General features: G+C 36.8%; 51 protein-coding genes (2 of these 51 cut by a window edge). 15 read left to right on the top strand and 36 right to left on the bottom strand.

The window, feature by feature from the left end; genetic code table 11:
• Nucleotides 1-8, bottom strand: the 5' end (the start) of a protein-coding gene (serC, locus tag DWA31_RS04800; RefSeq protein WP_114325514.1) for a 3-phosphoserine/phosphohydroxythreonine transaminase. 1,081 nt of this gene lie to the left of the window's left edge; the window shows 8 of its 1,089 coding nt (coding positions 1-8); it begins with the start codon at nucleotides 6-8; its stop codon lies beyond the left edge, outside the window.
• Nucleotides 9-162: 154 nt separating this feature from the next.
• Nucleotides 163-2,901 (bottom strand): DNA topoisomerase (ATP-hydrolyzing) subunit A, encoded by a 2,739-nt coding sequence (gyrA, locus tag DWA31_RS04795; RefSeq protein ID WP_114325513.1) that lies wholly within the window; start codon nucleotides 2,899-2,901, stop codon nucleotides 163-165.
• A gap of 304 nt (nucleotides 2,902-3,205) precedes the next feature.
• On the opposite strand from gyrA, the gene ubiG reads away from it, so the two are divergent.
• The 5 genes from ubiG (at nucleotide 3,206) to yfaE (ending at nucleotide 9,337) form a co-directional block, all read left to right on the top strand.
• The gene (gene ubiG, locus DWA31_RS04790; RefSeq protein WP_114325512.1) at nucleotides 3,206-3,934 is read left to right on the top strand and encodes a bifunctional 2-polyprenyl-6-hydroxyphenol methylase/3-demethylubiquinol 3-O-methyltransferase UbiG; all 729 of its coding nucleotides are present in this window, start codon (nucleotides 3,206-3,208) and stop codon (nucleotides 3,932-3,934) included.
• Nucleotides 3,935-4,732: 798 nt separating this feature from the next.
• Nucleotides 4,733-4,927 carry a class I SAM-dependent methyltransferase gene (locus DWA31_RS04785; protein ID WP_245942482.1) on the top strand — a complete coding sequence of 65 codons (195 nt, stop codon included), beginning with the start codon at nucleotides 4,733-4,735 and terminating at the stop codon, nucleotides 4,925-4,927.
• A gap of 466 nt (nucleotides 4,928-5,393) precedes the next feature.
• Nucleotides 5,394-7,664 carry a class 1a ribonucleoside-diphosphate reductase subunit alpha gene (gene nrdA / locus DWA31_RS04780; protein WP_114325511.1) on the top strand — a complete coding sequence of 757 codons (2,271 nt, stop codon included), beginning with the start codon at nucleotides 5,394-5,396 and terminating at the stop codon, nucleotides 7,662-7,664.
• 282 nt (nucleotides 7,665-7,946) lie between these two features.
• On the top strand, nucleotides 7,947-9,077 hold the full coding sequence (gene nrdB, locus DWA31_RS04775; protein ID WP_114325510.1) for a class Ia ribonucleoside-diphosphate reductase subunit beta: 1,131 nt from the start codon (nucleotides 7,947-7,949) through the stop codon (nucleotides 9,075-9,077).
• A gap of 5 nt (nucleotides 9,078-9,082) precedes the next feature.
• Nucleotides 9,083-9,337, top strand: coding sequence for a class I ribonucleotide reductase maintenance protein YfaE (yfaE, locus tag DWA31_RS04770; RefSeq protein ID WP_114325509.1), 255 nt, complete (start codon nucleotides 9,083-9,085; stop codon nucleotides 9,335-9,337).
• A 90-nt stretch (nucleotides 9,338-9,427) separates the two neighbouring features.
• Here yfaE and fghA read toward each other — a convergent pair whose 3' ends face one another.
• Complete coding sequence (gene fghA / locus DWA31_RS04765; protein ID WP_114325508.1) at nucleotides 9,428-10,267, bottom strand: S-formylglutathione hydrolase; 840 nt, start codon at nucleotides 10,265-10,267, stop codon at nucleotides 9,428-9,430.
• 58 nt (nucleotides 10,268-10,325) lie between these two features.
• Nucleotides 10,326-11,456: an S-(hydroxymethyl)glutathione dehydrogenase/class III alcohol dehydrogenase gene (locus DWA31_RS04760; protein WP_114325507.1), complete on the bottom strand. Its 1,131-nt coding sequence runs from the start codon at nucleotides 11,454-11,456 to the stop codon at nucleotides 10,326-10,328.
• Nucleotides 11,457-11,618: 162 nt separating this feature from the next.
• On the opposite strand from DWA31_RS04760, the gene DWA31_RS04755 reads away from it, so the two are divergent.
• Nucleotides 11,619-12,485: a LysR family transcriptional regulator gene (locus DWA31_RS04755; protein WP_114325506.1), complete on the top strand. Its 867-nt coding sequence runs from the start codon at nucleotides 11,619-11,621 to the stop codon at nucleotides 12,483-12,485.
• Between the two features lie 244 nt (nucleotides 12,486-12,729).
• On the opposite strand, the gene DWA31_RS04745 is transcribed toward DWA31_RS04755, so the two are convergent.
• From DWA31_RS04745 to DWA31_RS17445, 6 genes are all read right to left on the bottom strand, one after another.
• The gene (locus DWA31_RS04745; RefSeq protein WP_114325504.1) at nucleotides 12,730-14,577 is read right to left on the bottom strand and encodes a nitric oxide reductase activation protein NorD; all 1,848 of its coding nucleotides are present in this window, start codon (nucleotides 14,575-14,577) and stop codon (nucleotides 12,730-12,732) included.
• A 270-nt stretch (nucleotides 14,578-14,847) separates the two neighbouring features.
• Nucleotides 14,848-15,195 (bottom strand): hypothetical protein, encoded by a 348-nt coding sequence (locus DWA31_RS04740; RefSeq protein ID WP_114325503.1) that lies wholly within the window; start codon nucleotides 15,193-15,195, stop codon nucleotides 14,848-14,850.
• A 33-nt stretch (nucleotides 15,196-15,228) separates the two neighbouring features.
• On the bottom strand, nucleotides 15,229-15,492 hold the full coding sequence (locus DWA31_RS04735; protein ID WP_114325502.1) for a cytochrome C oxidase subunit IV family protein: 264 nt from the start codon (nucleotides 15,490-15,492) through the stop codon (nucleotides 15,229-15,231).
• Nucleotides 15,493-15,497: 5 nt separating this feature from the next.
• Complete coding sequence (locus tag DWA31_RS04730; RefSeq protein ID WP_245942480.1) at nucleotides 15,498-16,115, bottom strand: cytochrome c oxidase subunit 3 family protein; 618 nt, start codon at nucleotides 16,113-16,115, stop codon at nucleotides 15,498-15,500.
• 4 nt (nucleotides 16,116-16,119) lie between these two features.
• Nucleotides 16,120-17,097 (bottom strand): CbbQ/NirQ/NorQ/GpvN family protein, encoded by a 978-nt coding sequence (locus DWA31_RS04725; RefSeq protein ID WP_281268616.1) that lies wholly within the window; start codon nucleotides 17,095-17,097, stop codon nucleotides 16,120-16,122.
• A complete protein-coding gene (locus tag DWA31_RS17445) occupies nucleotides 17,000-17,224 on the bottom strand; it encodes a hypothetical protein (protein WP_114325500.1) in 225 nt (74 codons plus the stop codon). The genes DWA31_RS04725 and DWA31_RS17445 overlap by 98 nt, the downstream gene beginning before the upstream one ends.
• 455 nt (nucleotides 17,225-17,679) lie before the next feature.
• On the opposite strand from DWA31_RS17445, the gene DWA31_RS04710 reads away from it, so the two are divergent.
• The 3 genes from DWA31_RS04710 (at nucleotide 17,680) to DWA31_RS04700 (ending at nucleotide 19,147) form a co-directional block, all read left to right on the top strand.
• Nucleotides 17,680-18,303 carry a septation protein A gene (locus DWA31_RS04710; RefSeq protein ID WP_114325499.1) on the top strand — a complete coding sequence of 208 codons (624 nt, stop codon included), beginning with the start codon at nucleotides 17,680-17,682 and terminating at the stop codon, nucleotides 18,301-18,303.
• Nucleotides 18,304-18,347: 44 nt separating this feature from the next.
• The gene (locus DWA31_RS04705; protein WP_114325498.1) at nucleotides 18,348-18,650 is read left to right on the top strand and encodes a YciI family protein; all 303 of its coding nucleotides are present in this window, start codon (nucleotides 18,348-18,350) and stop codon (nucleotides 18,648-18,650) included.
• A 92-nt stretch (nucleotides 18,651-18,742) separates the two neighbouring features.
• A complete protein-coding gene (locus tag DWA31_RS04700) occupies nucleotides 18,743-19,147 on the top strand; it encodes a lysozyme inhibitor LprI family protein (protein WP_114325497.1) in 405 nt (134 codons plus the stop codon).
• Nucleotides 19,148-19,162: 15 nt separating this feature from the next.
• On the opposite strand, the gene DWA31_RS04695 is transcribed toward DWA31_RS04700, so the two are convergent.
• From DWA31_RS04695 to DWA31_RS04685, 3 genes are all read right to left on the bottom strand, one after another.
• Nucleotides 19,163-20,227, bottom strand: a complete 1,065-nt coding sequence (locus DWA31_RS04695) for an AI-2E family transporter (RefSeq protein ID WP_114325496.1) — start codon at nucleotides 20,225-20,227, stop codon at nucleotides 19,163-19,165.
• Nucleotides 20,228-20,321: 94 nt separating this feature from the next.
• The gene (locus tag DWA31_RS04690) at nucleotides 20,322-22,928 is read right to left on the bottom strand and encodes an ABC transporter permease (protein ID WP_114325545.1); all 2,607 of its coding nucleotides are present in this window, start codon (nucleotides 22,926-22,928) and stop codon (nucleotides 20,322-20,324) included.
• Between the two features lie 8 nt (nucleotides 22,929-22,936).
• Nucleotides 22,937-23,689: an ABC transporter ATP-binding protein gene (locus DWA31_RS04685; RefSeq protein WP_114325495.1), complete on the bottom strand. Its 753-nt coding sequence runs from the start codon at nucleotides 23,687-23,689 to the stop codon at nucleotides 22,937-22,939.
• Here DWA31_RS04685 and DWA31_RS04680 point away from each other — a divergent pair.
• Both DWA31_RS04680 and DWA31_RS04675 read left to right on the top strand, forming a co-directional pair.
• Nucleotides 23,688-24,353 (top strand): arylesterase, encoded by a 666-nt coding sequence (locus DWA31_RS04680; protein WP_114325494.1) that lies wholly within the window; start codon nucleotides 23,688-23,690, stop codon nucleotides 24,351-24,353. The genes DWA31_RS04685 and DWA31_RS04680 overlap by 2 nt on opposite strands.
• Before the next feature lie 36 nt (nucleotides 24,354-24,389).
• Nucleotides 24,390-25,964 carry a cation:proton antiporter family protein gene (locus DWA31_RS04675; RefSeq protein WP_114325493.1) on the top strand — a complete coding sequence of 525 codons (1,575 nt, stop codon included), beginning with the start codon at nucleotides 24,390-24,392 and terminating at the stop codon, nucleotides 25,962-25,964.
• A 230-nt stretch (nucleotides 25,965-26,194) separates the two neighbouring features.
• Here the strand turns inward: DWA31_RS04675 and DWA31_RS04670 are convergent, their stop codons facing one another.
• The 13 genes from DWA31_RS04670 to yceD form a co-directional block, all read right to left on the bottom strand.
• Entirely contained in the window at nucleotides 26,195-26,962 is a 768-nt protein-coding gene (locus tag DWA31_RS04670; protein ID WP_114325544.1) for a TatD family hydrolase, read from the bottom strand.
• A 260-nt stretch (nucleotides 26,963-27,222) separates the two neighbouring features.
• On the bottom strand, nucleotides 27,223-27,549 hold the full coding sequence (locus DWA31_RS04665; RefSeq protein WP_114325492.1) for a PilZ domain-containing protein: 327 nt from the start codon (nucleotides 27,547-27,549) through the stop codon (nucleotides 27,223-27,225).
• Between the two features lie 41 nt (nucleotides 27,550-27,590).
• Nucleotides 27,591-28,592 (bottom strand): DNA polymerase III subunit delta', encoded by a 1,002-nt coding sequence (locus DWA31_RS04660; protein WP_114325491.1) that lies wholly within the window; start codon nucleotides 28,590-28,592, stop codon nucleotides 27,591-27,593.
• 21 nt (nucleotides 28,593-28,613) lie between these two features.
• On the bottom strand, nucleotides 28,614-29,252 hold the full coding sequence (gene tmk, locus DWA31_RS04655; protein WP_114325490.1) for a dTMP kinase: 639 nt from the start codon (nucleotides 29,250-29,252) through the stop codon (nucleotides 28,614-28,616).
• 37 nt (nucleotides 29,253-29,289) lie between these two features.
• Complete coding sequence (gene mltG, locus DWA31_RS04650; protein ID WP_114325489.1) at nucleotides 29,290-30,324, bottom strand: endolytic transglycosylase MltG; 1,035 nt, start codon at nucleotides 30,322-30,324, stop codon at nucleotides 29,290-29,292.
• Complete coding sequence (gene pabC, locus DWA31_RS04645; protein ID WP_114325488.1) at nucleotides 30,321-31,133, bottom strand: aminodeoxychorismate lyase; 813 nt, start codon at nucleotides 31,131-31,133, stop codon at nucleotides 30,321-30,323. Before pabC ends, mltG begins: the two co-directional genes overlap by 4 nt.
• 316 nt (nucleotides 31,134-31,449) lie before the next feature.
• Nucleotides 31,450-32,685: a beta-ketoacyl-ACP synthase II gene (gene fabF / locus DWA31_RS04640; RefSeq protein ID WP_114325487.1), complete on the bottom strand. Its 1,236-nt coding sequence runs from the start codon at nucleotides 32,683-32,685 to the stop codon at nucleotides 31,450-31,452.
• 111 nt (nucleotides 32,686-32,796) lie between these two features.
• Nucleotides 32,797-33,030 (bottom strand): acyl carrier protein, encoded by a 234-nt coding sequence (acpP, locus tag DWA31_RS04635; protein ID WP_114325486.1) that lies wholly within the window; start codon nucleotides 33,028-33,030, stop codon nucleotides 32,797-32,799.
• A gap of 163 nt (nucleotides 33,031-33,193) precedes the next feature.
• Complete coding sequence (fabG, locus tag DWA31_RS04630) at nucleotides 33,194-33,940, bottom strand: 3-oxoacyl-ACP reductase FabG (protein ID WP_114325485.1); 747 nt, start codon at nucleotides 33,938-33,940, stop codon at nucleotides 33,194-33,196.
• A 93-nt stretch (nucleotides 33,941-34,033) separates the two neighbouring features.
• The gene (gene fabD / locus DWA31_RS04625) at nucleotides 34,034-34,996 is read right to left on the bottom strand and encodes an ACP S-malonyltransferase (protein ID WP_114325484.1); all 963 of its coding nucleotides are present in this window, start codon (nucleotides 34,994-34,996) and stop codon (nucleotides 34,034-34,036) included.
• A 36-nt stretch (nucleotides 34,997-35,032) separates the two neighbouring features.
• Entirely contained in the window at nucleotides 35,033-36,073 is a 1,041-nt protein-coding gene (gene plsX / locus DWA31_RS04620) for a phosphate acyltransferase PlsX (RefSeq protein ID WP_114325543.1), read from the bottom strand.
• Between the two features lie 54 nt (nucleotides 36,074-36,127).
• Nucleotides 36,128-36,298, bottom strand: a complete 171-nt coding sequence (gene rpmF / locus DWA31_RS04615) for a 50S ribosomal protein L32 (RefSeq protein WP_114325483.1) — start codon at nucleotides 36,296-36,298, stop codon at nucleotides 36,128-36,130.
• Nucleotides 36,299-36,346: 48 nt separating this feature from the next.
• Nucleotides 36,347-36,859, bottom strand: a complete 513-nt coding sequence (gene yceD / locus DWA31_RS04610; RefSeq protein ID WP_114325482.1) for a 23S rRNA accumulation protein YceD — start codon at nucleotides 36,857-36,859, stop codon at nucleotides 36,347-36,349.
• A gap of 212 nt (nucleotides 36,860-37,071) precedes the next feature.
• Between yceD and DWA31_RS04605 the strand changes: the two genes are divergently transcribed.
• Nucleotides 37,072-37,668 carry a Maf family protein gene (locus DWA31_RS04605; protein ID WP_114325481.1) on the top strand — a complete coding sequence of 199 codons (597 nt, stop codon included), beginning with the start codon at nucleotides 37,072-37,074 and terminating at the stop codon, nucleotides 37,666-37,668.
• Here DWA31_RS04605 and DWA31_RS04600 read toward each other — a convergent pair.
• Both DWA31_RS04600 and rluC read right to left on the bottom strand, forming a co-directional pair.
• Nucleotides 37,645-38,295, bottom strand: coding sequence for an HAD family hydrolase (locus DWA31_RS04600; RefSeq protein WP_114325480.1), 651 nt, complete (start codon nucleotides 38,293-38,295; stop codon nucleotides 37,645-37,647). The genes DWA31_RS04605 and DWA31_RS04600 overlap by 24 nt on opposite strands.
• A 25-nt stretch (nucleotides 38,296-38,320) precedes the next feature.
• A complete protein-coding gene (gene rluC / locus DWA31_RS04595) occupies nucleotides 38,321-39,301 on the bottom strand; it encodes a 23S rRNA pseudouridine(955/2504/2580) synthase RluC (RefSeq protein WP_114325479.1) in 981 nt (326 codons plus the stop codon).
• A 768-nt stretch (nucleotides 39,302-40,069) separates the two neighbouring features.
• Between rluC and rne the strand changes: the two genes are divergently transcribed.
• Nucleotides 40,070-43,096, top strand: coding sequence for a ribonuclease E (rne, locus tag DWA31_RS04590; protein ID WP_114325478.1), 3,027 nt, complete (start codon nucleotides 40,070-40,072; stop codon nucleotides 43,094-43,096).
• Nucleotides 43,097-43,354: 258 nt separating this feature from the next.
• Here rne and DWA31_RS04585 read toward each other — a convergent pair whose 3' ends face one another.
• The 4 genes from DWA31_RS04585 to zwf all read right to left on the bottom strand — a co-directional run bounded on the left by DWA31_RS04585 (nucleotide 43,355) and on the right by zwf (nucleotide 48,347).
• The gene (locus DWA31_RS04585) at nucleotides 43,355-44,002 is read right to left on the bottom strand and encodes a bifunctional 4-hydroxy-2-oxoglutarate aldolase/2-dehydro-3-deoxy-phosphogluconate aldolase (RefSeq protein WP_114325477.1); all 648 of its coding nucleotides are present in this window, start codon (nucleotides 44,000-44,002) and stop codon (nucleotides 43,355-43,357) included.
• A 307-nt stretch (nucleotides 44,003-44,309) separates the two neighbouring features.
• A complete protein-coding gene (gene edd, locus DWA31_RS04580; RefSeq protein WP_114325476.1) occupies nucleotides 44,310-46,124 on the bottom strand; it encodes a phosphogluconate dehydratase in 1,815 nt (604 codons plus the stop codon).
• A gap of 55 nt (nucleotides 46,125-46,179) precedes the next feature.
• A complete protein-coding gene (pgl, locus tag DWA31_RS04575; protein ID WP_114325475.1) occupies nucleotides 46,180-46,875 on the bottom strand; it encodes a 6-phosphogluconolactonase in 696 nt (231 codons plus the stop codon).
• Nucleotides 46,876-46,877: 2 nt separating this feature from the next.
• Nucleotides 46,878-48,347 (bottom strand): glucose-6-phosphate dehydrogenase, encoded by a 1,470-nt coding sequence (gene zwf, locus DWA31_RS04570; protein WP_114325474.1) that lies wholly within the window; start codon nucleotides 48,345-48,347, stop codon nucleotides 46,878-46,880.
• Nucleotides 48,348-48,835: 488 nt separating this feature from the next.
• On the opposite strand from zwf, the gene DWA31_RS04565 reads away from it, so the two are divergent.
• Nucleotides 48,836-49,684: a MurR/RpiR family transcriptional regulator gene (locus DWA31_RS04565; RefSeq protein ID WP_114325473.1), complete on the top strand. Its 849-nt coding sequence runs from the start codon at nucleotides 48,836-48,838 to the stop codon at nucleotides 49,682-49,684.
• 71 nt (nucleotides 49,685-49,755) lie between these two features.
• Nucleotides 49,756-51,207 carry a pyruvate kinase gene (gene pyk, locus DWA31_RS04560; RefSeq protein ID WP_114325472.1) on the top strand — a complete coding sequence of 484 codons (1,452 nt, stop codon included), beginning with the start codon at nucleotides 49,756-49,758 and terminating at the stop codon, nucleotides 51,205-51,207.
• A 127-nt stretch (nucleotides 51,208-51,334) separates the two neighbouring features.
• Here the strand turns inward: pyk and DWA31_RS04555 are convergent, their stop codons facing one another.
• The 4 genes from DWA31_RS04555 to DWA31_RS04540 form a co-directional block, all read right to left on the bottom strand.
• Nucleotides 51,335-51,634 (bottom strand): PilZ domain-containing protein, encoded by a 300-nt coding sequence (locus DWA31_RS04555; protein WP_114325471.1) that lies wholly within the window; start codon nucleotides 51,632-51,634, stop codon nucleotides 51,335-51,337.
• A gap of 611 nt (nucleotides 51,635-52,245) precedes the next feature.
• Nucleotides 52,246-56,355, bottom strand: coding sequence for an ATP-dependent RNA helicase HrpA (hrpA, locus tag DWA31_RS04550; RefSeq protein ID WP_210725543.1), 4,110 nt, complete (start codon nucleotides 56,353-56,355; stop codon nucleotides 52,246-52,248).
• A gap of 228 nt (nucleotides 56,356-56,583) precedes the next feature.
• Nucleotides 56,584-57,018: a CBS domain-containing protein gene (locus DWA31_RS04545; RefSeq protein WP_114325470.1), complete on the bottom strand. Its 435-nt coding sequence runs from the start codon at nucleotides 57,016-57,018 to the stop codon at nucleotides 56,584-56,586.
• A gap of 303 nt (nucleotides 57,019-57,321) precedes the next feature.
• Nucleotides 57,322-57,671: the 3' portion of an aminotransferase class IV gene (locus DWA31_RS04540; protein ID WP_114325469.1), read on the bottom strand. The gene runs 511 nt beyond the window's last position; 350 of the gene's 861 nt are visible here — the last part of the coding sequence; its start codon lies off the right edge, out of view; the stop codon is at nucleotides 57,322-57,324.

The following is a 57,671-nucleotide window of genomic DNA, read 5'->3' as shown; positions in this document are numbered from 1 at the left end:
TCAGACATTTTGTTATTCTCAAATAAAATAATATTAATACATTTTTATTATGTATTTAAAGTAATACACGCTCTTTCACATCTATGTGACCACGAAATACCGTTCATCCTGAACATAAAAAAGGCGGTTATTAGCCGCCCTTTTTTTTGTTGTTAACGACGATTATTCTTGTTCGTCATCTATTTGGCTATCTTCATCAGCTTGTTGAGCACTTTGCTCTGGATTGTGATTCAAAGCATCTTGATCTAAAGAGCTATCTTCTTGACTAGTTACTTCTCCTTCGACACTTTCACCTTCAAGCACAGCTGGCTCTTCTATTTCATCAATACGTTGTAAGGCAACAACATGTTCATCGTCACTCGTACGAATTAAACGAACACCTTGAGTATTACGACCAATAATACTCACTTCATTAACTCTGGTACGTACTAATGTGCCGTTATCGGTAATGACCATGATTTCATCAAGATCTTCAACTTGTACAGCACCAACAACCTTACCATTACGTTCACTCACTTTAATAGAAACAACACCTTTAGTTGCTCTACTCTTCGCAGGATATTCGCTTAGTTCAGTACGTTTACCGTAACCATTTTCAGTAATCGTTAATATTGGTCCATCATTTTTAGGTACGATTAAAGAAATTACTTTCTGCGTATCCTCAAGTCTAATACCACGAACACCGGTACCTGTTCTGCCGATAGGTTTTAATGCCCAACGCTGTTCACCTGTTTCAGGATCAATTTTTATTTCACCCGTTTCGCTATCACGAACTTTTTCATTGAAACGAACAACTTTACCCGCATCAGAGAATAACATGATGTCATTGTTACCGTCGGTAATATCGACACCAATTAAGGTATCATCATCACGTAGGTTAAGTGCGATAATACCGTTAGCTCTTTGGTTTTTATAAGCCGTTAATGCTGTTTTCTTCACTGTACCTGAGGCTGTTGCCATGATGATGTACTTATCTTCTTCATATTCGCGTACAGGTAAAATAGCGGTAATTCGTTCATCATTTTCAAGCGGCAGTATATTAACAATAGGACGACCACGCGCAGTACGACTTGCAAGCGGTAATTGATATACTTTCAACCAATATAATTTACCACGATTTGAGAAACACAAAATAGTGTCGTGGGTATTAGCAATCAATAAACGTTCGATGAAATCTTCTTCTTTCATCTTAGTTGCTGCTTTACCTTTTCCACCACGTTTTTGTGATTGGTAATCTGACAGTATTTGGTATTTAACATAACCTTCGTGAGAAAGTGTTACCACTACATCTTCTTCAGTGATTAAGTCTTCTAAAGACAAATCATGAGACGCATTAGTAATTTCTGTACGGCGTTCATCACCAAATTCGTCACGAATGGCTTCAAGCTCTTCACAAATAATTTCCATTAAACGTGACGGCTCTGCAAGTATATGCATCAACTCTGCGATGACATCGAGTAAGCCTTTGTATTCAGCTAGAATTTTTTCATGTTCTAAGCCGGTTAATTTGTGCAAACGCAAATCTAAAATAGCTTGTGCTTGAACAGGTGTTAAATAATATTGATTTTCAAGAATACCAAACTCTGGTTCTAGCCATTCAGGACGTGCCGCATCATTACCGGCTGCACTAAGCATGTCTGCAACATTACCTAAACTCCAGCCACGTGAAATTAACGCTTCTTTTGCTTCACTTGGTGTTGTTGAGGTTTTAATTAATTCAATGATCGGGTCTATATTCGCTAGGGCAATTGATAAACCTTCAAGTAAATGCGCGCGTTCACGTGCTTTTCTTAATTCAAAAATAGTACGGCGTGTAACTACTTCACGGCGATGCAGTACAAACGCTTCTAACATTTCTTTTATATTGAATATTTTTGGTTGACCATTAGTCAATGCCACCATATTCAAACCAAAAGACACCTGCATTTGTGTCAGTTTGTATAAGTTATTTAAAACAACTTCACCCACTTCACCACGCTTAACTTCAACAACCATACGCATGCCGTCTTTATCAGACTCATCACGCAATGCTGAAATACCTTCAAGACGTTTTTCTTTAACAAGCTCGGCCATTTTTTCAATCAGGCGTGCTTTGTTAACTTGGTATGGTAATTCGTGTACAACAATAGTTTCTTTACCCGTGCTTTCATTCACTTCAATGTCTGCACGCGCTCGAATTTTTATTTTACCACGGCCAGTACGGTAAGCTTCTTCAATGCCTGCACGACCACTGATAATTCCTGCTGTTGGAAAATCAGGGCCAGGTATATGAGTTAATAATTCTTCAAAAGAAATATCGCTATTTTCAATAAGCGCTAAACAAGCATTAACAACTTCAGTTAAGTTATGTGGTGGAATATTCGTTGCCATACCAACCGCAATACCCGAGCTACCATTAACAAGCAAGTTAGGAATACGCGTTGGCATAACCGCAGGAATATGCTCTGTACCATCATAGTTAGGAACAAAATCAACCGTTTCTTTTTCTAAATCAGCTAGAATAGAGTGAGCAATTTTAGACATTCGAATTTCGGTATAACGCATTGCCGCTGCACTATCACCATCAACCGAACCAAAGTTACCTTGACCATCTACTAACATGTAGCGAAGTGAAAAAGGTTGTGCCATACGAACAATTGTATCGTAAACAGCTGTATCACCATGAGGGTGATACTTACCGATAACATCACCAACCACACGGGCTGATTTTTTATAAGCTTTATTCCAATCATTACCTAATACATCCATTGCGAATAATACGCGGCGATGCACAGGTTTTAAACCATCACGTACGTCAGGCAGTGCACGCCCAACAATAACGCTCATGGCATAATCTAGATAGGAAGTTTTTAACTCATCTTCAATATTTACTGGTACTATTTCTTTGGCCAGATCTGACATAAATAGATGTATCCCTTAACTTAAAACGTAACGATAAAATCACTTAGATTTTTATTATTATCTTTTCATAACAAACATAAATCAACGCAGCATATTAGCATAGTTTTTGTTGATGCCAAACAGCTTTATTTAGCCGTTTTAAAGGTGTTTTAGCCACGATATATAAAGGCGACTAATTCTGCTTATAAAGTAAGCTAAAAAAATATTTATTGATCTATTACATTGGTTTTACCATTGTTTATGCTTTGTTTAACTAAAAGTTTCGTTTAGAATCTGATCATCTGTATTTCAACTAGATTACCTCATGACTGACAATAAAAGCGTGCCTAATGTAAATGAAGAAGAAATTGCTAAATTTGAACAAATCGCAAGCCAATGGTGGGATCTAACAGGTGATTTTAAACCACTACATCAGGTTAACCCGTTAAGAGTTCAATTTATTTGTCAACATATAGCTGAACAAAAACAAGAGCTATTCTCAAAAAACGTAATCGACGTAGGCTGCGGCGGCGGAATATTAACAGAATCGTTAGCTAAATTGGGTGCCACGGTCACAGGTATAGATATGGGGGCAGAGCCACTCAATGTCGCTAAACTGCATGCGCTAGAATCTAGCTTAACCATAAATTACGAAAAAATTACCGCTGAAGAAAAGGCACAACAGTGCAATGAAATATTTGACATGGTTACTTGTATGGAAATGCTTGAACATGTACCTGATCCTGCTTCAGTAATAAAAGCCTGCGCGCAATTAGTAAAACCGGGTGGTTTAGTGTTTTTTTCAACATTAAATAAAACAGTTAAATCTTATCTACTCGCTATTGTAGCAGCAGAAAAGATATTAAAATTGGTTCCTGATGGAACACATGATCATGACAAATTCATTAAACCTTCACAATTGATTGCTTGGGCAGAAGAAAGTCAATTGAAATGCATTGATGCCAGTGGCATTCATTATAATCCAGTGACAGAGAACCATAAGTTGGCGGCCAATTTAGACGTTAACTATATTCTATGTTGTCAAAAAGTGTAAAAATTAAAAACACATATTTTAATTTTTAAGCAAGTTGTGCAAACAATCAACAAAATCAATAAGTCACTGTTAATTGGTGACTTTATTTTTTATATTTCAATTTGATATATAGAAACATAAAAATCAATTAAAATATTTTCAGTTAAAAAAAATGTTAAAAAAAATATTGCTTTTAGTAAATTACCAAATAAATTAACCGTGCTAGGTTAGTTGTTACTAACCCTTATTAATTCGGTAAAATGTCAATAAAAACACATAGCTTTTATCGCTTGCATTCGAGTCCAAACCTCACTATCTTGTGGGGGTGCAAGGGGATCGGTTGATTTTCAGACAAGAAAAAACCTCTGAAGTTTCTAAGGCATTCAAAGGTTCTTTAGTCAGCATATGTCGAAGTAAATCGAAAGATAGGCTGTATTTGCAAAGCCACTATAAATTTTTAGTGTGATGGATTCAACTCTTTTTCGTTGATTTATACATCTTTCGATTGCTTCATAATTATAATTTTGAAGCAAAAAAGGAGGGGAATTATGTTATCTATTGATCTTAAAATAAAAATCAAGATACCTAGTTTTATTTATATTATCCAATTCTGGATTATGTAATCACTCGATTAAAAGCCACTTTAATAGTGGCTTTTTTTTATGGAAAAGGAGGCTTTGTAGCCATTTTATAGTTCAAAAAACTATCTAAGCTCTAACTATTTGATTATGATTGAGCCAATCTATTTTAGGTGGTTTTAAAATGGTTGGGGTCAAAAAGAGAAAAATATACTCTTACCTAGGGTTTTCCACAGTAACAATGTTTAAGTTGGTTCCTGAAGGTACGCATGGTCATGATAAATTCATAAAACCGTCGCAATTAATCGCTTGGGCTGAAGAAAGTCAATTGAAATGCATTGATGCCAGTGGCATTCATTATAATCCAGTGACAGAGAACCATAAGTTGGCGGCCAATTTAGACGTGAATTATATTCTATGTTGTCAAAAAGTGTAAAAATTAAAAACACATATTTTAATTTTTAAGCAAGTTGTGCAAACAATCAACAAAATCAATAAGTCACTGTTAATTGGTGACTTTATTTTTTATATTTCAATTTGATATATAGAGACATAAAAATCAATTAAAATATTTTCAGTTAAAAAAAATGTTAAAAAAAAATATTGCTTTTAGTAAATTACCAAACAAATTTACCTTGCTAGGTTAGTTGTTACTAACCCCTGTTAAATAGGTAAAAAGTCAACCCAAAATCAAGTTATTTTATCGCTTGCATTCAAGCAAAAACCTCATTATCTTGTGCTTGGCTTTATAAAAAACCCTAGATGTTGTGCGTATGACTTTTAATACGTCTTCAGGGAAACAATAATAAAACAAGGAGCATTTTCAGTTATAACTGATATCACTTATCTGTACTGAAAAAGCAAACTAAAAAATAAGTAACTATTTACATCACAGGTCTTTCATGAATAATAATCTTTTTGTTACCAAGCGTAATGGCGAAAAAGAATCCATCGATTTAGAAAAAATTCACCGTGTTATTGCTTGGGCTGCAGCTGGTCTAGAAGACGTTTCTGTCTCTCAAGTTGAACTTAAATCACATATTCAGTTTTATGATGGTATTAAAACTGAAGATATTCATGAAACCATTATCAAGGCGGCGGCTGATTTAATTTCAGAAGAAACACCTGACTATCAATATTTATCCGCTAGGCTTGCGGTATTTCATCTACGTAAAAAAGCCTATGGTCAATTTGAACCACCTAAACTTTATGATCATGTTGTTAAATTAGTTGAAGCTGGTAAATATGATCAACACCTGTTAACTGACTATGATGAAAGTGATTTTGAACATATGTCATTATTTTTAGATCATACCCGTGATCTAAATTTTAGTTATGCTGCGATAAAACAACTTGAAGGCAAATATCTTGTTCAAAACCGTGTGAACGGAGAAATTTATGAAAGCGCACAGTTCTTATATATTTTAGTTGCTGCGTGTTTATTTGCTAAATACCCTAAAGAAACTCGATTAGGTTATGTTGAAGGCTTTTATAACGCTATTTCAACGTTTAAATTATCACTACCAACGCCAATAATGGCCGGTGTTCGTACACCAACACGTCAATTCTCTTCCTGTGTATTGATTGAGTGTGATGATTCATTAGACTCAATTAATGCTGCTTCTAGTGCCATTGTTAAATATGTATCACAGCGCGCTGGCATCGGCGTGAACGCTGGTCGTATTCGTGCTTTAGGTAGTACTATTCGTAACGGCGAAGCTTTTCATACTGGCTGTATTCCTTTTTATAAACATTTTCAAACGGCGGTTAAAAGCTGTTCTCAAGGTGGTGTTCGAGGTGGTGCTGCCACGTTATTCTATCCACTTTGGCATTTAGAAGTAGAAAGTCTACTTGTATTGAAAAACAACCGAGGCGTTGAAGAAAACCGCGTTCGTCATTTAGATTACGGTGTACAATTTAATAAAGTAATGTACCAGCGCTTAATAAAAGGTGGATATATCACCTTATTTAGCCCAAGTGATGTTCCAGGACTTTACGATGCATTTTTTGAAGATCAAGAAAAATTCGAACAACTTTATGTTCAATACGAAAATGATGAATCAATTCGTAAAAAACGTATTAAAGCAATTGAATTATTTACATTATTTGCTCAAGAGCGTTCAAGTACAGGCCGTATTTATTTACAAAATGTTGACCACTGTAATACGCATAGCCCATTTGACCCGAGTAAAGCCCCTATTCGTCAAAGTAATTTGTGTTTAGAGATTGCACTCCCAACTAAGCCAATGAAAGATGTAAATGATGAAAATGGTGAAATTGCACTATGTACATTGTCTGCTTTCAATTTAGGTACAATAGAGTCTCTAGATGAATTAGAAGGTTTAGCTGATCTAGCTGTGCGCGCGCTTGATAGTTTACTTGATTACCAAGACTACCCTATTCCTGCTGCTAAAAATGCGAGTTTAGCGCGTAGAACATTAGGTATAGGTGTCATTAATTACGCCTATTATTTAGCGAAAAATGGTTTGTACTACTCAAATGGTAGTGCTAACAATTTAACCCATAGAACCTTTGAAGCTATCCAATATTATTTATTGAAAGCTACCAACTTGCTTGCAAAAGAGCAAGGAGCTTGTCCTAAATTTAATGAAACACGTTTATCGCAAGGTATCTTACCAATTGATACCTACAAAAAAACGATTGATGATCTTACTGGTGAGCCTTTACATTTAGATTGGGAATCATTACGTGCTAGCATAAAAGAGTTTGGTGTAAGAAATTCAACGGTATCGGCCTTAATGCCATCAGAAACCTCATCGCAAATATCTAATGCCACAAACGGAATAGAACCACCAAGGGGTTTAATTAGTATAAAAGCAAGTAAAGACGGTGTTTTAAAGCAAGTAGTACCTGAATATAAAAAGCTTAAGCAAAACTACGAATTACTATGGAATATTCCTAGTAATGAGGGGTATTTAGAGCTAGTAGGTATTATGCAAAAATTCATTGATCAAACAATTTCAGCTAATACTAACTATGATCCATCTAAATTTGTTGGTGGCAAAGTGCCTATAAAACAAATACTAAAAGATATTTTAACCGCCTATAAGCTTGGTATTAAAACCATGTATTATCATAACACCCGTGATGGCGCTAGTGATGACGTTGAAGTGGAAGATGATGACTGTGCCGGCGGCGCATGTAAAATTTAGCTAATACCAGTTTCATTAATTAGGTGATCTATTTTATGCGGAGAAAAAACGGTCAAATACAAGGCATTTATTTTAATAACTAGTTGTTCTAATTATTAAATAAATAACGAAGTAGTTGGTCGTTTTAACAAGTAGAAATGACCACATAGTTAGTGAGATTGGTATAACTATACGCAACAAAAACACCAACAATAATACGTAATAAAATGAGCCTAGATATGTCTAGGCTTTTTATCACCCTGCTCAAACTATAGCGGTGATACTTTAAGGAATACAAAAATAATGACGTACACCACGTTTAACCAAGTTCCAAATAATGCTTTATTAGAACCAATGTTCTTAGGTAATAGCGTCAATGTATCTCGCTATGATCAACAACGCTATATGGCTTTTGAGAAATTAATTGAAAAACAATTATCATTCTTTTGGCGTCCTGAAGAAGTAGATGTATCAAAAGACAGAGCAGATTGGCAAACTTTAACCGATTCAGAAAAACATATTTTCATTTCTAACTTAAAGTACCAAACGCTATTAGATTCAATGGCAGCTCGCTCTGTTAATGCTGTTTTATTACCGTTAGTCTCTTTACCAGAAGTAGAAACATGGGTAGAGACATGGGCATTTAGTGAAACCATTCACTCTCGCTCTTACACCCATATTTTACGTAACCTGTTCACCAATCCTGGCGAAGTATTTGACGATATAATTGTTAACCCTGCCATTTTAAAACGTGCGACTAGCATCGCTAAATATTTTGATGATGTGATTTTAACAACGCAATTATTACAGTCACAAGGTGATGGTACATATGAAGTTGAAGGCCGCAGTATTGAAGTTAGCACCCGCAAATTAAAAGAACGTTTATACCTTGCCGTTTGTTCAGTAAATGCCCTTGAAGCTATTCGGTTTTATGTTAGCTTTGCTTGTTCTTTTGCTTTTGCTGAGCGAGAACTCCTTGAGGGCAACGCTAAGATAATTAAATTAATAGCACGTGATGAAGCGTTACACCTAACAGGCACTCAACATATTTTAAATAATTGGATGAGTGGTAAAGACGATCCTGAAATGAAAGAAATCAGTGCAAGTATGCGTAAAGAAGGCTTGCAAATTTTCCTTGATGTGGTTGAACAAGAAAAAGAATGGGCACAATACTTATTTAAAGATGGCTCTATGATTGGTTTAAATGCTGAAATTTTAAATCAATACATTGAATATATTTCAAATCAACGCTTAACTGCTATTGGTTTTGATGCTCCTTTTGATATTAAAAGTAACCCGTTACCATGGATGAATGCCTATTTAGTCAGTGATAATGTTCAGGTTGCTCCACAAGAGACTGAAATATCAAGCTATTTAGTTGGTCAGGTTGATTCAACTGTAGATGCTGATGATTTTGACGATTTCGATTTATAACTTTTATGTCTTTTAGTATTACTATCGAGGATCGTGAAATATCGTTCCTCGAAGAAGATAAAACGATACTTAATGCCTTAGAAAGAGAAAATATAGAGTCACACTTTCATTGTCGAGATGGGTTTTGTGGTGCTTGTCGTTGCTCATTAAAAGAAGGGACTGTTGAATATAAGCAATACCCTCTAGCTTATGTAGGTGACAATGAAATTCTAACCTGTTGTGCTTACCCTACTTCGCATTTAGTGATAGAAATAGATTAAATTTCATCATCCAAATAAAAGCCTTTTACCAAACATACCATTTCAATTATTTGAATAATGATGAAGTTTCACTAGATAGCAATAAGTTATTTATTTGCTCAAGTGATCCGCATGAAAGCGTAAATGGTCTTCAATAAAGCTGGCGATAAAATAGTAACTATGATCATAACCTTCATGAAGGTTTAACTCCAAAGGATAGTTATTTGTTTTGGCCGCGGCTGTTAGCATTTCAGGTTTTAGTTGTTCACTCAAAAAGTCATCAGCGATACCTTGATCAACTTTACCCGGCACAAAATGTGTTGCCTGTTTTATTAGCTCACTAGCATCATGCTTAACCCAATTGGTTTTATCTTTACCTAGATAAGCCGTAAACGCTTTTTGCCCCCAAGGACAATTCATCGGGTTGCTGATAGGACTAAATGCTGACATTGACCTATACCGTTCAGGATTTAGCATGGCAATTGTTAATGCGCCATGCCCGCCCATAGAATGTCCAGCAATTGAACGTTCATCTGAAACAGGAAAGTTTGCTTCAATGAGCTCAGGTAACTCGTTAACCACATAATCATACATTTGATAATGACGATTCCACGGTGCTTGCGTCGCATTGACGTAAAACCCTGCACCTTGCCCTAAATCATAAGCTTCATCATCAGCTACATCACTACCACGAGGGCTAGTATCAGGCGTAACGATCGCTATTCCTAATTCTGCAGCAATGCGTAACGCTCCTGCTTTTTGCATAAAGTTTTCATCAGTGCAGGTTAGGCCAGAAAGCCAGTACAAAACTGGAATTTTTTTACCATTTGATGTCTGCGGCGGTAAGTAGATAGCAAACCGCATATCGCAGTTTACTGTTTTAGCGTAATGGCTATATTGTTTGTGCCAACCGCCAAAACTTTTATTAACACTTAAATTTTCAATTGTCATATTAATGCCTTAACAACACCCTCACTTATTATCACTCAGTGAGGCTGTAAAATAGTTTTTACTTATCAAAGTGTATAACGCTGCGAATACTTTCGCCTTTATGCATCAATTCAAATGCTTCATTAATGTCTTCCAAACCCATAGTATGAGTAATAAAGTCACTTAATTTGAATTCACCTTGTAAGTAACGTTCTACGTAATCAGGTAATTCGGTGCGACCTTTAACACCACCGAATGCTGAACCACGCCATACCCGACCGGTAACTAATTGAAATGGTCTTGTTGATATTTCTTGCCCTGCGCCAGCAACACCAATCACAACAGATTCGCCCCATCCTTTATGACAGCATTCTAATGCAGAACGCATTAAGTTTACGTTACCAATACATTCAAATGAGTAATCAACTCCGCCATCAGTCATTTCAACAATAACGTCTTGAATCGGCTTATCATGATCTTTTGGGTTAATAAAATCAGTTGCTCCTAATTTCTTTGCTAACTCAAATTTACTTTCGTTAATATCGATTGCAATAATGCGACTTGCTTTTGCCATAGTTGCGCCAATAACAGCTGAAAGCCCAATGCCACCTAAACCAAAGATAGCAACAGTTGCACCATCTTCAACTTTTGCAGTGTTCATTACCGCGCCTATGCCTGTTGTTACACCACAACCCAGTAAACAAACTTCTTCTAATGGTGCTGTTTTATTTACTTTTGCTAGCGAAATTTCAGGTAATACAGTGTATTCAGAGAAAGTTGAGCAACCCATATAATGGAAGATAGGTTGACCATCTTTATAAAAACGCGTGGTGCCATCTGGCATTAACCCTTTACCTTGAGTTTCACGAATTTTTTGGCAAAGGTTGGTTTTGCCCGATAAACAGAACTTACATTCGCCACATTCTGGAGTATATAAAGGAATAACATGGTCGCCAACTTGCACACTGGTAACACCCTCGCCTACCTGCTCAACAATACCGCCACCTTCATGGCCCAAAATCACCGGAAATATGCCCTCTGGATCATCACCGGATAACGTAAATGCATCAGTATGACAAACACCCGATGCAATCACTTTTATCAATACTTCACCTTTACGCGGGAGCATGACATCAACTTCTTCAATAGATAATGGTTGTTTTGGGCCCCAAGCAATGGCGGCTTTTGATTTAATAAATTGATCGGTCATATTATTCTCACTTTTTGTTTATAGGCCTAAGTCATTTTCTCAAGCTCTAGATGACTTTACTTTGTCATATCGTATTTGTCGTTATAAGGAGTATTATATCTATTTCCTAAAAAATGATAATATAACGGTTTGGTAAATAACTTTTACACACAGGTAACAATAATGCAATGGGAAGGTATTAGTGAGTTTGTTAATGTCGCAGAAACAGAGAGCTTTACGCAAGCATCAAATAAACTGGCTATATCAACCGCTCAGGTTAGTCGTCAGGTTAGTGCATTAGAACAGCGCCTTAATATTAAACTTTTCTATCGCACTACTCGCAAGGTATCACTAACTGAAGAGGGGCGCGTTTTTTATCAACACTGTCGTGGTGTACTTGATGGCTTAGATGCTGCACAAAGAGCTGTTACTAATTTACAATCAAAACCTCAGGGAAAAATTAAGCTAACGGCACCTATTACCTATGGCGAACAACAAATTTTGCCGCTGATAAATAACTTTATGATGCAATATAAAGATATTGAAGTTACTGCTTATTTAAGTAATCAACAACTAGATTTAGTTGATGAAAGCTTTGATTTAGCTATTCGTTTAGGTAAATTAAGTGACTCCTCTATGATGGCAAAAAAGTTGGCTGAGCGAACAAATTATGTTTGCGCATCGCCTGCCTATATAGATAAATATGGGTTACCTCACTCGTTGTCTGAGCTTGACAAACACAGCTGTCTGTTAGGTACACGAGATTATTGGCATTTTAACGACGCTGGGAAAGAAAAAAATATCCGAGTTGCGGGAAGGTTACGATACAACAGTGGTTTTGGCTTAGTTGATGCGGCATTAAAAGGATTGGGCATAGTTCAGTTGCCTGATTACTACATCAAAGATCAGCTCAAAAAGGGTAACTTGATCACAATATTGGACAATTATAAAGTACCTGATGAAGGAATTTGGGCCATTTACCCACAAAACCGTCATCTTTCACCCAAAATTAGGTTATTGGTAGATTACCTCGTAGCGCATTTATCATAGGCACTTTTTCTCACCAGTTTAACGGCTTAAAAAATGAGTTTACCTTGGCAAATAAAACACCATAATTACACAAAATATCACTATTCCCCAAAAGGCTTTAACAAAAAAACTAATTTTGGTTTTTTTGTCATGGGGATGCTTCGTTGGTAGCGCCATACCACAATGACTGCAATTTTCATTGTTAATATCATTTTCAACTTCACAATAAAGACACTTTTTACTGTTTTGACTCATTATAAAATCTCTATTGGGTAGTTAGTTGATGGTAAAGTTGTGGTAATCGCATCGGAAGTTGTTCTGGCCTAAGAATTACCGTAAAACCATCACTGCCAAATAAATAAGGTAAATAATCTTGCGCATCTGTATCAATGGTTATACAAAAAGGCTTTATACCTAACTTTTTAGCTTCATTTATTGCCTGATGAGTATCTTCTATACCAAACCGACCTTCATAATGATCAATATCATTAGGCTTACCATCAGTGATGATAAGCAATAATTTTTCACTACTTTTTTGTTCGTTAATTACCTTGGTTGCTTGACGAATAGCAGCACCCATACGTGTATAAAATCCAGGTTTAATTGCTTGAATGCGACCTCGTATTTCATCATTATAACGTTCATTAAAGTTTTTCAACATCGTAAAGCGGACATGATGGCGTTTTACTGATGAAAAACCATACATAGCAAAACTATCACCAACCGACTGTAGCGCTTCACCAAAAAGTAACATGCTGTCTTGCACAACATCAATAACTCTACTGTTGTCATTAAGATGTGCATCGGTAGACATTGATAAATCAGCTAACAGTAAACAAGATAAATCGCGATTATTTCCCCTAAACGATTTATATAATCCCCTTTGAGGCGTTGGCGAAATTTTACTTTCCACATGAAAGTCTAACCATGCGCTTAAATCTAACTCTTCACCTTGTGGCTCTGCCTTTAACCAATATCGAACACTGCGAAGTTGTTCAAATTGTGCTTGAATTGTTTTAGCTAATTTTTGTAACCTTATGGGGAGGTTTTTTGCACTAGCACCTTTGGGCAACATAGGTTGTAATAAACAGCGATCTGCGACTAAGGTTTGTTTTTTATAATCCCATTCAGGTAGTTTAAGCCCCTCACCTAATGGAATGTCATCTTCTGAGGCAGATGGCAAATCAAGGTCAATTTTTATTTGAGCACTTTTTTGCTGTTCTTGCTCTTTTGCTAGGGTAATTTTATCAAGATCGTCTACTGTTTTAGAATTATCTTCATCGTCGTCGCTATCATCACAACCTCGATCTAACTTGGAGAATTCACTCCAAGAAAACAAGCTTTCCAATCGAAAAATCATCATACCTTCTTTTTCATCTGGCGCATCGGTACGCTCAGCTTTTTTACGACTTGTTTTTGCTTTTTTGACCGATTTACTCTCTTGATCTTCAGACTCTTTTTCTTCTTCAACCTCTTGATATTCTGGCATTATTAGATCATCAGCACTCGACGATGGATATAACCATAAATACACAGGTTTAGGCGCAAAGTTTACCAGTGGAAATTCAATTACAGAGCCAGGCTTTAAAATGGCATTAACAATCGCTTGTTCCATTTCTTTTTCTGATTGAGGAAGGCTATCTATGGCGGGTCTACTGGCAACGAAAGCGTTGGCTAATCGTTGATAACGACTACGCAGTGCTGGAAATTTTTCCAAAACATTAATCACCAATGCTTGGTTATCTTGTGCCCAGTGAGTAAAACACCCGCCATGATGAGCAGCTAACACCGCTAACCAAATATACAGATCATAATTGAGTGATTTTTCTTCAAAAATAGCAAGTGATTCAGGTAAACGTAAACTTTCTTCATCTTGCCAAGCAAGGCTAATAAGTTGGGTGTCACCAGAAATTTTTTGTAATAAACTTTTACGACTTAAATACTCTCGCCCTGTAGCGGCTTCAACACGCTTTATCGCATCACCACCTAAAGCTCTAAAAATCATACCAACTGATTTATGAACTTCATCAAAGGATACACGAGCATTATCAAACTCAGGGTTAGCCTTACGCGTAATGTATTTATGCCACAGGCCACCAACCCACTCTTCCATAACCAAACCATTCAACTAATAAACAATACCGATAGTGTATCAAATACAAGGTGTGGTTATGTGATTTGTGTCAACATCATTATAATATTTAATAGATTAGTGTAGAAAATTTAAGATTTACTCAATTTTACAACATGACTGACAACGATAAGTAGATAAATGAGTCATTATACGGAATAAGAAATCAGCCACGGTTTAATAACTTTCAATTGATTCGGTAACATACTTTCTCTAATTACCGTGAATGGTCAATGCGTAAAATTACTCAGGTTAAAATAATGGTAATTTTCTCGACATTGCACGAGTTAAGTTAAGCATTCCTATTAAAACAAAGCCCGTATGTAAAGTAACAAAATAAAAAATGGTGATCATCACTGACGCATCATATTCTTTAGAATAAATAATATAAAAAATAGGTGCTACCCCTAAAAATAACCCAGCTAAAGCTGAAATTTGAATGCTCCTAATTAAATGAATTTTGCTGAAATTAGACAGTGGTTTATCTTGATATAAATAAAAAACAAGAAGTATAAAACTAACAATGGGAACTAATAGTAAATTTGAAAGGTAAAGTGATTGATAAATAATAGCAGGTTTATTTTGTTGATTAGATTTCATGCTCAATTACCTGTTACTGTTATAAAGAGATGATTAAAGTATATAAATAAAACCAATTATGATTGGGAGCAGCGTGACATAGCCCAGTAATAAACGTCGCCACAACTTAGGAGCATGTGCAAGCTCCATAAAAATATCAATAATTTGCTGTCCTTTTAAAAAGACAATAAATAAAACACTGGCAATAAACAAAGCTTTATTGTTAATAACTAAACCAATGAAGGTAGAAATAACCGTTAAAGCCATCAACCATAACCAACTTAACGTATTTTTCTTATTTGAGTTAATCGTTTGCATAAATGTTAAATCACATAAATAAGTGGAAAGAGAATAATCCAAAGCATATCGACCATATGCCAATAACTAGCGCCTGATTCATACCCTGATATATTGCTAGCGTTGTATTCATTATTAGCCGCTTTCATGGCGATAAAGATAAGAATAACCATCCCTAACAAAACATGCATTAAGTGAAAAAATGTGATCATAAAATACAGCGTAAAAAAGGTATTAGTTTCAATATCAATATTTTGATCAAATAAAGACATGTACTCCCATACCTTTACTGCAATATAAACACTTGCAACAAGTTTAGCTATAACCAGTAATTTTGCTGATTTTTTGCCATCACCTTTGTGCATAGCGTTTAATGCTAACGCAACAAAAAAACTACTCGTGATCAATGTTAAGGTATTAATCAAACCCGATATTTGATGTAGTTTAGCCTTCCCTTCAATGAACATTTCTGCGTTCAATTGCTCAGATACGGCAAAACCAATAAATAAAATGGCAAATACAGTTAGCTCAGCTAAGATAAAAAACCACATTGCTAAATCGCCCGGTAGGCATTTTTCTAGTATTTGTTCATTCTTTATTCCAACCAAAGTGAATTCAGGATTGCTATTTATGGAATCATTCAATTGATTACTCATCAAAGTATATTTTGGCTACATCCATTAATGCGTTAACCGTCTGTGGATCATCAGACAATGGCTCTGCCAAACAACAACGACATACATCTAATACATTCATGCCTGAGCCGATCATACGGGCTGCATAGATAAGTAATCGTGTGGAAGCGACTTCGTCTAAATCATTTTGTTCTAATTTACGTAATGCGCCAGCTAACTCAACCAATTTAAATGCTAGATGTGCATCTGCACCCGCTTCTTTTATTAATATTTGTTGTTCAACTTCGGCACTAGGATAGTCAAAACGTAAAGCAACAAAGCGTTGTCTAGTACTTGGTTTCATGCCCTTTAATAAGTTTTGATAACCGGGATTATAAGAAACTACCAACATAAAGCCAGGCGCTGCTTCAAGTAATTCACCAGTTCGCTCTAATGGCAAAACACGTCTATCATCAGCAAGCGGATGTAAAACAACGGTAGTATCTTTACGTGCTTCAACTACTTCATCTAAATAACAAATCCCCCCTTCTCTTACTGCTCTAGTTAATGGGCCATCTTGCCAATAAGTTCCTTCTGGACCAATCAAGTGTCGACCAACTAAGTCAGCTGCGGTTAAATCATCATGACAGGCTACGGTATATAAAGGTTTGTTTAATTTTTGGGCCATATGGGTAATAAAGCGTGTTTTACCACACCCCGTTGGGCCTTTGATTAAAACAGGTAATTGATGCTCGAATGCATAATTGAACAAAGATACTTCATTGTTTTGTTCTTGATAAAAAATCTCATTTGTTGACATATTAATTAACCTAAATCCTATAAATTTACTTGCGGGTAAAATACCTTGTCCACAAGCAGAGTACAAACGACAACAACCCTTTATTTGATGAAGATCATTGAAAAGTGCGAAGTAATCTAGGGTCTGTTGATTTTTCGAGATTGTTTTTGCAGTTGTTTGTTGGGTATTTATACAAGGCAGAGCCTTTGTCATGTGGTTGTTCCACATAAAAAAGCGATAACGCCGTAAAAATGATCAACAAACGCTGTCCGATGGATTCGGTTAAAAGCGTTTTACTCTTTGTTGAGTAGAATTTGCTTAGAATGACTAGGCTACACACTACTCGCCGCGATTAAAACGCTTTTATCTCGAACAAAATTTAACCGCGAAAGATCAACAGACCCTAATGTTATAAATTATTACTTAGCTTTTTACTATTAAAGTACGTTAAGTTTCGTTAAAATTGCATCCATTAAAATTGGATTATACCCAATATATACCCGTTTCACTTGAAGATGCATGATTCAGCTGGAATTAGAAACGACTTTAGGCAAGGCGTTGATTGAAGAGAATGGTTGTTCCCTTCCCAAAATCAATAACGTAGCATAAAGCGTTTCTAAACTAGCTCATTGGGGAAGGCTGAGCAAATCATACTCTGCGTTACCTTTCTTTTTAAGGGAATAACCCTTAATAAAAAAATGTGCCTTGATTATGAGTCGCTCAGACTTCCTGAAACGAGCATTTTCAAGTGAAGCGGGTATAAACTATTTCCAACTCTAGCAATTAAGGTTAAGTATGCATGCTGTTTTAGAATACATCCCATTAATTATTTTCTTTATAGTAAATAAATTTACTGACATATATTGGGCTACAGGCTCTTTAATAGCTACATCTGCTTTGCAAATTATGTATTACGTTATCAAAAAAGAAAAAGTACCTACTCGCAACTGGATATTTTTCGGTTTGATTGCCGTATTTGGTGGTCTTACAATATTTTTACATAATGATCTTTTTCTTAAATGGAAAGTAACCATTATTAATGAGATATTTGCACTAGCGCTCATCGTGAGTTATTACGGTTTTAAGAAAAATTTAATTAAGCAGTTTTTATCTGAATCATTAACCTTACCCGAGCCTATTTGGGTTAAGTTAAACCTTGCTTGGGCAGCTCTTTTCGCACTATTAGGAGCGCTTAATTTATATGTTGCCTTTAATTATGATTTAGAAACATGGGTGAACTTTAAAGTCTTTGGCTTAACTGGCTTAACACTTGCCTTTGCTATTGGCTCTATTTTTTCCTTATACAAGTATCTTCCTCAAGAAACTGACGAAGTAGTAGAAGTACTTGAAGACAGCATTGAAATTACCTCAAGTGTGATGAGTGAATCACCTGAAGATAAAAAATACTATCCAAAATAGTACCTTAAAAAACACCTCAAATAATAATTGAAATAGGAAAGCCCATGTTCTACTTAATTTATAGTGAAGATGTTGATAACAGCTTAGAAAAACGTTTAGCCGTACGCGAGCAACATTTAGCCCGTTTAACAAACTTACAAGATCAAGGGCGTTTATTAATTGCGGGCCCATGTCCTGCCATAGATAGTAACGACCCAGGAGCTGCTGGGTTTACGGGCTCATTAATTGTTGCTGAATTTGATAGCTTAACGCAAGCACAAGCTTGGGCTGATGTTGATCCTTATGTTGCCGCTGGTGTTTATAAAAAAGTTACCGTTAAACCTTATAAAAAAGTACTACCTGCATAGTTCTGTTAATTTAAGCCTTTTGATTTGAGGCTTTCAACTAAGCTATTAATTTTCAGAAATAAAGTTACTTATAAAGTTAGAATATAAACAAAATGATAAAGAAATTACTCACCTTAAATGTATTAATTGTTAGCCAATTGTTACTTTCTACGCCGTCTTATGCGCAAAAAACAGTAGATGAATGTGAAAAAGCAGAACAAACAACAGAAAAACTTTCGCGCTGTTTAGATGGTGTCAAAGACGTTGTCGACAGAGAGCTGCAAACTTGGGTTAATAATCATATTTTTAATCTTGAGGAAAAAGCCCTTATTACTGGGCGTTATTCCACATTAAAAATGTTTAAACGTTCACAAAGCAACTTTATTACCTTTCGAGATAATGACTGCCGTTGGCAGTACCTTGTTATCTCACCTGATAAAGGCGCAGGTAATGCCTATAAGAAGTGTTATATACTTTTAAGCCAGTCTCGAATAAAGGAATTGAGCCTAGTACAGTAAAATAACACAGTAAAATTAAGCTGACTGTACTTGTTCAGCTTCTTGCACGACAGTTTCTTCATCACTTAATAATACCGCCAACCAACGTCCCTCAGGTGAGTTTTCAAAACCAATTTTTAAAATCATCGTTAAAGGTACACTTAACAACATACCAACGGTACCTAACAACCATCCCCAAAATATCAAGGATAAAAATACTACCAACGTTGAAAGGCCTAGGCCTTTGCCTAAGTATCTGGGTTCAATCATATTGCCCATTACCATATTGATGGCAACATAACCTAAACCAATAAAGCCCGCTTCCCCTAAACCTAATTGCAGTGCGGCTAATATCACGGCAGGAAGCGCAGCAATAATAGAACCAATGTTAGGAATGTAATTAAGTAGAAAAGCAAAGACGCCCCACAAAAGAAAGAAATCTAAACCAAAAGCCCATAACATAACCGAGACTACAATACCGGTAGCAATACTGACCATAGTTTTGATAGCAATATAGTGATTAACAGACTCTAAAAAGCGTTCAATTTGTTTCAAACGCATTTCAGGGTCATCTAGTGCAAAATGAATTTTTAAAGGAAAAGATGATGCCTCAAATAGCATAAAAACTACCGTCAATATGATTAAAAATAAATTAGCCATCACTGAACCAAAGCCACTAAGCATATTTGCTGCCATTCCCATGGCTACTGCAGGATCAAAGTATTCCAATAAAATAGCGGAAGAAACTTGAATGTTATAACGAGATAAAAAAGCGGTTATCCAAGTAAATTGCTCTTGTAATTGTAGGCGATATTGCGGAATTAATTGAGACAGTTCATTTAACGAATTTCCCACTAAACCCGCTAAAGATAATGCTATTGTGACAAAAATACCAATAACTAAAATAACAGAAATAGCTTTGGGAATTTTAAACTCACTCGCTTTAGCTACAAGTGGATTACATATAATAGCGATAAATAAAGACAATAAAAATGGAACGAGTAAATTTGCTGCAGTTTTGATACCGGCTAAAATAATAAAAATTGCTGCGGTAGTCACAAAAACTTTGACCATACTTGTTGTTTTAGCAGAAACGCCCATAAATAATGAGTCCAGAATTAAGTAAGAGTTAATTTTCCAAGATTCCCGTATAAAACACAACAGGTACAACCGTTTTACACTACATTACGCACTATTACATAGTACGGCGAATTAAGGTAACACTCGACATATTTAGGAGGCGCCAACAACTAAGTAACCCCACTATACCAACAAAACTTGCCCCCGCAACAATACCTAATAACCAATACTCAAAATGAAAACTCGTTTGCATCTTAAATAAATGACTTTGAAGCAAGTAAACCGTCAACTCCATTGCAACACTAGCCATAAAGCCCGCAATAGCACCTAACGCAACGAATTCTAATAAAATACTATTACGCAATAAAGAGCCTTTAGCACCAATAGTTCTTAATATGGCGATTTCTCGTTCGCGTTCCTCCATACTCGCCTGTACTTGTGCAACTAACACTAAACAACCAGCAAAAACTACCAGTACTAAAATAAACTCAACCGCTTTAGATACTTGATCTATTACCTTGCGCAATTGTGCAATCATGGCATCAACATCAATAACACTAATCGTTGGGTAAGCGCTAAGAAACTTTTGTAACTGATCTTTTTTATCGACAGAAACATATAAAGATGAAATATAACTAGCTGGATAATCAGCCAATACTTGTGGGTTAAAAATCATATAGAAATTTGGCTGCATTGATTGCCAATTAACTTCTCGAATACTGGTCACAGGGACCGTAATGACTTCACTACCTAGTTGAAAGGTTAAACTGTCGCCTAATTTTATATCTAAACGCTTAGCCAGCGTTTGTTCAATTGATACTTGTGGTTTATTAGCATCTGTTAAATCATTTTGCCACCATTTACCTTGCACGACACTATTTTCTTTCGGTAAGTGTTCTCGCCAAGTTAAGTTCAACTCTCTTCCTACACCTTGACGACCATTGTCACTGCCATCAGTTTGTTCTTTAGAAACTTGCTTAGCAATTTTATCGCTGTTAATAGCGCTTAACCTACCACGAATAACGGCATAAATATCACTTGCCGTAATACCTTGCTGATCAATAAACTGTTCTACGTTATCAACTTGGTTCTGGGCAATATTAACTAAAAACAAGTTTGGTGTTTGTTCAGGCAATTGCGCTTGCCATTCGCTCAATAAAGCACTTCTGATAACGATGATCATCAATAGTAACTTTATCGCGATAGTAAAACTAACCAGCTGCACACTATTCGCTTGTGCCCTACGTTGTAAATTGGCCAATGCTAAATGCCAAGATGCGCCTGCTTTAGTACCAATATTACGTGTAAGCTTCATCAATAAACGGCCAAATAATAATAATAAAGCCGACACGAGAATACCGCCAATTAATAAGCTAACACTTAACATCAAGTCATTACTAAAAACAAATAATAATAAGAGCAGTGCTAATAATGGAATCAAAAATTTACCAACACGCATCCTAAACATTTGATGACTTGGTGTTAAACTTGCCCCTCTAATTACCACTAAAGGAGAGGTGGCTATCAATTCTTTTAACGGGGTTATGGCAAATGCGAATGCACAAAGTAAACCGGTAAAAACAGCAATAATTAATGGATAAAAACCTAATGAGATTAAGCCTGAAAAGCCAGTTTCACTTACTGAGTCCAAGGTTAATTGTACCGGTAAATAATCTTGTATCGCATAAAGCCCCAGCTGTGCAAGGACATAACCAACAAGTAAGCCAAGCGCTATGCTAACAACACTCAATAATGACCAATGTAAATAATACAACTTTCTAATATGGCTAAACGAGGCTCCCATTGCTTTATATACACCAACACTGCTTTGATGGCGTTGAGCGTAGCGTCTGCTGGCAACTGAAACGGCTACTGCTGCTAAAATAATCCCTAACAAACTTGCAAGAGATAGATATTTTTCAGCTTTATTTAGCGCATTAGCCAAGGGTGATTGCTTTGATTGAATATCATACCAACGCTGACTATCATTAAGTTTTGGTTTAAGCCATACACTTAACGCTTTAATCGCATCAACATCGCCAGAAAATAAATACTTGTAAGTAAGCCTGCTGCCCGGTTGAACTAGCTGGGTTTTCTCAAGATCGGCAATATTAATAATCACCTTAGCACCAGAAGTAAAAACACTAAAAGAAGCATCAGGAATTTGTTTGGCTATCGCTTTAATAACAAAGCGACTATCACCAATATCAATAACATCTCCAATGGTTACTTCAAGTAGTGATAATATTTTTTCTTCAATAAACACTGTGCCTAAATCTGGTGCGTTTACCGCTGCTAACTCATTTGTATTAGTTGAATAATTGACCAGCAGCTCCCCTCTTAACGGGTAATAATTTGAGACTGCTTGAATTTCAACTAACCCCATAACATCACCTGCAAATACCATAGATGACATCAATACTTGTTGGGCTTGCTTAATATTAAGTTGTTGGCTTTTTTGAGTTATCTGATCGCGCGATAACGCTATTGGTTCAGTTGTTATATTTTGAAAGTCTATTTTTCTACTTGTCTGTAAAACACGATCAGCGGCAATAAAACTGGTACTTTCATTGAGAAGTGCTTGCTTAATTTTTCCTGAGAATCCTGCTAACGAAAATACACTGGCAACACCAAGAACAATGGCTAACACTATGATAGTTAGCTCTCCTCGTTTTAGTTCATGTTTTAATAACCGTATTGACTGTTTTGCCCAATTAGCCATAAAACAATTCATACTACTTCTGCTTGAATTGTTTTCGTATTGCCACTTAACTGTTCCGTATTAGTATCACACAAGTTTTGATCATTGATTAATCGACCACCTTGCATTTCAACACTGCGTTGGCAGCGCTGAGCTAATGTTAAATCATGGGTAACTAGCACTAAGGTTGTGCCAAACTGCTTATTCAAATCAAATAATAAATCCGCAATATGGGTTGAGGTTTGCTTATCTAAATTACCGGTGGGTTCATCAGCAAATAAAACATCGGGCTTAGTGATAAAGGCGCGAGCAATGGCGACTCTTTGTTGTTCTCCGCCTGAGAGTTGTGCAGGAAAATGATTAGCACGTTCACTCAAGCCTACTTGCGCCAATAAGTCTATTGCTTGTTGTTTAGCGTTTTCATCATTGGCAAGCTCTGCGGGTAGCATTACATTTTCTAGGGCGGTTAAACTACTGATTAAAAGAAACTGCTGAAAAATAAAACCAACATGATCTGCTCTAACTTGACTACGCTGCTCTTCATTTAATTGGTGCAATGATTTGTTTTTCAGATAGACTTCACCCGTAGAGGGTAAATCTAAACCTGCTAAGAGTGATAACAAAGTAGTTTTACCTGAGCCAGATGAGCCAACTATGGCAATAGTTTCTCCTGTAGACACCGCTAAATTTATGTCTTGTAATAAAGATAACTGCTTATCTTCAAGCATAACGTATTTTGCAAGCGATTGTGTTTTAAGAATAATTTCGGAATTTAATTTCATGATAAAAAAGTCGTTCTTTCGTTTATCGATACTGGTTATAACTAGCATTGGGTTGTTTTTTACTTATTCAAGCCAAGCGAGTGACAATCATAACAGTGAACCTAGTTCTATTTTAATACTAGGTGATAGCCTAAGTGCAAGCTTTGGCATGAAAGAAAATCAAGGTTGGGTATACCAACTCAATGAAGCCTTACAACAGCAAAAAGCATCTTACACCTTAATTAATGCTAGTATCAGCGGTGAGACGACAGCCAGCGGTTTAACACGCTTGCCGAGAATTTTAGCTAAACAAAATATCGATTATTTATTAGTAGAATTAGGCGGAAATGACGGCTTAAGAGGCTATCCTCCTACACTTATCAAAAACAACTTGTTACAAATAATTCAATTAGCTCAGCAAAAAAATATCAAGGTATTCTTAATGGATATTAAAATACCCCCTAACTATGGCACGCGTTATAATAAGCTTTTTAATCAGACTTTTACTAAAGTAGCGAACATAAGCAATATTAGCTTATTACCCTTTTTTATGGAGTCTATTGCAATAAAGCCTGAGTTGATGCAAACAGACGGTATCCATCCTAACATTAAAGCACAACCACTTATCGTGGCTTTTATGAAACAACAACTAGATTTGTTGGTAACATCACCGTTAAATAAATAACCAATATTTTTTAGTTAGAGGAAAGTTAACACTATTATGGAATTTACTTGGATTTTTTTCGCTTTTATCTGTGGCCTTGGTGCCAAAACTATTAATCTCCCTCCTTCTATCGGATTTTTAATTGCAGGATTTGCCTTAAACTTTTTAGGTTATCAAGCGGATGACAGCTTAGTTACGCTGAGTAATTTAGGTATAACCTTGATGTTATTCACCATTGGCTTGAAATTAAATGTAAAAAGCTTATTTAAAAACGAAATATGGTTAACCAGTTCATTACATACAGTTACTTGGCTAGTTATTACGGTTGCTATTACCAAACTGTTTGCCATATTCGCTATTAGTTATTTCACTGAGCTAGATTTGATAACAGCAACACTTATTGCCTTTGCTTTAAGCTTTAGTAGCACAGTATGTGTCATAAAATTGCTAGAAGAAAATGGCGAAATGCGAACCCGTCATGGCAAGATAGCGGTGGGTATACTCGTCATTCAAGATATAGTTGCCGTGGCATTTTTAGTTTTTGCTACCGGTAAAACACCGTCAGTTTGGGCGTTTGCTTTACTTACCTTATTTTTTGTTAAACCACTAATTAACAAGATTATTGAGCATGTAGGCCATGGTGAGTTAATTCCTCTGATGGGATTTTTTATCGCACTTGGCAGCTATGAGTTATTTGAACTAGTAAATATTAAAGGTGATTTAGGTGCCTTGTTAATGGGCATGTTTTTATCTTCTAATCCGAAAGCATCCGAAATAAACAAATCACTGATGAGCTTTAAAGACTTATTTTTAATTGGTTTCTTTTTATCGATTGGATTTAGTGCCATTCCAACGCTGCAAATGTTAGGGCTAGCAGTTTTATTGGTATTGATCATACCGTTCAAATTTGTTTTATTTTATGCTTTATTAAGTTTGTTAAAAATCCGCTGTAGAACCGCTTATTTAAGCGCCTTAGCATTGAGTAATTTTAGTGAATTTGGTTTGATCGTCGCGGCTATCAGTGTGGCTAATGGCTGGTTAAGTAATGAATGGTTAGTTATTTTAGCGCTTGCTGTCGCTATTTCTTTCGTCATAACTAATGTTCTGTACCGCTTTGCTCATAGTTTTTTCGCTAAACATAAAGGATTTTTTATCCGCTTTGAGCGCAAAGAAACGTTAGCTGAAGATTATTTCTGCCAGCCAAGTCAGTCTCCTATAATTATTATAGGTATGGGTCGTGTCGGCATGGGGGCTTATAGAGCGATAAGCGAGCATGGTAATAAGCTTGCATGGGGATTAGACGCAGAGGCTGAAAAAGTCGCTTGGTTAAGTGAACAAGGCGTAGATGCCTATTGTGGTGATGCCGAAGATGCTTTCTTTTGGGAACGAATGGACATGTCTAAGATAGAGCTTGTATTACTGGCATTGCCTAATGTTATTGATAGCATGAATATTACCGGACAACTAAGAAGCGCACACTACAAGGGTAAAATAGCGGCAATTGCACGTTATGATGATGAACGAACGCAGCTAGAAAAATTAGGAGTTGATAAAGTATTCAACTTTTACAGTGAAGCTGGTGTTGGTTTCGCTGATGAAAGTATAGCGCTAATCGAAGCGAAAAAAATATAATAAAAATATAACGAGAATAATTAGCATTTATGAAAACTTGCACTAGACTTAGTTACTATAAGAAACAAGATGGTGCTTAATACTGTTACGTTTCTATTTCTATCGTTAGAGAAAAGATGCTTGCAATGTGATTGAATGTGTTAAATAGCGTACGGCTCTCCCCTTGAGCCTCCCTTAAACCCAAACTAAGTGTTTGGGTTTTTTTTTACTGTTTATTTACAGCAATACACTTACAAATTGAAAAGTCGATTAAAGTTATCAGTAGATAAATTAGCGATAGTGTCAACAGACTGACCACGAATGCTAGCTAAATGTTTTGCAACTTCAACAACATAAGCCGGTTGGTTTTCTTTACCTCGATGTGGCACTGGCGCAAGATATGGCGCATCTGTTTCAATAAGGAATCTGTTATCAGGAACAAGTTTTGCAACTTCTCTTAATGCACTGGCATTTTTAAAGGTAACAATTCCAGAAAAAGAAATGTAAAAACCTAAATCAATCGCTTGTTTTGCCATCTCCCAAGTTTCAGTAAAACAGTGCAAAATCCCACCAACTGCATCTGCACCTTCCAAGCGCAACATAGCTAAAGTATCTTCTTGAGCATCTCGGGTATGGATAATTAAGGGTTTGTTAAGTTCTTTAGCAACAACTATATGCTTTTTAAACGAGTCTAACTGTAAGGCTTTTGTTTCAGGTGCATAATGATAATCCAAACCTGTTTCGCCAATGGCAATGACTGATGGATTATCTGACAACAGTCTTAGCTGATCGAGATTCACTTCATCTTCTTGATTAAGAGGATGCATGCCACACGACAGTAAAACATTATCAAAACCTTTAGTTTTCTCCACCATAGCCGGAAAATCTTTCAAGGTTACACTAACACACAAAAGTTTATCTACTTTTGCATCACTTGCCGCTTGTACTACATTGGCTAAATCGTTGTTATAAAGTGACAAATTTAGTCGATCTAAATGGCAATGAGAATCAATAAACAACAGAAAACTCCACAGGTAAATTAAAAATAATGAAAAAGAATAATCGTAATTATTCACCATACCCAGCGTGCACGTCATTCCGGTTGTGTCTTTGCCTACAGGACGTAGGGTCTAGCTTTGGTCTGGAACTACAAAGCTGAAGCCGGAATCTGCCTGTTTTAAACATTAGACTCCCGATTAAAACATCTCGGGAGTGACGATAGGTGAGTAGTTACGAATAATCAAAGTAAAAAAGATAAGAGCATTTTCAATTAATGCTATTACATAGTTAATGTTGGGTCAGATGAACTTAATTGCCGCGCAATAGCTTGTTCGATTTGATGGCGAATCTTATCAGGATCGTAGATAAAACTAACACCGATGCCCGCAGGTGTTCCATTTTGAGCGCCCGTTGGAGTTACCCAACAAACTTCACCTTTTATTATTGATGGCTCTAAAGAATCAGGTAATAAAACATTTAATTCAACTTCCGAGCCTAGCTCATAGGGCTCAGCAGTACGAATAAACAAACCACCTTCTTTTAAAAAAGGCATATATGATATATATAAATCATGTTCAGACTGAAATTCAATATTAATGGGGATCAAGCTTACTCTCCTGCTCTGGACCTAATACAACGCTGATGCTATTAAACTGAAGCATTACAATTTGCTTCAACTTTACTCTGCTCAACCACATCACTTATTGCCATTATAAGTTGTTCGCATACAAACTGTTTATTTGCCTGCGTATAAGATTTTATTACTTTACACCCATTAATGATAACTTTATAGAGATTATTAAGCAGCTCTGCATTTAGTGTGTTTTTGTGTTCATTGTCAATCTTATCAAGGAAGTAGTCACGGTGTAAATTGACCGTTATTTGTTCTAACCATCGCAGTGCATGTTCATTGTTTAACAAATATTGTAATAACTGTGATTCGCCTTGTTGATAACAGAGGTAACCTATATAGCATTCTTTAAAGACTTTAAACGCTTCATTGATTGCTGCATCCGTGAGCTCAGGTAGTTGAGTTAAATTAACAAAAGGATCTGATGATAAAGAGTGAGCTTCAGCACTAACCTCGCCATTTTTCCTGTCTTGTTCTTTTAATTGTAATATTAAATCTTTGCCTACGGCGGGCCTGATATTTAGCACACGACAACGACTAATGATGGTTGGTAGTAAAATTTCGATATCATTTGTTAATAAAATAATAATGCTATTATCACTAGGCTCTTCCAAGGTTTTAAGCAAGGCGTTCATGGCCGCTTGTGTCATCGTTTGAGCATTTTCAATTAAGACTGTTTTAAATTGCCCTAAATACGCCGTTTTTTGTAAAAAGCTATTTGCATGACGAACATCATCAATACCCAAACTATTTTTTTGAGCAATAAGGTTAAGGTGATCGGGAAAGGTATTACTGTTTAGCAATAAGCATGATTTACAATGGCCACAGGCTTGCAGAATCACTTCTTTACTTTCAACTGATTGACTTGGCTGTTTACAATTCAATAACTGTACTAACCATTGCGCTAACTCAAGTTTTCCTGAGCCAGAAACACCACTAATTAAAATAGCATGAGGCAAGGTAGCATTATTGTATTGTTCGCTGAGTATCAGCTGATGTGAGGATAACCATGATTTCATGTTAAGTCTAAATTTCCTGTTTTATGACAATTGACTTTCGAGTAATGAATCAATAATGTTAATTACATCAGATAAAACGTCTTCTTTTGATTGTGCAGCGTTAATAATCTCAAATTTTTCAGGGTTCTGCTCTGCTTGTTTTAAATAACCATCTCTAGCCTTTGCTAAGAAATCAGATTTTTCATCTTCTAAACGGTCAAGCCCTTCACCTCGGCTGATAACCCTTTTTAATCCTTCACGGGGATCTAAATCTAAAATAATATTCATGTCAGGGGTAAAACCTGCGAGTGCTAAATTATTTATTTTAACAATTGTTTCTAAATCAATACCTCTAGCGAAGTGTTGAAAGCTAAAAGTTGCTGCATCAAACCTGTCTGAAATTACAATTTTTCCTTGTGCTAAAGCTGGGATGATTTTTTCTTGAACATGTTGTGCGCGCCCTGCCCCAAATAACATTAACTCGGTCATGTGACATATTTCAGGGGTAGAGGGATCTAAAATTACTTCTCTGATTTTTTCACCTATAGGCGTCCCACCCGGCTCTCTTGTTAAAAGAACATCAAACCCTTTTAAAGTCAGGTATTTTTCAACGCCTTTAATAACCGTTGTTTTCCCCGCACCATTGCTACCATCAAAGACAAACATAAAACCTTTTTTCATATTATCTCTCGTTATCCCAATTTATTGAATAAAAAAATTATTTTTTATTTCTTTGTCTTGCCAAAAACTTTCTCACGGCAATATTATGTTCAGTGAGTGTTTTACTAAAAACATGTTTACCATCACCTTGGCTAACAAAATAGAAATACTCACTTATTGCTGGATTTAACGCGGCTTCGATAGCAGATATTCCCGGCATAGCAATAGGCGTAGGTGGTAAACCATTTATTCTATAAGTATTGTAAGCCGTTTTTTCTCGTAAATGAGCGCGAGTAATATCCCCTTGGTAACGTTCCCCTAAACCATAAATGACCGTTGGATCCGTTTGCAAACGCATTTTTTTCGCTATTCGGTTAATAAAAACAGAGGCTATTAAGGGTTGCTCTGCTAAGTAACCCGTTTCTTTCTCTATGATTGACGCCATGATTAATGCTTCATATGAGTTTTTATAGGGTAACCCTTTCGCTCTTTGTTGCCATAACTCTGCAAGTTTTTGTTGCATCGCTAAATGGGCACGTTTTAATACATCAATAGCGGGTGTGCCTTGAGTAAACGCGTAAGTTTCTGGAAAAAACCAACCTTCAGGGTTACTTTGTTCTATAGTTAACCGTTTCGCTATTTCTTCAACGCTTAGTGTTGATAAGCGATGAGATAAATTAGGCTGTTGTTGTAATGCCCCTAACCATTCCTTAAAAGTTGAACCTTCAATAAACGTCACGCTAAATTGATATTCTTTTCCTGTAGAAACATGTTCAAGTAAAGCGCTTAACGTAATGTCTGGTACTATCTGATAAGTGCCTGCTTTTATCTTTACTTTATCAGGGTTTAAGCGGGCATAACTTCTTAACCAAAACCGATTTGCTAACCAGCCTTTATTCACTAATAGTTTTGCAAATGAGGCAACAGAACTGCCCTTTTTAATTGTCAGTAATTGTGCATGTTGTAATGGTAATTTTTTATTCAGTTGTTTTTCAAGTAAACCAAAGAAAATAGTAACAATGATTAAGCAACCAAGAAATATACTAATCAGTGCTTTATTAAACAAGCTTATTTTATTGAGATTACTAATCATGATGCATTAATTGCTTTTTGATTTACCGCGTTACGTACGCGTTGAGATAACATTATTGATAAATGTTGACCATTATAATTTTTAACGGGCATGACTCCCATCACACAATTACAAATAAACATAGCCGGAGAGCTTGCCAACTCAGCTAATGTTACTGTTTTAATTAAGGTATCAGGGTATTTTTGCAAAATAGTTTGTCGCATGATGCCATTAACACCACTGTTTGTTATATCAGGTGTGCAAAGCCGCCCATTAAGCCAGAAGAATAAATTAGCACTCGTCGCTTCTATTACTTCATTATTGACATTTGTGACGACTAAGTCATCTTCCTTGGTGTTAACGAGTTCTTGACGTAAAAGCACTTGTTCAAGGCGGTTTAAGTGTTTTAATCCGCTAAGCATAGGATTAATACCAATATGCTGATTACTATCCCCTAATGTAATCCCTTCAATAGCAAGTTCATCATAATGTTTGGGGTAATCATGCACCATGATAATAACATCACTGTTGGGATCAGTAGAGCGAGCGTAACCTCTCCCGCCACTACTAGCAGTAATAATGATTTTTAATACCGCTAAATCATATTGCTTAGCCACTTGGCTTAATTGCTCAGTTAATTCAACCTTGTTTGGTGCAAATAAAGCTAACTGTTTACAACCTAAACGCAAACGTTGAACATGTGATGATAAGTATTGAATTTTCCCATCAATGATTTTAGCGGTAGTAAATAAACCATCGCCATACGCTAGACCACGATTTTCAATATCGATTTGATTATGTTCTACGCCATTAACCAAGCAAAATTTCATACGCTATGTAATACCAATTCGATTAAATTTATTCTCATCTCAACACTATGTTGGAGGTTAAATAACAAGTATAAAATAAAAAGCCTGAAGACTTTTGCAAAGATGCTAAGTATTCAGGCTTATACCAATTGCACTAACTAAGTGATCATTTTCAAATGGCCTAAATATCCAATAACTTCGTTGCTTTCAATCCCAATAGCCAGCTATTGCTCAATCAAGCGCCTTGTTCTTGAAAATTTATCCTCATTGAATTCTGTAACCTTAATTAATCCAAATGGTATTAATCACTTGATTTCAAGCTTTTAATAGTGACTAATTAAACTTTTTTGAAGATCAGTGAGCCATTAGTACCACCAAAACCAAATGAATTACATAGTACATAATCTAGCTTCACATCACGAGCAGTACCGGCAATATAATCTAAATCACACCCTTCATCAGGGTTATCTAAGTTAATCGTTGGTGGCACAGCGTCATGCATCAACGCTTGAATACTAAAAATACTTTCAATAGCACCTGCAGCGCCTAACAAATGCCCTGTCATTGATTTTGTTGATCCCATCAGCACTTTATAGGCATCATTTCCAAAAACAGATTTTACTGCATTTGTTTCAGCAATATCACCCGCAGGTGTCGATGTTCCGTGAGCATTGATGTAACCAACTTTACTGACATCAATTTTTGCATCATTTAATGCATTAACCATAGCGCGCGCTGCACCGGCACCATCTGCTGGAGGTGATGTCATATGATACGCATCACCACTCATACCAAAACCGATTAACTCGGCGTAAATTTTTGCGCCTCTCGCTTTTGCATGTTCATATTCTTCAACAACGACTACACCGGCACCATCACCAAGTACAAAACCATCTCGGTCTTTGTCCCAAGGGCGAGAAGCGGCTTCTGGGTCATCATTTCGTCTTGATAAAGCTCTGGCAGCACCAAAGCCGCCCATACCTAAAGTGGTTGAGGCTTTTTCTGCGCCACCTGCTACCATAACGTCAGCATCACCGTAAGCGATCATACGTGCAGCATGACCAATATTATGCACACCACTAGTACAAGCGGTAGTAATAGCAATATTAGGCCCTTGCAAGCCAAACATAATAGATAAATGACCAGAAATCATATTAATAATGGTTGAAGGAACAAAAAATGGCGATAATTTACGGGGGCTAGATGCTTTTAACATCTTTTCGTGATTTTGTTCAATTAAGCCTAAGCCGCCAATACCCGAACCAACTGCAACACCAATACGAGGAGCATTTTCATCAGTAACTTCTATGCCTGAATCTTTAATTGCTTGTACACCTGCAGCAACACCGTATTGAATAAAAAGATCCATTTTCTTGGCTTCTTTTCTTTCCATATAGTCTTGTGCGTTGAAGTTTTTAACCAAACCGGCAAACTTAGTGGTGAACTCTGATGCATCAAAATGATCAATATTACTGATACCACTTTTACCTAGCAGCAAATTTTCCCAAGTTGTCTCTGGTGTATTGCCTAATGGGCTAAGCATACCAAGGCCGGTAACTACAACTCGTCTCATCGTTTTATACCTTTAAAAATCAAATAGGAGATACAAAAAAAGCGGTTACTTAATTAGTAAGTATACCGCTTTTTGATTTTATTCATACGCGTTTTTAAACGCGAACAACAATTACTGGTTAGCAGTAACGTAGTCAACTGCAGCTTGAACTGTAGTGATTTTTTCAGCTTCTTCGTCAGGAATTTCAGTATCAAATTCTTCTTCTAACGCCATTACTAATTCTACTGTATCTAATGAATCAGCACCTAAGTCATCAACAAATGATGAATTAATTTTAACTTCTGCTTCACTAACACCTAATTGTTCAATAGTGATTTTTTTTACGCGTTCTTCGATAGTACTCATTATTTTTCCTTTACTTACTGTAAGTGCATTTTTTCAAATTGTGTGTAGTGTATTCGTCAACAGCTTGCCATGCAAGCCTATAGTTTTATTTTTTTTCGTGGTCTTACCTGTTGACGTGATGATTTTCATAAAGAAAAAAACACAAACCCTTTAAAATTAGGGCTTACACCATATACATGCCACCGTTAACATGAATTGTTTCTCCAGTAATATAAGCTGCTGCATCTGATGCTAAAAAGGCAACTGTACTGGCAATTTCTTCTGGTTTACCTAAACGATTAGCGGGTACTTGTGAGAAAATGCCTTCTTTTTGCTCATCTGTTAATGTTTGAGTCATATCAGTATCAATAAAACCAGGCGCAATAGTATTAACAGTTATGCCTCGAGAGGCAATTTCGCGCGCTAATGATTTGGTAAAACCTAATAAGCCCGCTTTTGCTGTTGCGTAGTTAACTTGACCCGCATTACCCATTGAACCAACAACAGAGCCAATGTTAATAATTCGACCATTACGTTTTTTCATCATAGGACGAATAGCTGCTTTACTAACCTTAAAAACAGACGTTAAGTTGGTATCAAGAATATCTTGCCACTCATCGTCTTTCATACGCATAAATAAATTATCACGAGTAATACCGGCATTGTTGACTAAAATATCAATAGCGCCGTAAGAATCCTTGATCGCAGCAAACATTGCTGCAATAGAATCGTCACTTGTCACATTTAAGACTAAACCCAACCCTTGTGAATCACCAGTGCCTAAATACTCTGAGATTCTATCTGCGCCGTGCTCAGAAGTAGCAGTACCTATAACCGTAGCACCTAATGCTTGTAATTGTGTCGCAATCGCTTTACCAATTCCACGACTTGCACCAGTAACTAATGCAACTTTTCCCGTTAATGAAAACATATTATTTCCTATTTATTCTTAATTATTAAATATACCCGTTACCAATCAAGATGCATATTTCAGAGTGCACTTTGAATGGTAATGGGTATAAACTTATAACTCGCTTGCTTGCGTAAGATCTTTTGCTTTAGCTAATGTGTCTGTTGAATTGAATGAAACACACGTGATAGTTTTATTAATACGCTTCACTAAACCTTGTAATACTTTGCCAGGGCCCACTTCAACCATTTGCGTTATCCCTTGCTCGTCTAGGGCAGTGATCGTTTCACTCCAGCGAACAGGACTATATAATTGCTTAATTAAAGCAGTTTTAATAGCTTCACTACTCGTTTCAATACTTACGTCAACATTGTTAACAACATTAACAGTTGGTGTGTTAAATGTTATTTGTTCAAGATCTCCTGCTAATTTTTGAGCGGCATCAGTCATTAAAGCACAATGGGACGGCACACTAACAGGTAACGGTAATACACGTTTAGCGCCAGCTTCTTTACAACGAACACCAGCGCGCTCAACAGCTTCTTTATGACCCGCAATAACCACTTGCCCGGGTGAATTAAAATTAACCGCTGCCACCACATCATCCATTTGAGATTCAGCACAAGCTTCAATAATCGCTTGATCATCTAAGCCTATAACAGCTGCCATTGCACCAACACCAGCAGGAACACAAGCTTGCATATACTCACCGCGTTTCTCCACTAATTTAACCCCTTGGGTTAATGAGAATACACCAGCACAAACTAACGCTGAATATTCACCTAAACTATGCCCTGCAAAAACATTAGGCATTACATCAGACTCAGCTTGCCAAACACGCCATAAAGCAACACTGGCGGTTAACAGTGCAGGCTGAGTAAAATTAGTTTGATTAAGTTGCTCTACTGGCCCCTGGGAAACCAACTGCCATAAGTCATAACCCAATGCGTCTGATGCTTCTTTAAATGCTTGCTGAACAATATCGTTTTGTGCAAAGTCACTAAGCATAGCAACTGCTTGAGAACCTTGACCGGGAAATATAAAGGCTAACTTATTTTGAGAAGATAAATTTTGCATATTATTTACTCTATTTTAATTATTTATAAGTGAATTTTACAGAGGTGATAACTCTTGTTCTAATGAGTTTTTTATTTTTGTTGGTACTTGTCGTTCTACCTCTTTAACTGCTTCCATAATGGCAGAATAAAAAGCATTTGCATTGGCGTTTCCATGACTTTTAACAACTATACCGCGTAATCCTATCAAACTTGCACCATTATACTGGTCAGGGTTCACCGATTTAAATAGCTTTTTTAAGCTAGGTTTAAAAACAGCCGCCATTAACTTAGCTAAAAAGTTTTGGCTAAAAAGTACTTCAGATTTTTTATAAACTAAACGTGCTACCCCTTCACAGGTTTTAAGCGCAACATTTCCAACAAAACCATCACAGACAATAACGTCAGCTTTGTTAGAGAAAATATCAGAGCCTTCAATAAAACCTATGTAATTAATATCATCATTGGCAGACAACTCAAGCGCAGCCTGCTTTATATGATCACTTCCCTTAATTGCTTCCGCCCCCATATTTAGTAACGCGATACGAGGGTTCTCGATTCCATCCACTTGTGCAGCCATCACAGAGCCCATGACACCAAACTGATACAATACGTGTGAATCACAAAAAACATTCGCGCCTAAGTCCAACATAAAAACATGCTTATCATTATCATGGGTAGGCAAAGAAGAAATTAATGCTGGCCGCTCAACACCGACAATTGTTTTTAATACAAAATGCGCCATAGAAAATAAGGCACCCGTATTCCCAGCGCTAACACATGCTTGTGCTTTACCTTCATGCACTAAGTCTAGTGCTTTACGCATAGAAGAATTCTTTTTTGTTCTTAAGGCAAAAGCAGGCTTTTCATCCATTTCTACAATTTCTGTAGTAGGAAAAATAGATAACTGTTTATGTTGGGCTAAATATTGTTGACTGATATTTAAGCGAGCAAGTTCTGTTGTAATGATGTTTTCATCACCACAAAGAATAAGGTGCAAATTCGGCAGAAACTTTATTGCCATTATTGCAGAGGGGATCGTTATAAGGGGGCCTTGATCGCCCCCCATAACATCTAACGCTAAGGTTAGTTTATTGATACTATTCAAGCGTAAATATATTAGCTTTAAATAGGTGGTTTAAAGTAATAACGCTTAACTAGCGATTACTTTAACGCCTTTGTAAAAGCCATCAGCTGTTACATGGTGACGACGATGCGTTTCACCTGAAACTGGATCTACTGATAAATGTTCTGCTGTTACAGCATCATGTGAACGGCGCATGCCACGTCTTGAACGAGACTTTTTGCTTTTTTGAACTGCCATGAGTTACTCCTAAATCGGTTATTAGTTAAATTGCTAAATACACGTTAACTATTTAAGTTGTTTTAATGCATCAAATGGATTCGGTTTCTCAAGCTCTTCTGGCAATTCACCCCAAACACTATCAGCATCAGCTGAGCAGTCTTCGATGTCATGCCGTGGAATTAATGGAATCATGAGTATAAACTCTTCTTCCACTAGCTCTCGCAAGTTTACTTCACCATCTTCATTTAATTCTACTACGTCATAATATGACGGAATTTTTTCAGCTGCTTCTGCATTTTTTGCTGGACTGAAAGTAAACTCTACTTCTAGTTTATGGTCAAAAAGTTCATTACACCGCTGACAAGTTAATGCAACTAATGCCGATGCGCTGCCAGACATTACTGTCAAACCACGTTCATCCACATCAAACTTAACATTAACTTGAACATGCTCGCTACGTTCTTCACAGGTAGCCAACAGTCTAGTCATGTCCGATAATTTAAACACACCTTCACACACAAGCCTGCGCTGTGCACTACGAGATGGACTAATTGTTATCGGAAGCTTAAGATTCTGCATAAGTCGCGCATATTAAAGCCCTGAGGGGCAAGTGTCAAAAGAAAATTAGCTTATTTTGTTTAAAAATTAAAGATTGTCCTTATAATAGCGCTAATAGTTTATTTTTTGACTAAAGTGGTCTAATTATAACACTTTATTATTACGTTAACGTTAGTTAAATCAAAACTCAAATATAAACATAATTAAATCAAAATAACGCTTTCAGGATTTATATGAAAACCTTAGTATTAGGCTCTACCTCTGTATTTCGACAATCTATTCTAGAAAAACTTAACCTACCCTTTCAAACTGCCAAACCCAATATTGATGAAACCGCGTTAGCAAATGAAACACCACAAGCATTAGTTGAACGTTTAGCGATTGAGAAAGCAAAAGCAGTTGCACCCAAATTTCCAAGTGCACTTATTATAGGCTCAGATCAAGTAGCCGTATGTGAGGGCGAAATCCTCGGTAAACCCCATAACTTTGATAATGGCGTAAAGCAACTCAGTAAATTTAGTAATAAAAGCGTTACTTTCTATACTGGGCTTTGTGTCTTTGATAGCGAAAACGAAAAGGTAACATCAATAGTAGAACCTTTTATCGTGCATTTTAATGCGCTTACATTAGATGAAATCGAAAGCTACCTAAAAGCGGAACAACCTTATAACTGTGCGGGTAGTTTTAAAAGCGAAGGTTTAGGTATTTGTTTATTTGAAAAGCTAGAAGGTGATGATCCTAACACTTTAATTGGCTTACCGCTTATCAAGCTAGTAAGCTTATTAAAACAACATGATCTTGATGTACTAGCCGAGCAACAATTGGTGTAGCTCAGCCAAAGAATCAACGACTACTTTTGGCTGGTATCGACTAAGCACTTCTCGGTCATGCACGCCAAAAGTCACGCCAATACTATCCACACCGGCATTTTGTGCCATTTTTAAATCATGACTCGTATCACCAATCATAATAGCCTCATGTGGCGCTAAGTTTAATTCGTCTAAAATACTAAGTAGCATTGTGGGATCAGGTTTTGACGGCATTTCACCCGCACAACGAGTCGTATTAAAAAAGGCAGTTGTTTCACTGACTTTTAATACGCGGTTCAATCCTTCTCTCCCTTTACCCGTAGCGACTGCCAACAACTTATTTTGTTGCTTTAACTGAGTAAGTAAATTAGTAGCATTAGCAAATAAAGGCGTTGGCGTTGTATCGCCTTCCAGGTATTGATACTTATATTGCAATCGCATTATTTCTATTTGTTCATCGGTAATACCCTCAAACAACGCTTTCAGTGCTTCAGGAATGCTTAAACCAATAATTTGTTTCGCGGCTTCATTTGACGGTATAGTTAAACCAACAGCTTTTGCCGCAGATTGCATTGAAGAAACAATACGATCAACAGAATCCATTAAGGTGCCATCCCAATCAAAAATTACTAATTTATAATTTTGCATACATCTCTTCTATTTTTATCTGAAATTATTCTCTAACTAATTTAGTCAATAGCTTTTCTAAACTTGGCTCAAGCGGCGCTTCAATTTTTAAACGTTCTTCTGATAAAGGGTGAGTAAATTCAATGCTAGCCGCATGTAAAAATAAACGTTTTAAGCCCTTGCCCTTCATATCAGCATCAAAATCTTCATGACCATATTTAGAGTCCATTGCAATAGAATGACCAGTCACCTGACAATGAACACGAATTTGATGAGTTCTTCCTGTTACAGGGAAGGCACGTACTAGCGTCGCACCACGATAGCGTTCTAATACTCTAAAACGAGTTTCTGATTCTTTACCATTAATATTATCAACAATCACTACACGCTCACCGGATTTAAGATCATTCTTCCTTAATCCTTCCGTAACCCGAGTGAGTTTAGTAGGCCAATGACCTTTCACTAAAGCATGATAAAATTTTTGTACGGTTTTATTTCGCAATTGTTCATGCAAGTGGCGTAGTGCTGACCGTTTTTTAGCAACCACTAAACAACCTGACGTATCTCTATCTAATCGATGAACCAGCTCTAGCATACGTGCATCGGGGCGAAGTGCTCGAAGCGCTTCAATTAAACCAAAACTTAAACCACTACCTCCGTGTACAGCCATACCTGAAGGTTTATTGATTACAATTAACCTCTCATCTTCAAACAATATTTGTTTTTCTAAATTAGCAACAATATTTAACCCTGTAGAAACCGTATCCTTTTTTTCAGAGACGCGAATAGGTGCAATACGTAAGACATCATCCACAGCTAATTTATAAACTGGCTTAATTCGTTTTTTATTAACCCTTATCTCTCCTTTACGCATTAAACGGTATAAATGACTTTTAGGGACACCTTTTAACGTTCTCAGTAGGAAATTATCAATTCTCTGCCCTGCGTCTTCACTATCAATGGTAATAAAACGAACTTTAGGTCGCTCATCATCCTGAACTACTGTGTTATCTGGTTTTTGTGACATTTTGCTGTGCTTTTTGGTTCAATTCTTTAATGGCAGGAAGTTTAACACATTTTTTTTACGGCATTTCACCATTTACCCCGTTTTTTATTAGCTTATCAAGCAATATAGTGTGATAATGAAACGTTAGTGATTGAATGTTAACTAGCTTAGCTAAACAAACACTATCGCATGAAGCTTTACAGAGAGACGTAAGAGGCAAACTGCGGCCACATTAATATGCACCCACTGGAATTTATAGTTTTGTTATGACAAAAACTAAACGACTACAAACCAGTAAAGTAAGGTGACATATTGAAGGTACGGCCTATTGCAACATTTAACGCGTGTAACTTGTTAAAAATAGCATAAACAGTTTTATCACTAAAAAGATATCATTTAGCCCTACTCCATAAAGCAATTTTATTAAATTATTTGGTAACACTCATTTGACCTTTTTAACGAAGGTCAACTAACAGTCTGATGTAGCAAAAATAAGACGTAAAAAATATCGTCCGCTAATTATTAGACTTCAAGGAATGAGATTACTAAAAAGCACGGCGCACTGGCTGGGCACATAAAGAAATATATTGACACTGCTCACCGAGCTTAAAACAGCATTGTGAGCATATTATTGAATTAACAATCAGAATTTAGAACAGCTTGATCTGGTAATATGACAGATCAATTTTATGACATCCGTGAGGCTGACAAATTGCTGTTACCAAAAAACAGATTGCTTTGTGTGTAAAGCAAATGGTGTGTTGTGACTAAAAATGAGTCACACAAACTATGAAACGTATGTTAATAAACGCTACCCAATCAGAAGAATTGCGCGTAGCACTTGTAGATGGTCAGAAACTTTACGATTTAGATATTGAAAGCCCTGGACATGAACAAAAAAAATCTAATATTTACAAAGCAAAAATCACTCGCATTGAACCTTCTCTAGAAGCTGCTTTCGTTGACTATGGCGCTGATCGTCATGGTTTTTTACCCATGAAAGAAATATCTCGGGAATATTTTCCAAAAGGCTATAGTTTCCAAGGTCGCCCTAACATTAAAGAAGTGTTACGCGAAGGCCAAGAAGTTATCGTTCAAATAGACAAAGAAGAACGCGGTCAAAAAGGCGCAGCCCTTACTACTTTTATCAGCCTTGCTGGTAGTTACCTAGTATTAATGCCAAACAATCCTCGTGCTGGTGGTATTTCTCGCCGCATTGAAGGTGATGAACGTACTGAATTGAAAGCATCGTTAAGCAAGTTAGACCTACCTAAAGGTATGGGTTTAATTGTTCGCACCGCTGGCGTAGGCAAAGCTTATGAAGAATTAGAATGGGATTTAAATGTTCTATTACACCACTGGCAAGCTATAAGTGATGCTGGAAAGAGCCGCCCTGCTCCATTTTTAATTCACCAAGAAACAAACCTTATTTTACGCGCTATACGTGATTATTTACGTCGTGATATTGGTGAAGTACTTATTGATCGACCTAAAACATTTGAAAGTGTTAAAAAGCACATTGAAATTGTTCGTCCTGATTTTCTAAATAAAATAAAACTCTATGAAAGTGATGTGCCTTTATTCACTCATTATCAAATTGAAACTCAAATTGAGACTGCTTTTCAACGCGAAGTACGTTTGCCTTCTGGTGGCTCTATTGTTATAGACCCTACTGAAGCAATGACTTCAATTGATATTAACTCTGCCCGTGCAACTAAAGGTAGCGATATTGAAGAAACAGCATTTAATACAAACTTAGAAGCGGCTGAAGAAGTTGCCCGTCAATTGCGTTTACGCGATCTAGGTGGCTTAGTGGTAATAGACTTCATCGATATGACTCCTGTTCGCCATCAACGTGAAGTAGAAAATCGCATGCGTGATTCTGTTCACCAAGATAGAGCGCGTATCCAGTTAGGTCGAATTTCTCGTTTTGGTTTATTAGAAATGTCACGTCAACGTTTACGCCCTTCAATTGGTGAAACTAGCCAAGGTGTTTGCCCTCGTTGTAGTGGTACTGGCCAAGTCCGTGGTGTAGAGTCTTTAGCTTTATCAATTTTACGATTGATGGAAGAAGAAGCCATCAAAGATAATACTCAGCATGTTCAAGCACAAGTACCTGTTCCTGTAGCAACTTATTTGTTGAATGAGAAACGTCGCTCAGTAATGCATATTGAAAAACAGCATGGTGCTCGCGTATTAATCATTCCTAACCCACATATGGATACACCTCAATACGAAGTGTTACGTGTTAAGAAAGATGAAACAGTTACTGAAGCTAGCTATGACATTAGAATTAAAGAGGCTGAACTTGAAGAAGCCAAAATGCCTAAGTTTGATAAAGAAGCCGTAAAGCAAGATGAGCCTTTAATCCAATCAATGGGTCAAGGAATGGCAGCACCTAAAGTTGCAAAAACTGAAGATGCATCATCAACATTGGTAACTGAAAAAATTGAAAAGCCAACTGGCTTATTTGCTTGGTTAAAAGGGTTGTTTTCTTCTGAAGAAGAAGTTAAAGAAGAACCTGCACCGACACCTGAAACTCAACCTAAACGTCAAGATAACCGTAGTCAACGTGGTCGCCAAGGACAGCGTCGTAATAACTCGCGTAATAATCGTGGTGGCAATCGTAATGATGATCGCACTAACACTAAAAATGTTAAAAGCGATGAGAGAAACAGTAATACGCGTGATGAAGCTAAAAAGCCTCAGAGCAAAGCTAAAACTCAAACTCGTAAGCCTGAACATGATAGAAACAAACCGGTAAAAGACGAAGTTGTAAAAGAGCGTCGCCAACGGAGAAGTAACCGTAAAAAAATACGTGTTAATAAACCTGAGAATACTAATACTGAACAGGTAATTACTCCTCAACAAAAAGATAAAAAAGAGAACGTCAATGACAAAGCTAGCATATCAGAGCAGATAAATAGCACTGATGAAGCAGTTAATGCTACTGAGGCTGCCTCTCCTGAGTTAACTCCTTCAAATGAAGTTTCTCGTGAAGACCGTCCTCGTAATAGACGCTCACCAAGACATTTGCGTTCTAATGGACAACGTAGACGTCGTGAGACAAAAGCAGAAGACACAGTACAAGAAACATCAACAGATACTCAAAGCAATGATGCTATTGAAGCACGCTATCCTGCTCATCAAACTCCCCCTACAGAGCAAGTGGTTGAGACTTCAACTGTTGAAAATACACCCTCTGTTGAAGTTAAAATTCAAGAGAAGCAACAAGATCTACCTTTTACTGATGTTGAAACAACTAGCGAAGAACAAAAGTCAGATGTTGAACCAGCTCAAACTACAGACAGTAATACAGAAACTAAATCAGCTCAAGAATCACCTGTTGAGATAACAGCGGAAGTAGAAGCCGAAACTAAAGTAGATACACTAAAGGTTACAGATAATAATGCTAGCGAGAACAGCATCATTGATATTCAACCTACCGTTGAAGTTAAGGTAGAGAGTGAAACATCTATTGAGGCAAAAGCTGAAATTAAGCCTGAATTGGTTATAGAGCCTGAGTTAACTACAGAGCAAGTTGTCAAAACTAAAGCTAAAAAGGTTGTCGCTCCGGCTTCGAAAAAGTCACCAATCAAAGATAAAAAATTAGCCAGACAAGTTAAAAAAGCTAATCGTTTATCTGGTCACGCTGCTTCACCAATGACGAAAACGGAAACCATTACTACCATGAACGAACTTCCACGCAGTGCTATGGCAAATGAAGATCGTATGGCACATCAAGTTTCAGGTCGTACTGCGATTGCTGCTGATGTAACAAGCAGAAGTTCAGCTGGAATGACTAAAGCAAGTTAATTGATTACACAAAGGCTTGAAGTGCTTACTTTAAGCTTTTTTGTTCAGCTAATTAAAAAGGCAACTGTTACTTTTAACAGTTGCCTTTTTTAATGCCTGCAACCAAGTAACCACTATAGGAAAAATTCAGCTAGACCGAAACTTGTATTGAAGTGCTTTGGCAATTATTGATGGCTCTACAATCAAAAAAGCCAGCGACTAAGTAGCTGGCTTTAAAGTTAAGACCGTCAACATATACGAAGACGATGCACTTTACGCTTACTTAACGTAGGCAAGTGCCTCATTTGCAAGTTTAGTGATCGCTGACCAATCTTTATTTTCAACGGCACTATTAGGTACTAACCAAGAGCCGCCACAACAAGCAACATTAGACAATGCTAAATAATCACGGACATTTTTTAAGTTAATGCCACCTGTTGGGCAGAATTTTATATCCGGGAATGGACCACCAATAGATTTAATTGCATTCACCCCACCAGACGCTTCTGCAGGGAAAAACTTCAAATGATCATAACCAAAGTCAGCAGCGTCCATTAATTCTGAAATAGAAGAAATACCGGGAATTAACGCAATACTTCCTTCACTGCCAGCTTGTAACAAACCTTTAGTTAATCCTGGGCTAATCGCAAATTTAGCACCCGCATCAATTGATTGTTGTAATTGGTGACTATTAGTCACAGTACCAGAGCCGATAATAGCTTCAGGTAACTCTTTAGAAATAATGCTTATTACATCAAGTGCCGCAGGCGTACGTAAGGTTACTTCTAACACTCTTACATTCGCAGCCAATAACGCTTCAGCAATTGGCAAGGCATCTTCAACTTTGTTGATAACTAATACAGGTACTATTGGGCCTGTAGCGAAAATGTCCTTTGGCATAATTTGCCAATTTTTTGATACTGTCATAAATCCTCTATACTCTCTTGGCATCAGTAGTTCACTGATACTTAAATTTTTGTACAGCTAAGTTAACTTTTTTAAAATCGCAACTTAGCCAAATGATAATATTTATTTTTCATGTCTATGCAGTTAACTCAGAATGTAACTGTAGACGTCATCTTCGAAGTCTCTGATCGAAGATCTATTGTGCTTAAAACACTAGATCCCCGATTCAGCTTTGTAGTTCCAGACCAAAGCTAAGTACCTACATCCATGTAGGCAAAGAAATCACGGGGATGACGCTCCTGAACCATCTACATAGGCACGTTATTTTTTATTCATCAAACAATGAGCAAGCACCAGTTTCTGCTGAGCTTAAATTACGACGCATAAAACCAAATAGTTCACGCCCCATACCTTGATGATGTCCATTAACTTGAAATATAGCTATATCACGTGCGGCCAATTCTTTTTCATCAACCAATAATGTTAATTCACCTGTCTCGCCGTCAAGATTGATCATATCACCCGTTTTCACTTTGGCAATTAAACCGCCATCTAACGCTTCTGGACATAAATGTATCGCTGCAGGAACCTTCCCTGATGCACCAGACATACGACCATCTGTTACTAACGCTACTTTAAACCCTTTATCTTGTAAAACACCAAGTAGCGGCGTTAATTTATGTAACTCAGGCATACCGCGAGCTTTGGGTCCTTGGAAACGTACTACTGCAACAAAATCTTTTTCAAGTTCACCGTTATCAAAAGCCGTTTGTAACTCATGTTGATCTTCAAAAACAATAGCAGGTGCTTTAATGACAAGCTTGCCTTCTGGAAGTGATGACGTTTTAATAACAGAAACACCCAAGTTACCTTTCATCATGCGTAAACCACCATGACTACTAAATGGCTTAGCAACCGTTGCAATAATGGCATCATTAAGTGATTTTTCAACACAATCAACCCACTTAAGCTCACCGTTTTCTAAAACTGGTTTTTTAGTGTATCGAGTTAAACCACGACCACAAATAGTTTCAACATCTTCAAAGACTAAACCACCCTCAATAAGTTCACGGAATAATAACGCCATACCGCCCGCTTCTTGAAATTGATTGATATCAGCATGACCATTAGGGTAAATACGTGTTAACAATGGTACTGTTTCAGAAAGATCATTAAAATCTTGAAAGTTAATGATAATTCCTGCCGCTTTCGCAAAAGCAATAATGTGCATGATTAGATTCGTTGAACCACCCGTTGCAAGTAATGCAACAATGGCATTAACAACCGAGCGTTCATCAACCATTTTACCAATCGGCATATAGTTACCCGACTGTTGCGTAAGACGTGTTGCCTGTCTAGCTGCAGCTTTAGTTAGTTCTTCTCGAAGTGGTGTGTTAGGTGCAATAAAAGAGGCACCTGGTAAATGTAAGCCCATCACTTCAACAACTAACTGATTAGAGTTTGCTGTGCCAAAGAAAGTACAAGTACCTGCAGAGTGGTATGATGCAGATTCTGCTTCAAGCAATGCTGCTTCGTCTACTTCACCTTTAGCATATTGCTGACGTACACTTGCTTTTTCTTTATTTGGAAGACCTGAAGGCATTGGACCTGCAGGAATAAATACTGTTGGTAAGTGGCCAAAGGTCATACTAGCAATGAGTAAGCCAGGTACAATTTTATCACATATACCTAACATTAATGCGCCATCAAACATGTTATGAGATAAACCAACAGCGGTTGCCATTGCAATCACATCACGGCTCATCAGGCTTAAATCCATACCCGGTTGACCTTGGGTAACTCCGTCACACATAGCAGGAACACCACCCGCAAATTGTGCAACACCACCCGCATCTTTAACTGCAGCTTTGATAATGTCTGGATATGTTTGATATGGCTGGTGAGCACTAAGCATGTCATTGTAAGCAGAAACAATAGCGATATCTGAATGATGTATGCCACGTAATGATTGCTTGTCATCTTTACCACAGGCAGCAAAACCATGTGCTAAGTTACCGCATGATAAACTAGCGCGATGTACTGTACTTGATTTTTCTGCCTCTATTTTAACTAAATATTCAGCTCTTGAGGTAGCACTTCGAGCAATAATTCGCTCAGTAATATCTACAATTTCTTGTTTCATAATTTATTTCTCAATATTTATATAATAGCTAGTTTAAAACTATCTAAATTCCGTTCTACACAGCCCAATATACTTGTGTATCAATGTTATCAGTTTGTAGAAATTTACGAATTGGCATGTCAAATACATCATCACCGTTAAGTGCTTTTTCTAATACTTGTTTTTTACTGTCGCCAGACAAATGTAAAAAGACGTTTTTGCTCTGACTTAATGAGGCAAAACTAAAAGTAATTCGCTGATGTGGTGCTGTTGTTGGCTGTACAACCATTAAAGCATTTTCATTATTAATGTCTAAAGCCTGTTTGATTTGTGCACTACACGGAAATAATGAAGCCGTGTGACCATCTTCACCCATACCTAAAATAAGTACATCTAAGGGTAACAATGCATTGTGAGCCGCAACATTAAGGTCAGCTAAAGTATCGTCACAAAGTACTTCACCCTGCTTTAAGTGAAAAAACTTGGCTACAGATGCTTTATTTTGTAATAAATTTTCATGCACTAAACGGGTATTACTAGCATCTGAGGTAATATCAACCCAACGTTCATCAGCTAAAGTAATAGTGACCTTTTTCCAGTCAATATCTTTATGTGATAACACTTTAAAAAATCCTTTCGGTGTAGAGCCACCTGAAACCGCAATACTCGCTTTACCTTTTAGTGAAATGGCTTGTTGAAGTATTTCACTCACTTTGTCTGCTAAAGCAATATCTAACGCTTCACGGGTTTCAAAATCATTTTGCTTAAACATGGTTACTCTACCCACTGGCGATCATCACGCGCAATTAATGAAATTGATGATACTGGCCCCCATGAGCCTGCTGCATATGGTTTAGGTGCTTCACTGGTTGCCTGCCATGCATCAATAATACTATCAGCCCATGTCCAAGCTGCTTCAACTTCGTCACGACTAACAAACAATGACTGATTACCATTTAATACTTCTAGCATTAAGCGTTCATATGCATCAATTACCCTTTGATCTTGATAAGTATCACTGAAACTCAAATCTAGTTTATTTTCTTGAATATTCATTTGCGATGCAATGCCAGGAATTTTATTCATCATTTGCAATTCTACCCCTTCATCAGGTTGCAAACGTATGGTTAACTTGTTTGAAGGTAACTCGCTATAACTGTCCTTAAAGATGTTGTGTGGCTGCTCTTTAAAGTGCACAACAATTTCACTGTGCTTAGCTGGCATACGCTTACCGGTTCGTAAATAGAATGGCACACCCGACCATCGCCAATTATCTATTTCGGCTTTAATTGCAACAAATGTTTCTGTTTTACTATTAGCAATAGCACCTTCTTCGTTCAAATATCCAGGTACGGCAACACCATTTAAAAAACCATCAGCGTATTGGCCGCGAACTGTTTTCTCTTTAACATTGGTGCGATCAATAGGAGAAAGCGCTTTAACTGCTTTTAATTTTTCTGCTCTAATACTTTCAGCACTTAAGTCCGCAGGAGGCTCCATCGCTAATAAAGATAATATCTGCAATAAATGGTTTTGAATCATATCGCGCATTTGGCCCGCTTCATCATAAAAACCCCAACGGCCTTCTATACCAACACTTTCAGCAACCGTTATTTGCACATGATCTATACTATTTCTATCCCAGTTGTTGGTAAAAAGTGAATTAGCAAAACGTAATACCAAAAGGTTTAATACCGTTTCTTTACCTAGATAATGATCAATACGATAAATTTGATTTTCATTAAAAAAGCGCGCTACTTGGTTATTTATTACTTTAGAAGACTCTAAACAGTGACCAATAGGCTTTTCCATCACGACACGGTCATCATCGCAGATAAGTGAAGCGTGATTAAGACCATCACATATATCGCCATAGATAGCAGGTGGCGTAGAGAAATAATAAACACGGGTACTATTTCCACCTGATAAAGTATCGGCTAAATTGCTATAAGCAGAAGCTTCTTTCATATCAAGCTGTTGATAGACTAAACGTGCCATAAAGCGTGCTAAAACATCTTCATCTATTTCTTCCTTAACAAAGTTATTAAGGTTTTCTAACACAAAACTTTTAAACTCTTCAATAGTGTGTGTTGGACGAGCAACAGCAACAATGCGGCTTCTTTCATTAATTAACCCACATACCTCTAGTTGGTATAATGCAGGCAAAAGTTTGCGGCGTGACAAATCACCTAAAGCACCAAAAATAACGATTTCACTGGCAGACTGACAATCTAATTTCTTCATAAAACTCTCTGACCTTATTTTCTAATTAGGGCTTTGATGGATAAGTTCATTTCATTAATGACTGCGTACTAAATTGATAATTATTAAATAGCAGTATTGTAACTAAACTACATATACATCTAATTTAGCGCCTGAATGTCCATCAGTAAAGAACTTTTTGTAATTTTATTACATTTTATTTGTAAATATCATAAAAATGGCTATTAAACCTAGGTAAACTTACTTATTAGATGGTGTTACAAACATAATATATTAATAAATCACTGTATAGAACCCCTGTTTATTAATTGAATACTTGCATATTTCAACCGTTTTACATTATATCAGTCCTAATTATGGAATAAAATTTCATTTTTCCTGTTACTTAAGAAGAAAATAAATTACAGTAAAGGAATAACAGTCAACCGTTGAGCATTAAATATACACTTTACTTGCCATCAAATATAAATATTGCTGGCTAATATAAGTAGATCTAGGATCACACGATAATGAATATATTAGAAAAGATCACAAACGAACTAGACACATTAAGTAAATCAGAACGTAAAGTAGCTGAAGTAATATTATCTTCACCCAATACGGTTATACACTCAAGTATAGCTGCATTAGCTAAAGAAGCTAACATAAGTGAACCTACGGTGAACCGCTTTTGTCGTCGTTTAGATACTAAGGGTTATCCCGATTTCAAACTTCACTTAGCGCAAAGTTTAGCTAACGGTACTCCCTATGTTAACCGCCATGTGGATGAAACTGATAGTGCCGAAGAATATATGTCTAAAATTTTTGAATCGACTATGGCTAATCTTGAATTGGCGCGTAAAAGTTTAGATCCAATGTTAATCAACCGCTCAGTTGATGTGTTAACCCAAGCCAATAAGATTTCTTTTTTTGGTCTAGGTGCTTCCGCAGTTGTCGCCCATGATGCTCAAAATAAATTTTTTCGCTTTAATGTACCTGTTGTTTATTTCGATGACATATTAATGCAACGTATGAGTGCTATAAATAGTCGCCAAGGTGATGTTGTCATTGTTATTTCTCATACGGGTAGAACTAAATCACTGGTTGAAGTAGCAAGTTTGGCTAAAGAAAATGATGCAACCGTGATTGGTATCACTTCAAAAGATACACCATTAGCTAAAGAATGTAGCATCGTTTTATCGCTCGATGTTAGCGAGGATACAGACCTATATATGCCAATGGCCTCTAGAATTGCTCAATTAGCATTAATTGATGTATTGGCTACCGGCTTCACCTTACGCAGAGGTAGTAAATTTAGAGATAATTTGAAAAAAGTAAAAGATAGTTTAAGAAGCTCACGCTTTGATAGAAAAGATTAACCGTTTATTTTTACAAAAAATACAACGCACACTAACGTAAGAACCATTTAAAGAAATAAATAAGGATTAACATGCCTAGAAGAACAAAAATTGTTGCCACGCTTGGTCCGGCAACCGATGATAGAGACATATTGAAATCAGTACTGGATGCTGGTGTAAACGTTGTGAGACTTAATTTTTCTCACGGAATTCCACAAGATCATATCGACAGAGCTAATAATGTTCGCGAAGTGGCAAAGGAATTAGGTATTTATGTTGGTATTCTAGGTGATCTACAAGGTCCTAAAATACGTGTATCAACCTTCAAAGATGGTCCAATAAAGCTCGCTATTGGTGATAAATTTGAACTTGATGCCACTTTAGATAAAGGCTTAGGTTGCCAAGAAAAAGTAGGTATTGATTATAAAAAATTAGTACAAGATGTTAATACCGGCGATATTTTATTGCTTGATGATGGTCGCGTACAATTAAAGGTACTGTCAACATCTGATACTTCTGTATTTACAGAAGTTACCGTTGGTGGTCCATTATCTAATAATAAAGGCATTAACCGTCAAGGTGGTGGTTTAACAGCGCCGGCATTAACCGTTAAAGATAAAGAAGATATTAAATTAGCCGCTAAAATCAATGTCGATTTCCTTGCAGTTTCTTTTCCTCGTGATGCAGCAGATATGCGCGAAGCACGTTTACTCGCACAAGAAGCCGGTTGTGATGCCCGTTTAGTATCAAAAATTGAACGTGCAGAAGCGGTAAATGATGACAAAATACTTGATGGTATTATTCTAGCCTCTGATGTTGTTATGGTTGCTCGTGGTGATTTAGGGGTAGAAATTGGTGATGCAGAGCTTGTTGGTAAACAAAAGCATATTATCGCCCGTTCTCGTCAATTAAATCGTGTGGTAATTACGGCTACACAAATGATGGAAACCATGATTGAGCAACCTATGCCAACGCGTGCTGAGGTTATGGATGTAGCAAATGCGGTATTAGACGGTACTGATGCAGTAATGCTTAGTGCTGAAACAGCTGCAGGTAAATACCCTGTTGAAACAGTCACGGCAATGGCTGGCGTTTGTGTTGGCGCTGAAAAACATCGTTCGGTAAATATTTCAAATCACAGAATGAATTTAACCTTTACTGAAGTATCTGAAACTATTGCCATATCAGCCATGTATGCAGCTAATCATTTAGAGGGAGTTAAAGCTATTATAGCCTTAACTGAGTCAGGCCAAACCAGTAAGTTAATGTCTCGTATTACTTCAGGCTTGCCTATTTACTCTTTGTCTCGTCATGCTAAAACATTAAACAAAACTGCTATTTATCGCGGTGTTTATCCTGTTGCCTTTGATTCAAAGCAAAGTGATAATGAAAGCTTAGACAACGATATACTTAAAGCCGTATGTCAAAAAGCGGACTTAAAAGTAGGTGATAAAGTCATTGTGACTCATGGCGATTTAATGGAAACAGTTGGCGCATCAAATACACTAAAAGTATTAATTATTACTAAAAAACACCTTGTTTAAGTTAATTTAAGTCAAGTAAACGAGAAAGAAAAGTATCGCGTTTCGAAGACATTACATACTCAGTCATTACATGCTCAGTATAGTGTCTTCGTAACTCGTAACTATTAACTATTAATTAGAAACTAAATTAATCTAATTCCTCTATAGCAATTCCAACTAGATAACACCCTTCACATTCTTCATCTACCCTCACTACTTTACCCAGAATATCAAGGTCTTGCACTAGATCCGATGCTGAGTCTAGTTTAATTTTTACATGGGTAGATATTGCCAATGGGTGTTCTATTTCAATTGCCATACCAGTAGCACTTAAATCTCGACAAGTAGCTGTTATTTGGCTATTAGCCTCATCATCAATAATGGTAACAATTACCTCGCTGTTTAGCATCATGCGGTAAAAATCACGTTTGTCATCATAATTTATCATTCGTACTCCAATGTAATATAACTATCACCTACTGTCATCCTTATGCTTTGTTGATTAATACTTTCAAAACAAACACAAAAGATCCGTATAACAACCTACGAAATGACGAAACAGTTAACGTAAGGTGAATTATAATTAAATAATCAAATAAAAAACCGTTTCGTTATTTATACGTAGCTTAAGCCTATGTGTCAATTAATACCCAAATGAAATAATGCATGAATTAATTCAGAGCAGTGTCAGGGAAGTTAGAACAAGCAAAATTTGTGCGTATATAGTCACTCTATATCCAACAAATTTGTGAGGTTATCACTTTCCTGACAAGCTCCCAAGGGCGAGTTTAAAAGGTATATATGCGGCGTTATTAATTTCGACAATGGCGCTACATGGATGAAGCTTATTAGAGAATGCAGGAGCATATTCTCCTGAACAACCATTCTCTTCAATCAATGCCTTGCCTACATGACGGTACAGGAAGTACCTTATTAGAGAATGCAGGACGCACATTCTCCTGATGTAGGTGCTTAGGTTCAGTCTGGAACTATGAACCTGCTGCCTCTACACCTTTTAATTCTCGCTGAATGATTTATTCATTACTTCAATTGGTATAACTATGAAAAGCTTTTTAGGTGATTAAAGATTCGTTTCAATGATATCGGCTGTGCTGTACCTAAATTTTGAGCGAATAATGAAATTCGTAATTCTTCGATCATCCACTTAGTCGCTAAAATATCTTGTGCTATGGGTTTGTCTTTTCGCTGTGCTGACAACACACTGTTATATTTATCAACCGCTTTATTTACATCAATGAGCTTTAATCTGTCTTGATTAGGATCTATTGGTAATTTCTCTAAACGACGGACTATTCCTTTTAGGTATCGAATAATATCATCTAACTTCTCGATACCTGAAGCATTTACAAAACCTTTAAAAACTAAACTGCCACTTTGCTGTTTTACATCACCATGAGACTGAATAACATTTAGCGGTACGCTTCCCTTTAACTTTTTAGCGACATCGTGTCTTAAGTTCAATGCTTGCTCTACTTTAATAGCGGCTATTAGTACACAATCTGAAATTTCTGCACGGACATAATCTCGTATTAAGTCAAAATCACTTTCAGTTCGTGGTAAGTGCTCTAATTTATTATTTTGTAAGTATTGCTTAACTAAATAAACACAAGCAGCTTGAATACAGTCTTGCAATAAATCAGCAATAGAGCCAAAAGGATTAAAATACAAACCTAGCTTAGCTTTATTGGGCAGTTTTTCTTGTAAATATTTTAGTGGCGAAGGTATATTTAATAAAATTAAACGACTAATACCATTCAACATAGCTTGCTCAGCGTGTTCTTGTTGTTCAAATAATTCAATAGCAACACTGCTGTTATGATCGACCAAAGCAGGAAACGCTTTAATAGTTATATTTGCTACTTTTTTCTCATAACTTTGCGCTAAATTACCAAAATCCCATTGAATTAATTTACTTTTTTCAATGCCCTTCTCGGCCACTTGTTTAATTGACGCTTTAACTTTTCCTTGGAGTTCAGCTTTTAGTAAATTAAGATCTCGCCCCTGCTTTAATAATTGTCCTTTTTCATTAACAATTTGAAAATTCATCGTTAAGTGCAGTGGTAACTCAACTTCATGCCAAGCATCTTCAGGTAATCTTACGCCTGTCATACGTAATAGTTGCTTAGCTAAGGCATCAACTAAGTTTCCTTGCGCGGCGTTCATATTCGCTAAACAAGCTTCTGCATAATTAGGCGCTGGCACAAAGTTACGTCGTAATGCTTTTGGCAAGGCCTTAATTAATGCCACCACTAAATCATAACGAAGTGCTGGAATTAGCCAGTCAAAACCTTCATTTTGGCACTGATTTAACATAGTGATAGGAATAATCACACTAATACCATCATCCGCATCACCTGGGCTAAAATGATATGCTAACGGTAGGGTTAAATTACCTTGCTGCCATGTATCAGGGTATTCTTTAATTGATAACTCATTTGATGATTCATTAAGTAGAAATTCTTTAGTGAAATTAAGTAACTGACTATTTTTTTGTTTTGCCTTTTTCCACCAAGCTAAAAAGCTACGTTGACAAATAACCGTTTCAGGTAATTTATCAGCATAAAATTCAACAAGCTGCTGCTCATCAATCAGAAAATCTTTACGGCGCGCTTTTTGTTCTAACGCTTCAATACTGGTAACTAAGGTTTGGTTTTCTGTTAAAAACTTTTCTTTAATAACACAATCACCATTAACAAGCGCTTCACGAATAAACAGCTCTCTACAAGTATCAGGTTCAATTTTATTGAAGTTAATTTTACGCTTAGTAACAATGCTCAACCCATAAAGGCTGACCTGTTCAAAGGCCATTACAGCCCCTTGTTTCTTCTCCCAGTGAGGCTCACTATAACTACGCTTTAATAAATGTTCGGCTAATGGCTCTATCCACAGGGGATCTATACGGGCATTCATGCGAGCAAATAAACGGCTAGTTTCAACAAGCTCTGCTGACATTAACCACTTTGGCGGTTTTTTCGCTAGCGCTGATCCTGGAAAAATAAAGAACTTACTACCACGAGCGCCTTTAAATTCTCTGTTTTCGTCTTGCTGCCCTAAATGACTCAATAAACCAGAAAGTAATGCCTGATGTACAGATACTAGGCTTGATGGAATATTAGCCTCTTGTTTTTTCTGATTATTGTCATTACCTATCTCAGCAACCGAGAATTGATAATCAACAGACGTGAGCGATATCTTTTGTTCTTTTAACGTTAATTTAAGTTGGCTAAAAATATCCTGCCATTCACGTAAACGCACATAAGATAAAAACTCGCGCTGACATAGTTTTCTAAAATGGTTTTGCGATAAATCTCTCTGCTGGCCATTAACATACTGCCATAAATTAAGCAGACTAATAAAATCTGACTGTTTGTCTTTAAAGCGGTTGTGTTTTTCATCAGCGGCTTGCTGCTTTTCGTGCGGCCTTTCACGGGGATCTTGAATACTAAGTGCGCTAACAATAATCAACACTTGTTCAACACAACCTAAGTCAATCGCCGTTAATACCATTTTTGCTAAACGAGGATCTATCGCAAATTTGGATAACAATCGTCCTGATTTTGTTAATTGCGTATGACGGTTATTACTATTAACCGTATTGTCTATCGCTGCCAGTTCTTCTAGTAATTTAACACCATCATTAATGTTTCTATTGTCTGGTGGCTCAACAAAAGGGAAATTACCAATTTCACCTAGATCTAACGCCAGCATTTGTAAAATAACGGTCGCTAAATTAGTACGCAATATTTCAGGATCAGTAAATTCTGGTCTATTAAGATAATCATCTTCACTGTACAAACGTATACAAATACCCGATGACACACGACCACAACGCCCTGCTCTTTGATTAGCACTGGCTTGTGAAATGGCTTCTATGGGTAAACGCTGTACTTTTGTACGATAACTGTAGCGAGAAATGCGGGCAGTACCTGGGTCAATAACATATTTAATGCCCGGTACTGTTAAAGATGTTTCGGCAACGTTGGTTGCAAGTACTATATTTCGGCCAGTATGGGGTTTGAAAATTCTATTTTGTTCGCTAATGGTTAAGCGGGCATAAAGTGGAAGAATTTGCGTATGACGTAAATTGGCTTTATTTAACGCAAGTGCAGTATCACGAATTTCTCGTTCGCCATTAAGGAAAATAAGAATATCCCCTTGCCCTTGACTAGCATGGGTAATTTCAGATAACTCATCAACCGCATCGAGGATACCGCTAATGATATCTTTACCTTCATAAGAGCCGTCAGTAGATGAAAGCTGCTTTTCATCACTGCTACCTTGTTGAGAGCTTTCATTTAAAGGTCGGTAACGCATTTCCACCGGATAAGTTCTGCCAGAAACTTCGATAACAGGGGCTGGTTTACCTGATTTATCAGCAAAATGATTAGCAAAGCGTTGAGGGTCGATGGTTGCTGAGGTAACAATAACTTTTAAATCGGGACGCTTTGGTAAAATTTGTCGCAAATAACCTAAAATAAAATCAATATTTAAACTGCGTTCATGCGCCTCATCAATAATGATGGTGTCGTATTGGCGAAGTAATCGATCTTTTTGCATTTCCGCCAATAAAATACCGTCTGTCATTAGTTTTATATAACTATGACTACTCACTTGATCGTTAAAACGAACTTTATAACCTACCTGCTCACCCAATTTGGTATTAAGCTCTTCAGCGATACGGTTTGCCACTGTTCTAGCGGCAATTCTGCGCGGCTGAGTATGACCAATAAGTCCATCAACACCACGACCTAACGCCAGACAAATTTTTGGAATTTGTGTGGTTTTACCTGAGCCCGTCTCACCGGCAATAATCACCACTTGATTATTACTAATGGTCTGAGAAATTAGCTCAGCATTTTCGCTAATAGGTAAACCATCTGGATAACTTACCTTAGGTACGTTTTGTAATTTTTGCTGCTTTTCAGTGATCGATTGCTCAATTGCTTTTGCCGTTCGGTCAAGGTGCTTTGCTTGTTGCTCAAGCTTAGCTACGGCTGAATTATCAGACGACTTTAGCTGGCTGATAATTCGTTTATGATGCAATAATTGTTTTTTTAATCGTGGTAAATCTGATTTTTTAACTTGAGTTAAAAGATCAAATAAAGCTTGAACATTGGGTGTTTTAACGGGGGGATTATCAGAAAGCAAACTAGACTCTACTACTCAAAAAAGGACAGAACAACATATAAAGTCTATTTTATCAGGTATATTGCATATACCCAAGCCACTTCAATAAGCGAGCTTCAGAACGCTTGGGCGGTACACGTTCAAGATACATCTGTATTTAATCGTATTTATTAAATACAGATGTATCGATAAGCATGTTTTGCTTAGCCGTCCTCAAAGGAGGAGGTTTATCAGTTACATAAATCGTTGTTAGTGAGCTGCATGGGTTTTACCTGCTTTCAAATTAGCGCGTAAATGCCTGTCTATCGCATGTAAAACATCATTACGACAAATAGTACCCAATAGATTACCGTCATCATCAATTACCGGATAAACCTTTGGCTTGTTTTTCAACATTAATTGCCCCAATTCCATAACGCTATCGTAAGGCTTCATTGTTAAGACGTCTTTACGCATTAAGTCGGCAACATCTGCAATATGTTCATTATGATAAATGGTTTCGAGCATTTTGGCTAAGATATCACTTTCAGATAAAAAGCCAATTAGCTTACCCATATTATCAATAACTGGACCGCCAATTTGTTTGGTTTTTAAAAAGCGCAGAGATGCTTCTTCTACACCCATGTCTGCTGTAAAAGTAACTGGATAATGGTTCATATATTCTTGAACTTTTAGAGACTCCATCATAAATCCTTAAGTATTAAGCATTAAACAAAAGATAATATATCTATTCACCCTTGGCTTGTCGGTACATCATACCGTCGGTTTATTCACACAGAAATTTGAACCTAAACCAGTGATCGTCGAACACGCTATTATGATGATGACCGTTGGTGCACAAATATAAAAGAATTACCATACTCTAAATGTAGATAACTCTGTTGAAAAACACCAATTTTTCATGGGATTTTATTAATTTATCGGCCGCAAGAGACCTCGTTTTCATGACACTGGCATAGGATCAAGTTTAACGTTCAAGTCAAAAAATTAATAAGAAAATTTGTTTTTCGAGTATAAAGTCGCTGCTTTTAGCCAAACTAATCCAACGTTACCATCACCTACCACTTTACTGTCAAGCTGAGTAACAGGGACAATTTCTTTAGATGAGCTCGTGATCCAAATCTCATCTGCCGCGTTAACTTCATCAAGAGTAATAACTCGCTCTTCAAGAGACAAAGAACCATCTTTAGCCAATATATCAATAACTAAGCGACGAGTTATACCGGGCAAAATTTGATTATCTTCAATAGGCGTAGCAATAACACCTTCTTTAACAATAAAAATATTAGATGAACTAGCTTCCGTTAATTCGTTATTACTATTATAAAGTAAGGTTT

Source organism: Candidatus Colwellia aromaticivorans (assembly GCF_003333305.1).
Classification (GTDB): Bacteria; Pseudomonadota; Gammaproteobacteria; order Enterobacterales; family Alteromonadaceae; genus Colwellia; species Colwellia aromaticivorans.
This window is presented reverse-complemented; position numbering and strand designations above follow the sequence as displayed.

What these genes read in the sequence shown, in the direction of transcription:
- gyrA (WP_114325513.1), bottom strand. Translation starts at nt 2,901, where the DNA reads ATGTCAGATCTGGCCAAAGAAATAGTACCAGTAAATATTGAAGATGAG.
- ubiG (WP_114325512.1), top strand. Translation starts at nt 3,206, where the DNA reads ATGACTGACAATAAAAGCGTGCCTAATGTAAATGAAGAAGAAATTGCT.
- DWA31_RS04785 (WP_245942482.1), top strand. Translation starts at nt 4,733, where the DNA reads ATGTTTAAGTTGGTTCCTGAAGGTACGCATGGTCATGATAAATTCATA.
- nrdA (WP_114325511.1), top strand. Translation starts at nt 5,394, where the DNA reads ATGAATAATAATCTTTTTGTTACCAAGCGTAATGGCGAAAAAGAATCC.
- nrdB (WP_114325510.1), top strand. Translation starts at nt 7,947, where the DNA reads ATGACGTACACCACGTTTAACCAAGTTCCAAATAATGCTTTATTAGAA.
- yfaE (WP_114325509.1), top strand. Translation starts at nt 9,083, where the DNA reads ATGTCTTTTAGTATTACTATCGAGGATCGTGAAATATCGTTCCTCGAA.
- fghA (WP_114325508.1), bottom strand. Translation starts at nt 10,267, where the DNA reads ATGACAATTGAAAATTTAAGTGTTAATAAAAGTTTTGGCGGTTGGCAC.
- DWA31_RS04760 (WP_114325507.1), bottom strand. Translation starts at nt 11,456, where the DNA reads ATGACCGATCAATTTATTAAATCAAAAGCCGCCATTGCTTGGGGCCCA.
- DWA31_RS04755 (WP_114325506.1), top strand. Translation starts at nt 11,619, where the DNA reads ATGCAATGGGAAGGTATTAGTGAGTTTGTTAATGTCGCAGAAACAGAG.
- DWA31_RS04745 (WP_114325504.1), bottom strand. Translation starts at nt 14,577, where the DNA reads ATGGAAGAGTGGGTTGGTGGCCTGTGGCATAAATACATTACGCGTAAG.
- DWA31_RS04740 (WP_114325503.1), bottom strand. Translation starts at nt 15,195, where the DNA reads ATGAAATCTAATCAACAAAATAAACCTGCTATTATTTATCAATCACTT.
- DWA31_RS04735 (WP_114325502.1), bottom strand. Translation starts at nt 15,492, where the DNA reads ATGCAAACGATTAACTCAAATAAGAAAAATACGTTAAGTTGGTTATGG.
- DWA31_RS04725 (WP_281268616.1), bottom strand. Translation starts at nt 17,097, where the DNA reads ATGACAAAGGCTCTGCCTTGTATAAATACCCAACAAACAACTGCAAAA.
- DWA31_RS04710 (WP_114325499.1), top strand. Translation starts at nt 17,680, where the DNA reads ATGCATGCTGTTTTAGAATACATCCCATTAATTATTTTCTTTATAGTA.
- DWA31_RS04705 (WP_114325498.1), top strand. Translation starts at nt 18,348, where the DNA reads ATGTTCTACTTAATTTATAGTGAAGATGTTGATAACAGCTTAGAAAAA.
- DWA31_RS04700 (WP_114325497.1), top strand. Translation starts at nt 18,743, where the DNA reads ATGATAAAGAAATTACTCACCTTAAATGTATTAATTGTTAGCCAATTG.
- DWA31_RS04695 (WP_114325496.1), bottom strand. Translation starts at nt 20,227, where the DNA reads ATGGGCGTTTCTGCTAAAACAACAAGTATGGTCAAAGTTTTTGTGACT.
- DWA31_RS04690 (WP_114325545.1), bottom strand. Translation starts at nt 22,928, where the DNA reads ATGGCTAATTGGGCAAAACAGTCAATACGGTTATTAAAACATGAACTA.
- DWA31_RS04680 (WP_114325494.1), top strand. Translation starts at nt 23,688, where the DNA reads ATGATAAAAAAGTCGTTCTTTCGTTTATCGATACTGGTTATAACTAGC.
- DWA31_RS04685 (WP_114325495.1), bottom strand. Translation starts at nt 23,689, where the DNA reads ATGAAATTAAATTCCGAAATTATTCTTAAAACACAATCGCTTGCAAAA.
- DWA31_RS04675 (WP_114325493.1), top strand. Translation starts at nt 24,390, where the DNA reads ATGGAATTTACTTGGATTTTTTTCGCTTTTATCTGTGGCCTTGGTGCC.
- DWA31_RS04660 (WP_114325491.1), bottom strand. Translation starts at nt 28,592, where the DNA reads ATGAAATCATGGTTATCCTCACATCAGCTGATACTCAGCGAACAATAC.
- tmk (WP_114325490.1), bottom strand. Translation starts at nt 29,252, where the DNA reads ATGAAAAAAGGTTTTATGTTTGTCTTTGATGGTAGCAATGGTGCGGGG.
- mltG (WP_114325489.1), bottom strand. Translation starts at nt 30,324, where the DNA reads ATGATTAGTAATCTCAATAAAATAAGCTTGTTTAATAAAGCACTGATT.
- pabC (WP_114325488.1), bottom strand. Translation starts at nt 31,133, where the DNA reads ATGAAATTTTGCTTGGTTAATGGCGTAGAACATAATCAAATCGATATT.
- fabF (WP_114325487.1), bottom strand. Translation starts at nt 32,685, where the DNA reads ATGAGACGAGTTGTAGTTACCGGCCTTGGTATGCTTAGCCCATTAGGC.
- acpP (WP_114325486.1), bottom strand. Translation starts at nt 33,030, where the DNA reads ATGAGTACTATCGAAGAACGCGTAAAAAAAATCACTATTGAACAATTA.
- fabG (WP_114325485.1), bottom strand. Translation starts at nt 33,940, where the DNA reads ATGTTTTCATTAACGGGAAAAGTTGCATTAGTTACTGGTGCAAGTCGT.
- fabD (WP_114325484.1), bottom strand. Translation starts at nt 34,996, where the DNA reads ATGCAAAATTTATCTTCTCAAAATAAGTTAGCCTTTATATTTCCCGGT.
- rpmF (WP_114325483.1), bottom strand. Translation starts at nt 36,298, where the DNA reads ATGGCAGTTCAAAAAAGCAAAAAGTCTCGTTCAAGACGTGGCATGCGC.
- yceD (WP_114325482.1), bottom strand. Translation starts at nt 36,859, where the DNA reads ATGCAGAATCTTAAGCTTCCGATAACAATTAGTCCATCTCGTAGTGCA.
- DWA31_RS04605 (WP_114325481.1), top strand. Translation starts at nt 37,072, where the DNA reads ATGAAAACCTTAGTATTAGGCTCTACCTCTGTATTTCGACAATCTATT.
- DWA31_RS04600 (WP_114325480.1), bottom strand. Translation starts at nt 38,295, where the DNA reads ATGCAAAATTATAAATTAGTAATTTTTGATTGGGATGGCACCTTAATG.
- rluC (WP_114325479.1), bottom strand. Translation starts at nt 39,301, where the DNA reads ATGTCACAAAAACCAGATAACACAGTAGTTCAGGATGATGAGCGACCT.
- rne (WP_114325478.1), top strand. Translation starts at nt 40,070, where the DNA reads ATGAAACGTATGTTAATAAACGCTACCCAATCAGAAGAATTGCGCGTA.
- DWA31_RS04585 (WP_114325477.1), bottom strand. Translation starts at nt 44,002, where the DNA reads ATGACAGTATCAAAAAATTGGCAAATTATGCCAAAGGACATTTTCGCT.
- edd (WP_114325476.1), bottom strand. Translation starts at nt 46,124, where the DNA reads ATGAAACAAGAAATTGTAGATATTACTGAGCGAATTATTGCTCGAAGT.
- pgl (WP_114325475.1), bottom strand. Translation starts at nt 46,875, where the DNA reads ATGTTTAAGCAAAATGATTTTGAAACCCGTGAAGCGTTAGATATTGCT.
- zwf (WP_114325474.1), bottom strand. Translation starts at nt 48,347, where the DNA reads ATGAAGAAATTAGATTGTCAGTCTGCCAGTGAAATCGTTATTTTTGGT.
- DWA31_RS04565 (WP_114325473.1), top strand. Translation starts at nt 48,836, where the DNA reads ATGAATATATTAGAAAAGATCACAAACGAACTAGACACATTAAGTAAA.
- pyk (WP_114325472.1), top strand. Translation starts at nt 49,756, where the DNA reads ATGCCTAGAAGAACAAAAATTGTTGCCACGCTTGGTCCGGCAACCGAT.
- DWA31_RS04555 (WP_114325471.1), bottom strand. Translation starts at nt 51,634, where the DNA reads ATGATAAATTATGATGACAAACGTGATTTTTACCGCATGATGCTAAAC.
- DWA31_RS04545 (WP_114325470.1), bottom strand. Translation starts at nt 57,018, where the DNA reads ATGGAGTCTCTAAAAGTTCAAGAATATATGAACCATTATCCAGTTACT.